The sequence below is a fragment of the Mesorhizobium sp. B2-3-13 genome (genome assembly GCF_006442195.1).
Taxonomy (GTDB): Bacteria; Pseudomonadota; Alphaproteobacteria; order Rhizobiales; family Rhizobiaceae; genus Mesorhizobium; species Mesorhizobium salmacidum.
The window spans coordinates 1-55,599 of sequence record NZ_VFVQ01000025.1 but is presented as its reverse complement, the minus strand read 5'-3'; the positions used below and the strand labels follow the sequence as shown (position 1 = coordinate 55,599).

The following is a 55,599-nucleotide window of genomic DNA, read 5'->3' as shown; positions in this document are numbered from 1 at the left end:
CCGTCTGAACAGTCCGCCTGGAGGGAATTGCGCGCGCAACTGCTGCGCTATGCAGGCGTCCTGAAACCCTTCCTGTCGCGCCGGCCGCCCGATCTCGGCGGCATGTCGCTGTTCGAAGGCGCGGCACTTGGCCAGACCGCGCTGGCGCTGAAGAAGCTCGGCAAGGAAGACATGCGCGACTTCCTGCGCGTGCTTTTGATGAACGTTGCCGACCTGCTTGACGAACAGCTCGCCGACGACCGGCTGAAGGGGCTGCTCGCCTTCGACGCCACGCTCGGCAGCCATCTCGGCCCGCGTTCGCCGACCTCGCTGCTCGGCCTCTATTATCGTCTGGCCGGAGAGATCGGCGGTGCGGCCGGAGCGCAGATACTGCCACAGGGCGGGATGGGCGCGGTGGTCGCCGCCCTCCGCGCCGCTGCCGAAAAGGCTGGCGTCACGATCCGCACGTCGGTGCCCGTCGCAAGGATCATTGTCGAGAAAGGCCACGCCGTCGGCGTCGTCCTCGACAATAACGAGGAGCTTCGCGCCAGGACGATCGTCTCCGCCACCAATCCGGCGACCACCTTCCTCGAGCTTGTCGGGCCGCGCGGGATCGACACCGGCTTCATGCGCAAGGTCAGAAATATCCGCATGAAGGGCAATGCCGCCAAGCTCCATTTGGCGCTCGACCGGCCGCCGCAATTTTCCGGGGTCGATGCTGCCGGCAGCAAGGGGCGGCTGGTCATTGCGCCCTCCCCAGACCATATCGAGCGTGCCTTCAATCCATCCAAATATGGCGAGTTCTCGCCCGAGCCGGTGATGGAAATCACCTTGCCCAGCCTTGCGGACCCATCGCTGGCGCCAGGCGGCGCCTGCGTGCTGTCGGCCGTGGTGCAATATGCGCCTTATGCACTGAAGGAAGGCTGGGATGCCGGCAAGCCGAAATTCCTCGAGGCTATCATGGCTCAGTTGGAGGCCTATGCGCCTGGCATAGGCAAGACGGTGGTTCAAGCCGAACTGCTCACCCCTGCCGACATCGAGAAGCGCTTCCGCATGCCAGGCGGCCACTGGCACCATGGTGAACTGCAGGCCGATCAAATGCTGATCTCGCGCCCCGTCTCCGGCCGGTCGGGCTACGACACGCCGCTCGACGGGCTGTTCCTGGCCGGTGCGGGTTCGCATCCCGGTGGTGGTGTTTCGGGTGCGCCCGGCTTGAACGCGGCACGGCACATCATCGCGATGAAAGGGTGACGGGATGTCTCAATTGGCCAACACCGGCTTCCACTGCGAAGGAACGCTGCCATGACCAGCCAGCTCGACAACGCGGCCCGCAGCCTAGCGCAATCCCACTTCCGCACGCTGCGCATTGGCACGCCGTTCCAGCCGCGTATCGACGCGCTAGCCAAGACCCAGGACTGGTACAATTGGGCCGGCTACCGCGCGCCGCATTCGCTTTGGGACGAGGAGCTCGAATATTTCGCCATCCGCAGCCAGGCAGCACTGTTCGACATTTCGCCGATGACCAAATACCGGATCGAGGGACCGGATGCCGAAGCCTTTCTCGACCGCGTCACCTTGCGCGATGTCACGAAGCTCAGGCCCGGCCGTGTTCACTACACCGCGTGGTGTGACGACGAAGGTTTCGTCCTGGACGATGGTACGCTTTTTCGCTTGTCGCCGACACGCTTCCGGCTGTGTTCGCAGGAGCGGCATCTGCCGTGGCTGCTGGACAGTGCCCTTGGCTTCGACGTCATTGTCGAGGAAGAAACCGAGGCTGTCGCAGGGCTCGCCTTGCAGGGCCCAACCGCCTTCGCCGTGCTGCGCGATGCCGGTTTCGCCGGTGTCGAGAAGCTGAAAATATTCGACCTTGCCGAGTTCCCGCATGACAACGGCACGGTCACCATCTCGCGCACCGGCTTTACCGGCGATCTCGGCTACCAGCTGTTCGTGCCGGTCGACAAGGCGCTCAGCCTGTGGGACCGGTTGATGGCCGCGGGCGAACTTCGCGGCATCCGCGCCATCGGCTACACCGCGCTTAATCGGGCTAGGCTCGAAGCCGGGCTGATCGTCGCCAATGCCGATTTCACCACCGCCGAACACGCCATTCGCGCCGACCGCCGGCGCATGCCCGACGAGCTCGGGCTCGGCTTCATGATCGATCTGGAAAAAGGCCATTTCAACGGCCGTCGTGCCATTCTCGAAGCGAGGGCGAAACGCAAGCTGCGCCATGTCCTGGTCGGGCTGGAGATCGAGGGCAACATCCCGGCCGAACACGCGATCGTCTACCACAAGAAGTCAAAGGACGTCGGCCTGGTCAGCGCCGCTATGTGGTCGCCGACGGCCAAGCGCAACATCGCCATCGCCTCGCTGGCGCGGCCGTATGGTGATACTGTCGTGGAGGACCTCTGGGTCGAGATCTACGCCATGCGCGAGCTGCAGTACCAGAAGCTGATGAAACGGGCCAAGGTCGTGGCGCGGCCTTTCATAAAGCTCGACCGCCGCACCGCCAACCCGCCATCGGATTTCTGACCATGACCGAGGAAGCGGGCAAGCACCAGGAAGAAGGCGAGGCCACCGAGCAGTGGGAGCTGGTCAACACGCCGCTCGGCGAGAAATGGTCCGGCCGCACGCGCTATGCCGCCGCCATGTTCTTCTACAAGCAGGGCGAGATGAGCGCCGAGACGCTCGAAGTCTACCGCATCTGCGCGCGGTTGGATGCGGAAAACCCCTTGCCGATCATTCGCGATCGTGGTGTCGGCAAGAACTGGCTGAAGCGCATGGGCTTCGAATAAACCACTCTAACCTATCGTTCTTTCCAGCATGCTCAGCCAGTTGCGGTAGGCGATCTTTTCGATCAGCGCGCGGCCGAAACCGCGTGCCGCCAGCGCATCGATGAGTTTCGGCAGGCCAGCGACGTCGCCGATGACGGCCGGGATCATGGCACCGTCGAAATCCGAGCCGAGGCCGACGCCGTCCTCGCCCAAAGCCTGCAGCAGGGAATCGATATGGCGCACCATGATGTCGAGGCTGGTGTCGGCATTCATGCGGCCGTCCTCGCGCAGGAAGCCGGTGGCGAAGTTGAGGCCGACCATGCCGCCGGACTCGCGGATCGCTCCAAGCTGCCAGTCCGTCAGATTGCGCGAATGGCCGCAGATCGCGTGCACGTTGGAGTGGGTGGCGACCAGCGGCGCATCGCTAAGTGCTGCAACATCGCGGAAGCCCTTCTCGTTGAGATGCGAGAGGTCGATCATGATCTTCAGTTCATTGCAGGCCTTGACCAGCGCCTTGCCGGCATCGGTCAGGCCAGGTCCGGTGTCGGGCGAGGACGGAAAGCGGAACGGCACGCCATTACCGAACGCGTTCGGCCGACTCCAGACGATGCCGAGCGAACGCAGGCCCGCGGCATGCAGAACGTCGAGCATGGTGAGTTCGGGATCGATCGCCTCGACGCCCTCGATGTGGAACACCGCGGCAATCGTGCCTTGTGCCATGGCGTTGCGCACGTCGCCGGCACTGCGGCAGATCGCCAATGCGCCGGCGCGCTCAAGCCGGAACAGGATGGACGCCATGGCGATCGTCGAGTTGAGCGCATCGGCGCGTGGAACCTCGGGCGGCAGCGGCTCGCTGTCGCTCGGCGCCGAAGGCACGGCGCTGCGCCGCGCTTTCTCGACCGGCGGCGGGAAGATGGCGAACATGCCGCCGGCGAATCCGCCGGCCCTCGCACGCGGCAGGTCGATATGGCCGCCCGATTTCCCGTCGATGAACAGCTTTTCGACGTCGCTGTCCTTGGACTGATAGAGCCTCAGCAGCGTGTCGTTATGGCCGTCGAAGACGGGGACGAGGTCGGAATCTGTCATAGGGGGTCATTCGGTTCGTTCATCGGCGCGGGAGCGATATATCATACCCACTTAGGCAAGATGTGCTACCCGCGCAAATGACAAAGCCTGTCCGACCTATTGCTTCAGCACGTCGGCCCATTCCGGATGGCGGCGGAACTGGGCGTTGGCGAACGGGCAGAGCGGGATGATCTTCTTGCCCGCTGCCCGCGCGTCCTCGACGGCGCGGGTGACGAGCCGAAGCCCGGCGCCCTGGCCGCGAAAGGCGTCCGGCACTTCGGTGTGGTCGATGATGAGCTGGTGCTCGCCGATCTTGGTGAAGGTCATCTCGGCCTCGGCGCCGCCGGGGCCGCGCAGGAAGTAGCGACCCTTGGATCCGCGATCTTCAAGTTCGATCTCTGGCAGTTGATCGGGCATCTCTACACTCCTTGGACGACACCGGCAAAAAGCCGCCGCGCCGCCTCGATTTCGTTTGGCCGCACCTCGTGCCCGCCTTCGTGCCACTCCACTGTGACATCGGCGCCATCGGCACGCAAATAGGCTTCCAGCCGCGCCGTCAGGTTCGGCGGGCAGATCGGATCGCGCCTGCCGGCGGTCACCAGGATTTGACGGCCGGCAAGGCTGCCTTTCACCTCCGGTTCGAACGGGATCAGCGGATGCATCAGCACCGAAGCGTCGAACAGGTCAGGGGCTTCGAACACCAGCGAGGCCAGGATGTTGGCGCCGTTGGAATAGCCGAGGCCCAGCACGGCCGACGGCGTCGCAGCCTCGACATGGGCCTTGACGAATTCAGCCATCTTGCCCGTCGCCCGCGCCAGGTCGTGCATGTCGTAGACGCCCTCGCCGGTGCGGCGGAAGAAACGCGCCGCGCCTTGTTCGGAAACATCGCCGCGCGGCGAGATGATGGTGGCCTGGGGCGCGAGATCACGCCCCAGCGAAACAAGCTGGCTCTCGTCGCCGCCCGTGCCATGCAAGACGAAGAGCAGCGAACCGCCCGGCGGACCGGGCAGCACCTTGTGGATGAAAGCGTCCTTGCTCATCGTCTCAGCCCTCCAGCTTCTGCAGATGCTGTTCGAGATAGGGCCGCAGGTGCTGATGCTGGGTGGGCAGCTTCAGTGCCTCGCCGAGATGGGCGGTGTCCTCATCACGGTCGAAGCCCGGCTCGTTCGTGGCGACTTCGAACAGCACGCCGCCAGGGGTGCGGAAATAGATCGCCCAGAAATAGTCGCGGTCGATCACCGGCGTCACGCCATAGCCCGTATCCATCAGCGCTTTGCGCACTTCGAGCTGCTTGGCGCGGTTCTCGACGGAGAAGGCGACATGATGGACGGAGCCCGCGCCGAGATCGGCGAAAGGAGCAGTCGGCAGCGATTCGATGTCGACGATATCGGCGCCGTTGCCGTTCCTGATGGCGAGCCGCCTGACATTGCCTGACTTGTCGACCTCCTCGTAGCCCATGAACTTCAATAGCTCCTCGGTGGCGCCTCCATCCTTCAGCCTGAGCGAAACCGAGTGAAAGCCGCGGATCGCCTCGTCCGCGGCAATGCCGCCTTTCACCCAGGGCGCTCTGCTGTCGGCCTTGTCCTCGACGAGGGCAAAGCCATCGCCGTCCGGGCCGGCAAATCCGAGCCGCTTCTCGCCAAAGCTGTCCTCGCGGGCGACATTGGTTACGCCTTCGTCGGTGAAGCGTTTTTCCCAATAGGCGAGCGTGCCTTCCGGCACGGAGTAGACCGTGGTGCCGACTTCGCCGACGCCATGGCGGCCTTTGCCAATATTGGGAAACGGGAAATAGGTCATCACCGAACCCGGCGTTCCGACCTCGTCGGCATAGTAGAGATGGTAGACGTCGGGCGCATCGAAATTGACCGTCTTCTTGACCCGGCGCAGGCCAAGCTTGTGGGTGAAGAAATCATTGTTCTGCCGTGCATCCCTGGCCATCGAGGTGACGTGATGCAGGCCCTTGATCTGGTCGAGCATGGTCTTTGCTCCTTCCCTTGGTGCTTGTGCGGCCTCGCCGCTGTCCACGCCAATATGAGGACGCGATCGATTGTGGCAAAGGCGGCAAACACAGAATGGACTGTGCTTCAAAAGTGAACAATGAGAAGGCGCTTGTTCACCATCCAGCCAACAGCCTTGGTCTTGCGCGGTTGATGGAAATCGGTTCCATGTGCGCATTCGAATATACCGGGAAGGGGTAGCGCAAGTGACTGGAAAAGGCAGCCGGCCGAATGTCCTCCTCATCACTTGCGACCAGTGGCGCGGTGATTGCCTGTCGGCTGCCGGCCATGCCCAGGTGAAGACACCGAATGCCGATGCGCTGGCCGCCGAAGGTGTGCTGTTCAAGCACCATTACGGCGGTGCGGCTCCGTGCTCGCCCGCGCGTGCCTGCCTCTACACGGGCCTCTACCAGATGAACAACCGTGTCTGTCGCAACGGCACACCGCTCGATGCCCGCCACGGCAATATTGCGCTTGCCGCGCGCAGCGTCGGTTACGATCCAACCTTGTTCGGCTATACCGATGTGTCGCTCGATCCGCGCCAGCTTGCACCGGCCGATCCGCGGTCGCACAGCTACGAAGGCGTGCTGCCCGGCTTCACTGTGCGCCAATTGCTGCCCGAACGTCAGAAGCAGTGGTTGTCCTGGCTGAAGCAGCAGGGTATCGATGCCAGCGCTGGAAGTCCTGATATCCATCGCCCCGTTGGCGAGGCGGACGGCGCGGTGACTGAGGCGCCACCCATCTACTCGAAGGATCAGACGCCAACGGCCTTCCTCGCCGGCGAATTCATCCGCTGGCTGAGCGAGCAAGAGGAAGCCACGCCATGGTTTGCGCATCTTTCCTTTATCAGCCCGCATCCGCCCTTCATCGTGCCGGAACCGTACAACATCCAATACGATCCGGCGGACGGCCCCGCTTTTCACCGCGCGGAAAGCTGGCGTGCCGAATCTCAGGGCCACCCCTACATCGCCTATGATCTTGGCCGGCAAGAACGCGCGAAGTTCCGCCCCGGCGCCACGGGCAAGGTACACGACTGGAGCGAGGACGATTTCCGCCGTATCCGGGCAATCTATTACGGCATGATCTCGGAGGTCGACGCACAGCTCGGCCGCCTATGGCAAGCGCTGAAGACCGAAGGCGCGTGGGACAACACCATCATCGTGCTCACCTCCGACCACGCCGAAATGATGGGCGACCATTTCATGCTGGGCAAGGGCGGCTATTTCGACGGCAGCTACCATATCCCGCTGATCATCCGCGATCCGCGCCACCGTAAGGCCGCCGCCAGCAAGATCGATCGTTTCACCGAAGCGGTGGACATTTTGCCTACGCTCATCGACCTGCTCGGCGTGGCTCCCGAGCCGCATCTTGACGGGTGCTCGCTGAAACCCTTCTTGAGCGGTGGAACTCCAGCCGTTTGGCGCGACGCCGCGCACTGGGAGTTCGACTTCCGCTCGGTCGCGGACGGTGAAGCCGAACAGCACTTCGGTATTACCTCGCGCCAGTGCAACCTCGCTGTCATCCGCACACAGAAATTCAAATACGTGCATTTTGGCGGCGGCTTGCCGCCCCTGCTTTTCGACATGGAGGCCGACCCTGGCGAACTGAAGAACCTCGCCAGCAGTCCGGCACACCGTTCCACCCGACTGGAATTCGCCGAAAGGCTGCTTGCCTGGCGGGCCGAACATCTCGACCAGTCGCTTGCACTCTGGGAACTGACGGAAAACGGGGTGACTGGATATGCTAGGTAGCAAGCAGGGCGGTAAGGGATTTCCCCTACCGCCCGCATCCTTGCCTACCGGACGACGAGGCGCTGCTCGTCGCGCTTCTGGGCGTAGGAGCCCTTGTCGTAGGCCGCTTGCTTCTCAAGCTGCTCCTTGGTGAAGGTCGTATAAAGGTACTTCTTGCCGTTCTTGTCGGTCATGAACTTCAAATTATCCATGCCGACCGCGACCTCCTTCGAGCCGATGCCGAGGAAGCCGCCGACATCGACGATCACGGCATCGGTTTTCTTGTCGGGCGTCAGCACGACATCGCCGATCTCACCGACCTTGGCGTCGTTGGCGCCATAGACCGTCGTACCCTTCAAATCGTCACCCCTGATCTCGCCAATCGGCATCTCCGTCAGCTTGGACTTGTCGATAGCCGCGGTCTTTGTCTGGTCGGGAGCCGTGGCGTCAGCCGGCGCAGCCGCCGTCTTGGCCGCCGGAGCGGCAGCGGGAGCTGTCGCGGCGGAAGGCGCCGTCGCGGGCGCAATTGCCGCCGGCGCGTTCGATGCCGTCGTGGCCGGCGCCGGATCATAGGCCTTGCGGTTAAAGTCCGGCTGCGCCTGCAGCTCTTCCTTGGTGGTCTGCGCCACCAGCCAGCGGTCGCCATTCTTCTGTGCCCACTGCGCCTTGGCGAAATCATAGGCGACGTTCTTTTCGCCCATGCCGAGGAAGCCGCCCACGCCAATAATCAGCGACTGCGCCTTGCCTTCCTTGGTCAGTACGATGTCGTTCACGTCACCGATCTTCTGGGCGTCATCGCCTGTGCCGTTGTAGACATTTTCGCCGATTATGTTTGTGGCCAAGTTGCCATCAGCCTGTTTCACCGGTTGCGCGTTCGCCTCTGCGGGCTTCTGTGCGGTGTCGGTCGACGTGGCCGGTGCCTGGGCAGTCGTCGGTGCGGCCGGGGCCGGCGCATAAGCTTTGCTGTCGAATTCCGGATGCGCCTTCAGCTCGTCCTTGGTTGTCTGGGCCACGAGCCAGCGGTCGCCGTTCTTCTCGGCCCATTGCAGCTTGTCATAGTCGAAGGCGACGTTCTTGGTTCCGACGCCAAGGAAGCCGCCCACGCCGATGACGACGGATTTCGCCATGCCGTCCTTGTCAAAGACGACGTCAGTGACCTTGCCGATATTCTCGGCATTGTCACCAGTGCCGTTATACACGGTTTCGCCGATGATATTGGTGACGATGCTGCCTTCCGCCCGGATCACTGGCGCTGCCGGCTCCTGGGCGGCCGGTGGATTCGCGGGGGCTGGGGTTGCGTTTTGCGCGAAGGCACCGGTTGCAACCATTGTTGCAAGGGCGGTGGTCGCTAAAAGGGTGCGGATCATGATAATCTCTCCTCGTGCCTGATTTCGTGCACGCCGCAGCCGGTTGAACCATCGCTGGAAAATCGGTCGCGGCATCTCTACAGGTTCACAACGTCGTGACCATGCTGTTGTTCCGACAAAAAACCGCGGCATCCGAGACCAAAACCACCGTGCGGATGGGTAACCGCCAGCCGACGCAACCCCTGGATTCCGACCTTGGATACCGGCCTGGATTTCAGCGCAACCGGAACCTTTCCTGGTCCGCTGCGTTTCGGCCTCCGGCTAGGTACCCTGGGCCAGTTTTGATTGAACAGCGGAGCCGGGCATGAAATTTGCAGCGGTGCTGAACCGGGACGGCGGCACCTTGCGCACCACCGACCTTATGGCCTTTTCCGACCGGATGCGTCAGACGCTGGAATCGGCGGGCCATTCTCTCAGCATCGACATCGTTGCCGGCCGGGATATCGCGGAAACCCTCGACAGCGCCGTCTCGCGCCACACCGTCGACGTCGTGCTCGCCGGCGGCGGCGACGGAACCATCTCAGCCGCGGCTGCCAGGCTGATGGGCAAGAAAAAAGCGCTCGCCATATTGCCGGCCGGCACGATGAACCTGTTCGCGCGCGGTCTCGGCATTCCGCAGTCGCTCGATGCCGCGCTGGAATCCTTCGCCGACGGCGAAATCATTTCGGTCGACATGGCCACGGCCAATGGCCAGCCATTCGTTCATCAGTTCTCGATCGGCATGCATGCCAAGATGGTGCAACTGCGCCAGAAGATGGAATTCGGGTCGCGCCTGGGTAAGATCGGTGCTTCAGCCAAGGCCGCCTGGGCGACGATCAAGAACCCCCCGGCAATGAACGTTACGCTCGGCATTGGCGACGCCGAGGTGACGGCGCGCATAACGGGCATCGGCGTCACCAACAATCTGTTCGGCGAAGGCCATTTGCCTTATGCCGACAACCCTGCGGGCGGCGTGCTTGGCATCTACGTCACGGTGGCGCAACAGCGCGCTGAACTGGTCAAGTTCTTCTTCAACATGGCGCGCGGCAAATGGCGCGACAACGAGCACGTCGAAATCCATCAGGCCGACCGTGCAGTGCTGAAAATCCACTCCGGCGGCAGGAAGTTTCGCGCCGTGATGGATGGCGAACTGGTCAGGCTCGATCGTGAGACGACGATCGAAATCAAACCCGGAGCGCTCAATGTGCTGGTGCCGGCCAGCGTGGCCCAGGCGAAGGCCGCCTGATGCGGTGTGACGCCACGGGAGCCGCGATTTTAGCCGGAAGGCGCCGGGCCGGAATCCGGCGGAGCGCGGACGGGTTGTTCGCCTGTGTTCGGTGCTTTGATCAACTCGCCGTAGATCTCGGCGACGCCCCAGGCGATGAGCGCCAAGAGCAGTCCGGCGATCAGGATTTGGAACCCATGCCAACCCCATCGCCCCTGACGCGCTTTGTTTTCGGGAATGTTCTTGGTCATGGCGGTTCCTCGTCCGGTTTCGCGTCGGCTGGCCCGATCGGCAAATCACGCTCGGGTAACGGTCCCTCGCAAGGATGGTTCCGGCTGCAAGGTTGTCTCGGGTCGGCGAGGACATCAAGGCAAGCCGTTGGAGACTTCGTTGGATCCCGGGTGGAAACGGTGTCCAGCGCGAGAGATATTGATGGCGCTGGAAGATCTGTCGAAGTGACACGAGGCGGGCCGGCCGGCGCTGCTATCCCTCGCCGGCACCCGGACGGTCGGCGTCGGACTTCACGTTCTCGCGGTAGATGGCATAGGCCGCGAGTGCCACGGCCGGACCAAGAATAATCCCGAGCCCACCTTTTCCCTTGAGCCCACCTTGTCCCTTGAGCAATGTCGGTAGCACCGCGAGCGCGGCCGTAATGCCGATCGCCTTCATGTCGGCCTTGCGCCGCCTTGCTTCGCGGCGGACCTGGGCGCCCGACACCAGCCGATGGATCAGAACAATAAGGCCCGCGATCACCAGGAAGCCGACACCGAAACCAACCGCGGCAGCCAGCGATCCATAGCGCGCCGATGTCCAGATGTAAGCCGCCCCGACCAGGAAGCCGAGGCCGCAGAATGCCGCCAGCGCTGCAAGCGCATAGGCGGTGGCCGCTGTGCGCGCACGGCGCATCACAGCCATGGTCTCACCCGAGGCGAAACCCGAGAGCAGGGAAGCCAGCAGTCCCATCTCGGCGAAACTAGCGACGCGCGAGCAGCGCGAACAGGAAGCCGATGCCAGCCGCGATTGCCAGCGACGTTACCGGCTTTTCGCGTACGCTTGCCACCATCTGCGCCTCGATATCCCTGGCGTTGCCGCGCAGGCTGTCGAAGGCGGCCTCCCCTTGGGCGCGCAACTGCTCGACGCCTTCGGCCGCCGCCCGGCGCGCTGTGCCGTAGCCGTGTTGACCGGTCTGGGCCAACTGTTTGGTGAGCTTGTCGATATCGGCCTTCAACTGCCTGATGTCGGCTTCAAGATCCGAATTCGTCCGGCCTTCGTTGGCGGTTTTCCCTGCGGCGGTTGCCATTGCTTAACTCCTTGTGATTGCTCGGTTTCAAACGCGCCGTGCGCTTCAAGGTTCCGATGCCGGGGCAAACTAGCCGAAAACCCGGTCATGCGCACCCGATCCCCCGCCTCTGGAAAGAAGCGCTGCGTCAGGTCAGCGGCCGGTAACGGCCATTGCTCGCAAGGATATTGCCGGTTTAAAAAACCGCACTCGGTCTTGCTGGGCATTTCGCCCGCTTGCAAATGCCTGCCGCAGCAGTCCGTTCTACGCGCTTGCCTGAGATTGGCCTTTCATCGGCGCCATGTTCTTTTTTAAATGACAACACACCGGATTGCGATCATGACTTCCGACGTTTCAAGGAGCAATTGCCTGTGCCTCAATTACTTGACGGATTGCGCATTCTTGTCCTGGAGGATGAATACCTCATAGCCATGGATGTCGAGCAACTCTGCCGCGACCACGGTGCAAGCGAGGTGGTGGTTGCCCGCGACCTGGCCGAGGTCGATGGCCGGAAGGTCGCGACGGATTTCGACGCGGCCATTGTCGATCTAGTGCTGGGAGGTGCCTCGACGCTTGAATTCGCCGCGGGTCTGCGTGAAACCGGCGTCCCGTTCGTTTTCGCGTCCGGCTATTCGGATGCGGACGAGATCAAGGCGTCATTCCCCGGGGTGAGGCTGGTCACCAAGCCCTATTCAGGCGAAGACCTCGTCGAAGCCGTGGCGCTGGCCTACGGTCGCGGCTCCCCTGACTGACGCGACACGTCCGCATCGCCGTTATTCGGCCCGCGTTCAATGCGCCGCCGTCCCCGTGACCTGAGCCGAGATCGCATCGGGGCCATACTCGTCCTCGCCGGAGATTTTCAGGATTTCCTGCAGGCGCGTGCGGGCCCTGCTGACGCGGCTCTTGATCGTTCCGACCGCGCAACCGCAGATTTCGGCGGCCTCCTCATAGGAGAAGCCCGAAGCGCCGATCAGGATGATGGCTTCGCGCTGGTCCTCCGGCAATTGCTCGAGAGCGCCGCGAAAATCCTTGAGGTCGAGTTGGCCGTGCTGGGCAGGATGCACTGCAAGCCGGGCCGTCATGATGCCGTCGCTGTCCTGCACCTCGCGGCCGCGCTTGCGCATTTGCGAATAGAATTCATTGCGCAGGATCGTGAAAAGCCACGCCTTGAGGTTGGTGCCGGGCTGAAAGCTCTCATGCTTGTCCCAGGCCTTGACCAGCGTTTCCTGAACGAGATCGTCGGCCTTGTCGGCATTCTGAGTCAGCGACACGGCAAAAGCCCGCAAGCTTGGGATTGCCCCAAGCAAATCGGTCTTGAAGCCTTGGGAGACCGCTGCCATGCCTCAGTCCTTCTTCTGTGCGGGTTCGGCCTGTTCCAGTTGGCTGAGCAACCGGGCGAAGCGATCCGGCACATTGTCGGAGACCAGCTCGTCATAATATTGTTTGAGTTTGCGCCCGATTTCGGAGTTCGGCCCAAGAGGGTCGCCGACGCCGTTCCGGCGCCTGCCCGCGGCGCCAGCCAGAATATCTTTCGTCATATCCTTCATTTCGCCCTTTTATTCCCAGAGCTCAAGCCGCTCATACATAACACGAGACAAGCGCTACCCTCGTCTGGTTTGCCCAACCCGACGTCCAAACGCCATTGCCACTGATTCGTTCCATATCGGCGGAACTTTTTCGGAAAAGCGGCGTTATTTCCACCGGGCTTGCAATCAGTGACCTGCAATGCATCCAACCGCGTCATCTGAGGGAGACGTCCATCATGAGCTTGTCCGCCACCATCGCTCCGCATCTGCCGTTCCTGCGGCGCTTCTCGCGTGCCGTCTCGGGATCGCAGGAGAGCGGCGACGCGCTGGTCGCCGCGATGCTTGAGGCCATCATTGCCGATATCGACATCTTCCCGGAGGCGTCGAGTGACCGGATCGCCTTGTACAAGGTTTTTGCCAAGCTCTTCACATCCGTTGCCATCCGCGTTCCGCAGGAGCAGTCACAATCGGCTTGGGAGCAGCGCGCGGCCGCCAATCTCAATGCGATCGCGCCGCTTCCCCGCCAGGCCTTCCTGCTGGTTGCCGTCGAAGGTTTCAGCGAGGACGAGGCGGCCGAAATCCTCGACGTCGGCGACCAGCAGTTCTCCGAGCTGCTCGCCCAGGCAAGCAACGAGATTTCCCGTCAGGTGGCGACCGACGTGCTGATCATCGAGGATGAGCCGCTGATCGCCATGGACATAGAGGAGATGGTCGAAAGCCTCGGTCATCGGGTCGTGGGAACGGCGCGCACCCATGCCGAAGCGGTGACGATGTTCGGCAAGACCCGGCCGAAGATGGTCCTGGCCGATATCCAGCTCGCCGACGGCAGTTCAGGCATCGAGGCGGTGAACGAAATGCTCTCTTCGACATCGGTGCCGGTGATCTTCATCACCGCCTTTCCCGAACGTCTCCTGACCGGAGAGCGCCCCGAACCCGCCTTCCTCGTGACCAAGCCGTTCAATCCCGACATGGTCAAGGCGCTGATCAGCCAGGCGTTGTTCTTCGACCGGCAGGCCAAGGCTGCCGCATAGATCGCTGCCTCGGACGCAGGACAGAGACATCAAGGCCGCTGGATGCGATTGTTTCCGGTGGCCTTTTTGACAAGCCGGATCGGCCACCGGCGAATTTCCGGCCCGCGCTGCCCGGAACGATTTGCAAGCACCGTCTTTTTCGGCGAATGGTGGAACAAACCGCATCCACCCACGTTTTTACCGCATCATTGGAAGGAGATGAGCCATGCTTTACTGGGCGCTCGTATTTCTCGTCGTGGCGATTATCGCCGGCGCGCTTGGTTTCGGCGGCATTGCCGGCACCTCCGCCGGTATCGCGCAGATATTGTTCTTCATCTTCCTGGCTTTCCTGATCATTTCGCTTCTGGCCGGCCTGTTCAGGCGGGCGTGAGCCTGGCGAGTTATCAGGCGAACACTGGAAGCCGCACCCCTCAAACGGTTTCCAGCCACCGCCGGGCGGCGTCCTTCAATGGATACCGTCCGGCGGACCGCTTTTAGCGGAACCCATTCGACAGTGAGCCGTTCAGCCTGAGTTGGGTGAACAGATTGACCTATGCGCTCCAGGACTTCAGATAAGACGGAAGGCGCACGGAGCGATGAAGTCATCGCCATGCACCCCGCTGAAAGCGGCATGCAGCTTGGCCGTGCCCTTCTTCACGCCCTGCACAATGCCGGCATTTCCGTTCTTTATCAGGATCGCGAGATGAAGACCGTATGGGCCCGCAATATGCGCGCGCCCTGGGTCTCCGATGAGGTCGAGGGGAATGGCACCCTGCCGATGGCGCAGGCCGACCGCATCGCCGCCGCCAAGCGCGAGGTGGTCGCGACCGGCGATGCTCAGCGCCTTGAAATCAGTGTCCCGGTCGAGAACGGCGTTCGCTGGTTTCATATCTGGGTCGATGCCGACCGAGGCGATGGTGGCGATGTACAAGGCGTCGTCACCACCATGGTTGAGACGACCGAGCAGAAGCGGCGCGAACAGACATTGACGACGTTGCTGCGTGAAGTCAGCCACCGCTCGAAGAACCTGCTGGCGATCATCCAGAGCATCGCGACCCAGACCGGTCGTTATTCCGACGGCGTCGGCGACTTCCTGACGCGCTTCCGCGGCCGGCTGCAGTCGCTGGCCTCCTCCCAGGACCTGGTGACATCCTCCAACTGGCGGGGGGCAGCCCTTCATGAACTGGTGGCGAGCCAGGTCGGCCGCTACGGAGCGAACCCATCGCACAGCCTTCGCTTCCGTGGCGCCAATCCCTACCTCAATCCCAACGCCGCGCTGCATATTGGCCTGGCGATGCATGAACTCGCCGTCAACTCCGTCAGCTACGGCGCCCTGTCCCGGCCGGACGGTTTCGTCGAGGTCACCGCCGACCTTAACGCCGCCGCCACGGGGGACGTGGCCTTGTCTTTGACATGGGCCGAAACGATAGGGACCGACGACGATGGGGGCGGTCAAAAGCGATTCGGCAGCGTCGCGTTGGAGCGTGTGGTGCCAGCGTCCCTGAACGGAACCGCGAACCTCGATATCGGCGACGGCCACCTCGAATACCGCCTGGTCGTTCCGCACAGCAATTTCGAGACGCAGTGAGCGCCCGGCAAGCAGCGATTCTTAACCGGCTGTTCACCATAAGAGCGAATACTGTTTTTCCCAGATATCGCCGGAACCCACCCCGTTTTCGGACATTGTTGGCAGGCTTGCAGCGCGGTACGGGAGGAACGTCTTGACGGTTGCCGACATGAACAGACTGGAACAAGCCGCCCGGATTTCGATGGGCGAATTTCAGGAATCCGAATCCTCCGCAAGAACACTCCCTGAAGCAGGCAAGGGTTTGATGAAGGGGCTCGTTCTTGCGCTGGCCGCGATAATGTCGCTGGCCGTTCTTTGGCAGTTGAGCTGACTTAGGTCCTGCTCACCTCACCATGCGCGCTGTTGAAATCGCCGATCGGTCAACGCGGGGGCACCTTCGACCGTGAGAGCCCCGTTGGAATGACAGGAACTTTTTGACGATGTCGGTCGTTATTGCGGCCAGAGGAACATCTGTCATGCAACACATAACCGCGTTGGCCGAATGCCGGGAATTGCAGGTCCCTGTCAGTGTTTTTGCGACTGCTGACGAATGCAACGCTGAGCGCCCCTTCGCGATGGGCGACGTACAGGGGCAGGCGCAGCATGTCGTCACCGATTGCCTCGCGGTCGATCCTGCGTCGGAGGACGAGTACGATCAAATTGTCTGCAAGATGCGGCCAGACGGTAGCCTTAACGCTTCATTGACCATTTCCGACCTCCGCCCAGGAAAAGACGACGTTAATCAACAATAAATTGCAGCAGCAAAGGCCGTCGTTTCGTGCTAAACGGCGGTTGGAGCTTACTAAAGTGTGGACACAAGTGAGGAGTGACTCTATGCGGAAAATACTTATTGCCATGGTTGCAGTGGTCGCCGTCAGCGGCTGCACCACGACCGAGCAGGACGTCGTCGGCGGCGGCTTGATCGGTGCGGGCGTAGGCGGGTTGGTCGGCGGCGGCAAGGGCGCGCTGATAGGCGCGGCCGTCGGTGCCGGGTCCGGCCTGCTGGTTCGCAACCTGCGCAACGGCTACTGCCAGTATCGAGATCATCGCGGCCGTATCTATACGGCCCGCTGCAACTAATTCAGCGATTAGAGCAATCAGGAGCGGCTCGGCGATTTCTATCAAACGCTGAACCGCTCTAATGGAATACAAAACCGGGGGCCATATCCGGCCTCCGGATTTTCTTGGCCGTTGCCGATCGGCAGGATTTCAGCCGACCAACGGAATTCTGATTTCCACCTTCAGGCCGTCAGCCTGGAAATCCCGCTTGATCGTGCCGCGCAATTCGCGGATGACGTTGAGGTCGATCAGTTTCGTACCGAATCCGGTCACGGCCGGTGCCTCGATCTTGTTTTTTCCAGCTTCCCGCCAGTTCAGCGCCAGGATCCGCTCGCGTCCACGCCCTTCCAGCGACCAGTCCACTTTCAGCGCCCAATCCCCCTTGGACGAATTCGCGGAATTGCCGGCTTCACCATATTTCAGCGCATTGGTGGCGAGTTCATGAAAGGTCAGGCCAAGCGCCTGCGTCGTGGTTTCATCGAGCAGCACTTCCGGGCCTGACAGGAGCCCCTCCGGCAACTCCTTGCCGAACACCTGGCCGAGCTCGATGCGCAGCAGGTCGGCAAGGTCGGCTTTCTGCCAGCGTGAGCGCGTCAACATGTCCTGCGAGGCGGCCATCGCCTGCAGCCTGGCCGAGAAGGAATTGGAGAACTCATTGACGTCGGTTGCCCGCGACGCCGTCTGCCGGGCGATCGCCAGCACCCTGGTGATCGAGTTCTTGATGCGATGCTTCATCTCCTGCAGCATCAGGTCCTTTTCGAGCAGGCTCTTTTCCGTTGTTTCATGCAAGGCCGACACCGCGTCGTAGGCTCGCTCCTGATAGCGCGCCACCAGCGCGATGGCGCCGGCCAGGAGCAGGCCGAACAGTCCCAGCATCACAGGGATGGCGCGCGACGAGGGTTGCGAGAAGGCACTGGTCGGCCTGAACAACACGGTCCACGGGCGCCCCGCCACGGTCATCTTGCGGGTGACCAGCAGCCGGTCTCCCAAGGATGAAGCCGGTGGCGTCTCCGAGCGGAACAACAGATTGTCGCTGTTTGCCGTTCCGTCATAGATCTCTGTGTTGACCGGCAGCAGCGGCGCGCGGCTCAGCGCGATCTGGAACAGATCCCGGGCGCGGAAGGCGGCATAGAGAAAGCCGGCGGTCGAGGAGCGCGATGCGTTGATGACCTCCGGCGCTGTTTCGACGTTGAGACGCACGAAGACCAGGAAGCCGGTGAAGGTCTGCGCGGCACCCGTGCCCTGGCCGAGCTGCACCAGCCCACTTGCATGCTGTTGGTCGTCGGCCATCGCCTTTTCGATCGCCGCGCGCCGCACCGGCTCGCTGAACATGTCGTAGCCGATGCTGGCCTGGTTGGACGGATCCAGCGGCTCGAAAAGCGCAATCGGCGTGCGCCAGGGCTGCGTCGTATCCGGATAGACCGGATGGCTGGCGCCGAAATCGTGGAGGATGTCGCGTTCGACCGTTTCCTCGTCGCCCGTCTTGACCAGCCGCAGGAAGCCGATGCCGCGCAGGCCGCCGAAATTGCTGTCGACATCCAGCGCCTTGAAGAAGGCCTTGAACTCGTTCTGGGAAATATCGCCGTTGCGCGCGTCGAACAGGGCCTTCGTCGAGCGCAGCAGCGACAGATGCAGGTCGATGCGGCTCTCGATCCGATTGAGGGCGTCATCGGCCGCCCCTTCGAACTTGATGCGGGCGGCTTCCTGCGTCGCGAAATAAGCGAATCCCGCCATGGTCATGCTGATCAATGCAACGGCAATGAACGCGACGATTGGAAAAAACTTCTTCAACGGATGATGCGGTCCACGATCAAACAGGACCTTTATGGGCAAGTCGCCGGGCCAACACAATGGTCAGGCCAAGCCATCGTGATCACTGGCATATCATGTGAACGGCAACGGCGCGTGCCCGAGCAGCCTGGCCGGCCTCAGGCGGCGATCTTCAGCGCACCCGGCCCCGGTATGGCACCTGGAGGACATTTACCCAGGATGATCATGCCCAGCACCTCGTCCTGGGTGACATCCGTGGTGCGTGCCGTGCCGACGACCTGACCGTTCTTCATCACGCAGACCCGGTCGGCAAGCTCGAACACGTCGTGGATGTCGTGGCTGATCAGGAAGATGCCGATGCCGTCGGACTTGAGCTGCCTGACCAGTTCGCCGACCTGTGCCGTTTCCTGGGGGCCGAGTGCCGCCGTCGGCTCGTCCATGATCAGGATGCGGGCGTTGAACAGGATGGCGCGTGCGATCGCCACTGACTGGCGCTGTCCGCCCGATAGTTTGATCACCGGTTCCTTGAAACGCTGGAAGCGAGGATTGAGCCGCCCCATCACCTTGCGCGCCTCGGCCTCCATGGCGACGTCGTCGAGCGTGCCCCAGGCGGTCATCAGCTCGCGGCCGAGGAACAGATTGGCGGCGGCATCGACATTGTCTGCCAACGCCAGCGTCTGGTAGATCGTCTCGATGCCGTATTTCTTAGCGTCGCGCGGGTTGGAGATCGCTGCCTCCTCGCCATTGACGAATATCTGGCCGGAGTCGCGCTTGTAGGCGCCGGACAGGATCTTGATCAGCGTCGACTTGCCGGCGCCGTTGTGGCCGAGCAGCGCCACGACCTCGCCGGGGAAAAGATCGATCGAGGCATCGTCGACGGCACGGATGCCGCCGAATGCGATCGAGATATTACGCATGTCGACCAGCGCGGTGGCTGCAGGAGCAGTCTTGTCAATCACGGTGATGCCTCCCTAAACGCGCTTGCGGTAAACGGTGTCGAGCCACACCGCGATGACCAGCACGGCGCCGACGACGATGCTCTGCAGAGGCGAATCGACGCCGAGCAGCACCATGCCCGACTGCAGCGACTGCATCAGCAACGCGCCGAGCATGGCGCCGATGATCGTTCCCGAGCCGCCGGCAAGCGACGTGCCGCCGATGACGGCCGCGGCAATGACGAGCAACTCATCCAATGTTCCAAGCACATTGGTGGCCGAGTTCTGCCGGGCCGACGAAATGGCGGCGGCGATCGTGGCCAGCACGCCCATGATCATGAACACCTTCATGGTGATCCAGCGCGTGTTGATGCCGGCGAGGTTGGCCGCTTCCGGATTGCCGCCGATGGCAAAGACATAACGGCCGAAACGGGTGCGTTTTGTGATGAAGGTCATGACCAGACCGACGGCGACGGCCATCAATACCGGTATGGCGATGCCGTGGGCGATGAATAGCCCGCCCTCCGGCACGGTGATGTTGTTGGCGGCCGCGTACCGGTTCACGATGCCGATCGGCCACGGATAGGAGTTGGCCAGCCACACCGCGCCCATGATGACGGCACAGGTGACGACGCCGAGCAGCGTCTCGGCCCAGATCGGCCGCAGCGGGAAGCGGAACCGCTTTCGTTGCACCCGCCCGTTGAACAGCGCAAACACGACGGCCAGGCAGGCGACGATGCCTACGACCCAGCTCCAGGTCGCACCGATCGATCCGGCCGGTCCGCCGCCCATCAGCTGGAAGGTGGCGTCGAGCGGTGCCACCGTCTGGCCGCTGGTGACCCACCAGGCGGCACCGCGCCAGACCAGCAGGCCGCCCAGCGTGACGATGAAGGCCGGCACTTCGAGATAAGCGATGACGAAGCCCTGGAAGGCGCCGATCAAAAGGCCGAGCGCCAGGCCGATGACCAGTGCCAGCACCCAGATCCATGGATTGCCGAGTTCAAGCCCCACGAACCGGACCAGGAAATGCACCTGGGCAAAGCCCATGACCATGCCGATCAGGCCCTCGGCGGAACCGACGGACAGGTCGATGTTGCGCATGACGATGACCAGCACCATGCCGCAGGCCATGATTGCGACCGCGGACGTCTGCACCGACAGATTCCACAGATTGCGCGGCGTTAGAAACGTGCGGCTGTCGAAATCGAACGGATTGACGCCAAGACGCAAGCTCGAAATCACATGCAGCGCGACCCAGATCAGCAGCAGGGCGCCGATCATGCCGAGCATACGGGTGTCGATCTCGGTCGCTTTCAGGAACCGGGCAACCGCGCCGAGTTCCGAGGCGCGCGCGGTATCGGCCTGCAGGTTGGACGTCGTGTCGGTCATGATTTCCTTCAACCGGCTGGCCGTCTGACACGGATGCCGAACCCAGCCTAGAAGCTATCCGCGTGATGCGGAAACACAAATCTTTTTGAGAAAACGCCGCGGCTTGGGGGCCGCGGCGCCTTCATTCTTCAAGCGGTCAAACTCAGTTGCAGGCCGCGACGCTGCCGGCGGCGACGCCCGCGCAGACTTCGTCCTTCTTGATCCAGCCGGCGTCGATGACGAGGTTGAGATTGTCCTTGGTGATGGCGACCGGGGTCAGGAACAGCGACTTGACGGTGTTGCCGCCAGGCGTCGTGAAGTCCTTCGCGCCGGCGATGTCGGTCATCTTCTTGCCGTCGGCGAGCTGCGAGGCGATCTCGGCGGCGTTCTTGCCGAGTTCACGCGCATCCTTCCACACCGACACGGTCTGGGTGCCGAGCGCGATGCGGTTGAGCGCGGCGTGGTCGCCGTCCTGGCCAGAGACCGGCACGGTGCCGGCGAGCCCCTGCGCCGTCAGCGCCGCGACGACGCCGCCGGCGGTGCCGTCATTGGCCGCGACCACGGCGTCGACCTTATTGTCGTTGGCGGTGAGGAACTGCTCCATGTTCTTCTGGGCGTTGGCGGGCAGCCAGCCGTCCGTATAGGCTTCGCCGACATTCTTGATCTTGCCGCTGTCGATGGCTTCCTTCAGCACTTCCATCGAGCCCGAGAACAGGAAGTCGGCATTCGGGTCGGCACCCGAGCCCTTGATGAAGACGTAATTGCCTTCAGGCTTCACCTTGAACACCTCGCGAGCCTGCATGCGGCCGACTTCCTTGTTGTCGAAGGTCAGGTAGAAGACGTCCTTGTTCTCGATCAGGCGGTCATAGCCGACGACCGGAATGCCCTCGTCGAGCGCCTTCTGCACCGCTGGGCCGATGGCCGAAGCATCCTGCGCCAGGATGATCAGCGAATTGGCGCCCTGGGAAATCAGGCTTTCGACATCGGTCAGCTGCTTGCCGGGATTGGACTGCGCATCGGCGGAAATGTACTTGTCGCCCGCGGCCTCGATCGCTTTCTTCATGGCGGCCTCGTCGGTCTTCCAGCGCTCTTCCTGGAAATTCGACCACGAAACGCCGATGACCTTGTCCTTCGCCTGCGCCACCGACGCCAGCGTCAGCGACATGGCGACACCCGCCAGGATGGCGACTGTGAATCTCTTCATGGTATATCCTCCCTGCGCCGCGTATGGCGCGACCAAACTGGCCCGAAGGCCGGCACAAAGGCCCTATTTTTTCGAGCCTCGAAAAAATACTGATCCATCGTCGGAACACTGTCAACATCGATTCTGATGGATTTTGAGGTGCCGGGAGCCTTTTTTCGAGTCCCGCAATAAATAAATGACAGCTCCTGCCGCATCTGCCAGTATTCGGCCCATTGCCGGAGAGGTTCGAGGGGGTGTCAAGAACCGCGGCGACGGGGAGGATGTGGGAAGCATGTCGGTCGGAATCCGCCACGACGATCTGCGCCGGCGCAACCGCGCCATGGTGATTGCAGCCGTGCGTCAGGGTGGTCAGCCCTCGCGCACCGAGATCGCCGCCACCACCGGCCTCAGCCACTCGACCATATCGGCGATATCAGCCGACCTGATCGACGAGGGTATCCTGACCGAAGGCAAGCCGAACGAAGCCGGTTCACTGAAACGCGGCCGGCCGCAGGTTGGCCTTGGCCTCAACCCCGAGGCCGCGGCTGTGATGACCGTGGTGCTGTCGCTGAATTTCCTGTCCGTCGCCGTCATCGATTATTCCGGCCAGGTGGTCGCCGAGGAACAGCGACGGCTGGACACGCTGACCATGTCGCGCGAGGCGCTGATCGGCGAATGCACGGCAATAGTGCGGCGGCGCCTCGAGGACCCCGATCTCGACGTCCGCAGTATTGCCCGCATCGCGCTGGCGATCCAGGGCATCACCGACAGCGAGGCGCGTGCGATGCTGTGGTCGCCGATCACGCCGCAGACGAACATTCCCTTCGCCGACATACTTGAAGCCGAGTTCGGCATCCCCGCCACCATGGAGAACGACTGCAACATGATGGCGGTGGCGCTGCGCTGGCGCGACCCCGAACGCTACCGCGACGACTTCATCGCCATCCTGCTCTCGCACGGCATCGGCATGGGCCTGGTGCTGAAGGGCGAGCTGTTCACCGGCACGCATTCATCGGGAGGCGAGTTCGGCCACATGATCCATCGCCCGGGAGGCGCGCTCTGCCGCTGCGGACGGCGCGGCTGCGTCGAGGCCTATGCCGGCAACTACGCCATCTGGCGCAACGCCAGGCAGCTTGGCGAGGACGCCGAACCGGTCGCAGATGTCAGCGATGCGCAGATGCGGACACTCGCCGCGACGGCAAGGGAGAAAGACGGACCGGAGCGCGAAGCCTATCGCAAGGCCGGCGAAGCGCTGGGCTATGGGCTGGGCAGCCTGTTCGCGCTGATCGATCCCGCACCCGTCGCCATGGTCGGCGTCAGCGCCGCCGCCTTCGACCTGATCGAGCCGGCCTTGCGCGAGGCCATCGGCCAGACCGCCGGCGGCCAGCATTCGGAATCGATTTCCTTCGACACCGAGCCGAACGAGCTGCCGCTCATCCGCGAAGGTTGCGCTATGCGCGCATTGACCTTCGTGGACCAGGAGATTTTCGCGCCGGGCGTGCTGGCGAGGCCCGGCGTTCCGGGCAAGAATGTAGCCTGATTTCAGTCTTCGCGGATCGCGTAGCCGGCGCCGCGAATGGTGCGGATCACGTCCGGCATACGGCCGTTGTTGACCGCCTTGCGCAGCCGGCCGACATGCACGTCCACGGTGCGTTCATCGATATAGATCGTCTCGCCCCAGACATTGTCGAGCAGCTGGCTGCGCGAGAACACGCGGCCGGGATGACGCATCATGAATTCGAGCAGGCGGAACTCGGTCGGTCCGAGCCGGATCTCGCTCTTCTTGCGATAGACCCGGTGCGATTCCCGGTCGAGCACGATGTCGCCGACCTTGAGCACGCTGGACAGCACTTCCGGCTTGGCGCGGCGCAGCAGCGCCTTGACCCGGGCCATGAATTCCGGTGTCGAGAACGGCTTGACCAGATAGTCGTCGGCACCGGTCGAGAGGCCGCGCACGCGGTCGCTCTCCTCGCCGCGCGCCGTCAACATGATGATCGGCAGCCTCTCGGTCTCGGACCGCATTCGCAGGCGCCGACAGAGTTCGATGCCGGAAACCGCCGGCACCATCCAGTCGAGCACCAGGAGGTCGGGCACGTTCTCCTGGAGGCGGATCTCGGCTTCGTCGCCGCGTGTCACCACCTCGACCTGGTAGCCTTCCGATTCCAGATTGTAGCGGAGAAGCACGCCGAGCGGCTCCTCGTCCTCCACCACCATGATGCGTGGCGCGATCATCGATTGATCATCCCTGCCGTCAAGCCGCCGGCACCGACATCGCCGTCTCGTCCTGCTTCGGACGGTTGGCGGGCAGTTGCGTGCCGGTCAGCACATAATACGCATTCTCGGCGATGTTGGTCACGTGGTCGCCGATGCGTTCGAGATTCTTGGCGCAGAACAAAAGATGCGTGCAAGCCGTGATGTTGCGGGGATCCTCCATCATGTAGGTCAGGAGTTCGCGGAACACCGAAGTGTATTTGATGTCGATGCGTTCGTCGTCATTCCTGAGCTTGGCGAGGGCGGCGGCATCGCCTGCCGCGTATTCCTCGACTACCCCCTGCACCTGGATCAGCACCAGCTGCGCCATGGAATCTATCGAGTGCGACAGATCGCGCGGGGTGGCGGTAAGGCCGACGGAGCCGACGCGCTTTGCAATGTTCTTGGCAAGGTCGCCGATGCGTTCGAGATCGCCCGCCATGCGGATGGAGCCGACGACATGACGCAGATCGTCGGCCATCGGCTGGCGCTTGGCGATCAGGGTGATGGCGCGATCGTCGAGTTCGCGCTGGCGCGCGTCCATGATGGCGTCGTCGGAGACGACGCGCTGTGCCAGCGCATTGTCGGAATTCAGCAGCGCCTTGGTGGCGCCGCCGACCATCGTGCCGGCAAGATCGCCCATGTCGCTGATCAGCTTGCTGATCTGTCCGAGATCCTCGTCGAAGGCTGCGACTGTGTGTTCGGCCATGATCCTGGTCCTCGTATGCGTGAGATCAGCCGAAGCGGCCGGTGATGTAGTCCTGCGTGCGCTTCTCGCGAGGCGACGTGAAGATCTTCTCGGTCTTGTCGAATTCGACCAGCTCGCCCAGATACATGAAAGCCGTCTGCTTCGAGACCCGCGCGGCCTGCTGCATGTTGTGGGTGACGATGACGATCGTGTAGTCGGCCTGCAACTCGTCGATCAATTCCTCGATCTTGGCGGTCGACAATGGGTCGAGCGCCGAGGCCGGCTCGTCGAGCAGGATGACCTCCGGCTTCACCGCCACGGTGCGGGCGATGCAAAGCCGCTGCTGCTGGCCGCCCGACAGGCTGAGTCCGCTGGCATTGAGCTTGTCCTTGACCTCGTTCCACAGCGCGGCGCGCTTCAGCGCCTGCTCGACACGGCCGTCCATCTCTGCCTTGCCGATCTTCTCATAGAGCCTGACGCCGAAGGCGATGTTCTCATAGATCGACATCGGGAACGGCGTCGGCTTCTGGAACACCATGCCGATCTTGGTGCGCAACAGGTTGAGATCCTGCGAGCGGTCGAGAACGTTCTGGCCGTCGAGCAGCACCTGACCCTCGGCGGTCTGCTTGGGGTAGAGTTCGTAGATGCGGTTGAAGACGCGCAGCAGCGTCGACTTTCCGCAACCCGACGGTCCAATGAAGGCCGTCACGCTGCGCTCGGGCAGCGACAGCGTGATGTCTTTCAGCGCCTTCGACTGGCCGTAGTAGAAATTGAGGTTCTTGACCTCGATCTTCGCCTTGGCGGCCGCCTCGGTGGCAATCGTCATGTCTGGAGACAACATCTGGCTCATTTGTCCTCTCTGCGTCCGGTCAGGCTGCGCGCGAAGATGCTGAGCGCGAGAACCGTCAATGTGATTATGAGTGCGCCGGTCCAGGCCAGTTGCTGCCATTCCTCGTAGGGGCTGAGAGCGAACTGGAAAATGGTGACCGGCAGGCTGGCCATCGGCGCGTTGAGGTTGCTCGACCAGAACTGGTTGTTCAGCGCCGTGAAAAGAAGCGGCGCCGTCTCGCCGGAAATGCGGGCGATGGCCAGCAATATGCCGGTGACGATGCCGGACATCGCCGCGCGGTAGGCCACCGAACGGATCACCACCCAGCGTGGCGCGCCAATCGCCGTGCCGGCCTCGCGCAAGGCGTTCGGCACAAGGTTGAGCATGTCCTCGGTGGTGCGCACCACGACGGGGATGACCAGGATGGCCAGCGCGACGGCGCCGGCGATGGCGGAGAAATGCCCCATCGGCCGCACCATCAATTCGTAGACGAACAGACCAATGATGATCGATGGCGCCGACAGCAGGATGTCGTTGATAAAGCGTACCACGGTGGTGAGTTTCGAAAAGCGGCCGTATTCGGCCATGTAGGTGCCGGCCAGCACGCCGATCGGCGTGCCGACGACGATGCCGATGATGGTCATCACGATGCTGCCGTAGATGGCGTTGAGCAGGCCACCGGCATCACCGGGCGGCGGGGTCATTTCCGTGAACACCGAGAGCGAAACGCCCGACAGACCCTTATAGAGCAGCGCGCCGAGGATCAGCGCCAGCCAGGCAAGGCCGATGCCGGCGGCGATGACGCAGAGCGTCATCATCACGCCGTTCTTGCGCTTGCGGCTCTGGTGAAGCGATGCGGCTGTCGACATCGGTCAGACTCCGGTACGGGCATCGATGCGCATCAGCATGTACCGGGCGATGGCAAGGATGAGGAAGGTGATGACGAACAGGATCAGGCCGAGCGCCACCAGCGAGGAGGTGTAGAGATCGCCGACGGCTTCGGTGAATTCGTTGGCGATGGTTGCCGAGATCGTCGTTGCCGGCGCGAACAGCGAGGCGCTGATCCGGTGGGCGTTGCCGATGACGAAGGTGACCGCCATGGTTTCACCGAGCGCACGGCCGAGAGCAAGCATGACGCCGCCCATGATGCCGATGCGGGTGTAGGGGACGACAACCCGGCGTGTTACCTCCCAGGTCGTGCAGCCAATGCCGTAGGCGGACTCCTTCAGCACCGGCGGCACCGTGTCGAACACATCCTTGGTGATCGAGGTGATGAAAGGCAGGATCATGATGGCCAGGATCATCGCCGAGGTCAGCAGGCCAATGCCATAAGGGGGCCCGGCGAACAGGCTGTTAAGGCCGGGAATGCCATGGAACACGCTGATGATGAAAGGTTGCACTGTCGTCTGCAGGAACGGCGCCAGCACGAACAGGCCCCAGATGCCGTAGATGATCGAAGGAATGCCGGCCAGCAGTTCCACCGCCATGCCGATCGGGCGCCGAAGCGGACGCGGGCAAAGCTCGGTGAGAAAAATGGCGATGCCGATGCCGAGCGGCACGGCGATCAGGATAGCGATGGCCGAAGTGATGATGGTGCCATAGATCGGCGCCAGGGCGCCGAATTTCTCGGTGACGGGATTCCAGCTCTCGGTGGTCAGAAAGGAGAAGCCGAAGGTCGACAGTGCCTGCCAGGAACCGGCGAGCAAGGAGATGGCAACACCGCCGAGCAGCACCAGCACGAGAATGGCTGCGGCGCGGGTCAGCCCATGGAAGATCGAATCGGTCAACGCGAACCGTCTGACGGTGGCGTCGCGTGAACCTCGAATGGCTGGCAAGGCTTCCTGGGCAGCGCTCATGTCAAGCTCGGCTCTTTGTGTTGATTGAAAAGGAGCGCCGCGGGGCGGCGCTCCTCCAGAAAGATATTACTCGCCGGCGTAGACGGGCTTGCCGTCGGCCTTGATGTCGGCCTTCCACGAAGCCTTGATCAGGTCGACGACGCTGTCGGGGATCGACACGTAGTCGAGCGCCTTGGCGGTTTCCTTGCCGTCCTTGTAGGCCCAGGCAAAGAACTTCAGCGCTTCGCCGGTGGCAGCGGCATCGTCCGGAGCCTTGTGGATCAGCACCCAGGTCGAGGCGGCGATCGGCCAGGTGGCGTCGCCGGGCTCGTTGGTGATGATGACGTTGAAGTTCTTCGCGCCCTTGAAGTCGGCATTCGAAGCGGCGGCGCCGAAGGATTCGAGCGACGGCTCGACGACCTTGCCGGCTGCATTCACCATCTTGGAGTAGGACAGCTTGTTCTGCTTGGCATAGGCATATTCGACGTAGCCGATGCCGCCGTCGGTCTGCTTGACGGTGTTGGCAACGCCTTCGCTGCCCTTGGCGCCGACGCCGGTTGGCCATTCGACGGCCGTGTCCGAACCAACCTTGTCCTTCCAGTCGGGCGACAGTTTCACCAGGTAGTCGGTGAAGTTGAAGGTCGTGCCCGAACCGTCCGAGCGATGCACGACCGCGATCGCGGTCGACGGCAGGGTGAGCGAGGGGTTCAGCGCCTTGATCGCGGCGTCGTCCCAGGTGGTGATGGCGCCGAGATAGATCTGGGCCAGCGTCTTGCCGTCGAGGACGAGTTCGCCCGGCTTGATGCCCGTGAGGTTGACGATCGGCACGATACCGCCCATCACCATCGGGAACTGCACGAGGCCGTTCTTTTCGAGGTCTGCGTCGGACATCGGCTTGTCGGTGGCGCCGAAGGTCACGGTCTTGGCGATGACCTGCTTGATGCCGCCGCCGGAGCCGATCGACTGGTAGTTGAGGCCGATGCCGGTGTCCTTCTTGTAGGTGTCGGCCCATTTGGCGAACACCGGATAGATGAAGGTCGAGCCGGCGCCGGAAAGATCAGCTGCCATTGCTGCGGAAAGGGTGAGGGTGGACGCCGCAGCCATTGCAATCGCAACGGCCGCCGAGCGGATGAAGTGTCTCATGTGGCCTGCTCCTGTTCGGAAGATGGTCTCTCGGCGCCACTTCTTTCCGGCGCCCGCTGAGGCCAATAGCCTTGGATTATAACAGTCGCATGACAGTTTCATGTCAGCCCGGTAACGCGTCGCCAGCACCGGGAAAAGCACCGGTGTCGGGCGCTTCGCGGCGCGATCCGAGTTTACCGCCGGAATCAGGGGCTTGAGCCGTTCGACGGCTGGAAGCACCCGGAATTCGACGGGGCTTTCCCAAGTGAAGAAAATCCGGACGGGAGCGCGTTGCTCGCAGCCAGAGCGTGTCATGGCTGGGCCATCGCCAAAAACAGGTCCGTTGGGGTGAGTGACACTGTTTCTTGCAGGCGGTCGCTGCTCCCGCCCGTAACTGAGAAGAGCGGAATTCGATTTTGCTATTGTTCCGGCTGGACACCGTCTTTGATATGGCGCGATCGCACCATAGTCACTGCACGCGGAAGTAGCGGCAAATCCCCAGCTGATTCCCTCGATTTGCCTCACCGGATCCAAAATCCAGCGACGCGGGCGCTATCCCGCGTTGCGATGGACCTGACGGCCGGCGCCGACCCAACGCTCGACCTTCTCGAGCAGGGCCTTGGGGCTGATCGGCTTGGGCAGATAGTCGTCCATGCCCGCCTCCAGGCAGCGTTCGCGGTCACCCTTGAGCGCATGCGCGGTGACCCCGACGATCGGCACATGCGTACCGGTTTCCTGCTCCATCAGGCGGATCGCGGCCGTCGCTTCGAGACCGCTCATCTCCGGCATCGAGACATCCATCAGGATCATGCACGGATTGAGCGTGCCGAAGGCGTCGAGTGCCTTGCGGCCATTGCCGACGATCTCGAAACCGTAGCCGGTCTCGCCGAGGATCTGGGTGAAGACCATCTGGTTCACCTCATTGTCCTCGGCCACGAGGATATCCAGCCTGTGCCCGCCCCCGGTGGCAGGCAGTCTGGGACGAACCGGCGGCGGCTGCAGCTGCGCGCGCTGCTCGGAAAGCGCCAGAGGCGACCGCGGGGTAATCTCGAGCGCCTCGCTCGCTGGCGGCTGAACGGCCTGATCGTTGGTGGCGTGGCGATGGCGCTGGATGGTCGCGACCAAGGTCTCCAGGAGTACCGAGGAGCGTGCCGGCTTTATCAACTGCGCATCGATGCCGAGATCGCGGTAGCTGGTGTTGGCAAGCGACTGGTCGACCGAGGTCAGCATGATGATCGGCGTGTCCGCGAGGCCCTCGGTGTTGCGCACGATGCGCGCCATTTCGGCGCCGCTCATCTCAGGCATCTGATAGTCGAGCACGACACAATCCACCGCCACGCCATAGGCTGCCGCGGCGATCAGCACCTTGAGACCTTCGGCGCCGCTTTCGGCCGCGCAGGAATCGAACCTCCACGAGGTCATCTGCTCGGTCAGGATGGCGCGGTTGACGGCATTGTCGTCGACGATCAGCACGCGTGCGCCCGTCACGTCCACCGGCGTGATGCGCTGCCCGTTCTGCTGCCCGGCTCCCGGCAGCGTCACCGTGAACCAGAAGGTCGACCCCTTGCCTTCGGCGCTCTCGACGCCGATGTCGCCACCCATCAGGTCGACCAGCCGCGAGGTGATGGCAAGGCCAAGCCCGGTGCCCTCGTGGCGCCTTGTCGACGACGTGTCGACCTGGCTGAATTTCTCGAACACCAGTTTCTGTTTTTCCTCGGGGATGCCGATGCCGGTGTCGGTGACCGAGATCGTCAGCCTGGTTCCCGTCGGAATTCGTTCGCCGCTCACATCGACCAGCACGTGGCCTTCTTCGGTGAACTTCACCGCATTGCCGACCAGGTTGGTGACGATTTGCCGGATGCGGCCGACATCGCCGATGAACAGGCTTTCGAGCCGCGGCTCGATGCGCACGATGAGTTCGAGGTCCTTTTCCTTGGCCCGCGTAGACACCAGCGTCGCCACGTCCTCGATCGCCTCGGCGAGATTGAAGGGCGCCGGGTCGAGCACCAGCTGGCCGGCATCGATCTTGGAGAAATCCAGGATGTCGTTGATGATGGTCAACAGCGCATTGCCCGATTTGACGATGATGTCGGTGAATGTCTTCTGCTTCGGGTCGAGATTGGATTTGGCCAGCAGTTCAGCCATGCCCAGCACGCCATTCATCGGCGTGCGGATCTCATGGCTCATATTGGCGAGGAATTCCGATTTGGCGCGGTCGGCGAGCACGGCGCGCTGACGCGCTTCGCTGAGCTCCGCCTCACGCTGCTTCAGTTCCGTGATGTCGGTCGTCGAACCGATCAAATAGAGCGAACCGTCGGAGGCGATCATTGCGCCCTTGCGGGCGAACTGATGTCTGACGCTGCCGTCGGGAAGGCGCACCGTCTCCTCAATCTCCTGGGTCTCGCCGGTACGCAGCACGGCGAGATCGCTGGCCACGAAGGCCTCGCCATCCGGCCCGAAGATCTCGACGTCGGTGTTGCCGATCGCCTCCTGCTTGCTGAAGCCGGTGAGGTCGCACCAGCCCTTGTTGACATAGAACTGCCTGAGATCGGAGCGCTTGGCGTAGATCGACACCGGTACATTGTCGATCAGGCTGCGGAACACCTCGTTCTCGCGCATGCTCTCTTCCAGAGCTTGCTCGCGTGCCTTGACCTCGGTGATGTCGGTGCTGGAGCCGACCAGATGCACCGATCCGTCCGTAGCCACCAGGCGGCTCTTGCGCGTCACCAACTGCCGCACCGTTCCGTCACGATGGGTGACGGGCTCCTCGACCTCACGCACATTGCCGTTCGTCACGACATCGGTGTCGTCCTGGCTGAAGCCCTCTGCTTCCTCGCCGCTGAACAGCTGGCGGTCGGTCCGGCCGATGACATCGTCCTTGGCGAGACCGGTCAGCGCGCACCAGGCCTTGTTGACGAATTCGATGCTCAGGTCCTGCGCCTTGATGAAGGCGGCTACCGGCAACTCGTCCATGACATGCCGGAAGAGATCGAGCTGGCGCATCGAGTGATGAAGCGCAGCCTCGCGGCTCTTCAGGTCGGTGATGTCGACGCGCACGCCGATGAAGGTGCCGTCTCCGGTGCGCATGTCGTAGACCTGGTACCAGCGTCCATCCCCATTGAGGCGCTCATAGGAGGAATTCGGCAGGCGGTAACGCGCCAGGATGCCATCAAGCCAGCGTTCGGAATCGACTTCGTGAAGGCTGTCGATTCCAGGATCGCCGCTCGACCGGAAATAGCCGACCGAATGGCCGAACTCCAGCGCTTCGCGGAAAGTGCGGCCGGGCTGCCAGAAGGGCTTCAGCGCCGGCAGCGAATCCTGCAGCCTGTGGTTGGCGAAGACGAACTTGTCGTCCCGGTCGTAGATGATAACGCCTGCCGGCAGCGATTCCAGCACGCTGGCGAGATGCTTGCGCGCATCTTCGGCTTCGGTCTCGCGCCGCTTCATGTCGGAAATATCGAAGAGAAAGCCGGCGACATAGTCGCGGCCGCTTGCCATGCGGACGCGGTTCTTCCTGACAATGCGCGAACGGCTGGCGCCGTCGGCCTCGAAGCTTTCTTCCACTTCATATTGCCGCCCGCCAGCCAGCACCTCACGTTCGCTGCTTTCGAACAGCGCGACGTCGGCCGGTCCGAGGAAATCGCCCCCCGGCCTGCCAAGCATGGCCTGCGGCGCCTGCTTGAACAGCGCCGCGAAGGCCTCGTTGACGAAGACGAATCGCAGATTGTCGTCCTTGACGAAGATCGGATCCTTGACGCCGTTGATCACGGCCTCCGCCAGCCGCGCCTTCTCCAGTGCTTCGGCAAGTTCAGCCTCTCGGTCCTTCATGTCGGTGATATCGACGTAGGAAATGAACCGCTTGCCGCCGGCCAGCGCCGCCATCGACGAGATCAGCGTCCGGCCGTCATTGCGCGGGAACTGCCGCGATCCGGCTGTGCCGGCTCTGATTTCAGCCTCGCGTTCGGCGACATGTCGCTGCCATGTCGCGTCGTCCGAACCATAGGGGTCTATGTCGCGGCTCGCGTCCATCAGATCGCGGAAGCTGCAGCCGATCTCGGCGCGCCGGGCGTCGATCTGCCAGAAATCGTAAAAGGCGCGGTTGATGACCTCGGCACGCATGTCGGCATCGAGGACGAGGACACCGATCGGCATCTGATCGACCATGGTGCGGAGATTGGCGAATGTCTCGGCGATCTTGGCGTTGGCATTCTCGATCTCCGCGTCACGACGCTTGACCTCGGTGACCTCATAGTAGGTCAGCAGCCGCTTGCCTCCCGACAGAGCCGTGACCGAGAACATCATGGTCCGCCCGTCGGTGTGGACAAACTCCCGAGGTGCGACGGTACCGCCCCTGATCTCCTCGATGCGAGTGGCGAGGTAGCGCTGCCATTGCTCTTCGTCGATGTCGCCATAGATGCCGTTGCGGCGGTTGAGTTCCATCAAAAGGCTGAACGGCGCTCCAACCGTCACGGCCCCATCCGGAATCCTGGAGAGATCGCGATAGGCCTTGTTGACGATCAGCGTGTCGAGCCCGGCATCCAGAAGCACCACGCCCATATGCATGGCGTCCATCGTCCGCTCGAGATCGGCAAGATGCTGGACGGGCTCGCCGCCAGCCGGCGGCTCGATGTCCTCGAAGGCGCTGGCCAGCGCGGTGACATTGCGGCCTATGCCGCGATAGCCGGCAAATTTTCCGTCACTGTCGAAACGCGGGAAACCTGACGTTAGCACCCAGCGGCAGTCGGGGCGGCCACCCTTCATTTCGTAGACGAAGTCGCGGAACGGCCGGTGCGCCTGCAAGTCCTCCAGATGGGCTGCCGCGCTGCGGTTGCCCTTCCGGATCTGATTGAGAAAATCGAACCGGAACCGGCCAAGCACATCAGCCGGATCGATGCCCGTCGCAGCCTGGTAGTCTTGAGAAAGCCAGGAAAAGCGAAGCTCCGCGTCGGTTTCCCAGGTCCAGTCCGAAGCCGCTTCGACGAGCTGGCGAAGCGCGCCGGCGCGATCCATGTCTACGCCGGACGGTCCATCGCCGCCATGCGCGGCTGTCTTGCCGGGCTCACGCTTGCCGCGCGCGCCGATTGCTTCGTTTGTTTCCGCCATGCTGTCCCCACCCCGAAAATCAAGGCCGAACCCTCCCTCCGCGGTTCATCGGCGGAATGTGCCGCAGAAGCATTAACGATCCGCTAACCTTAACGGCGCAACCGGCCTGTTCCTGCTGCGTTATTCCGTCCGGTTGTGGCGCGCGGCAAGGCCGCGCTATAAGCATGCGCAGGGGTGTTGCTAATGTATGGACGAATAGGGCCTTTCTTGCTGGGCGTGGCGCTGCTTTTCGGCGGCGGCTGCTCGCGCAGCTATGACGGCACGGTCATCATCCCGCGGCCGCTCGATGCCAGGCGGATCTGGGACCGGCCACCGCCCAATGTCGATTACCAGCCGCAGGTCGACAACGGCGCCTTTCCGGGGCCGCCACAACCCCCCGGACCGGTTTCCGAGCGCAAGGCCCTGAAACCTGCGCCGCACAGACGGCATCAGGCCAGGGCGTCACCACCGCCTTCCCCGTCATCGGACTCCGAAAGGCAATTGGCATGCAGGAACGTGAGCGCGCCCGGCCAAAGGGTTCGCATGGTCTGCGAATAGAGCGGTTCGGCGTTTGACAGTGTCGCCAGACCGCTCCCGCGAACAATGTCCTATAGCGACGCCGCGACCTTCCTCGGTTGCTTGGCTCCAGCCTGTCATTCAGCCGGGAAGAAGGCGGGACCGACCACACGCACGGTGCGCTTGCCGGGCTCGATCGACTGGAGTTGAGCGGCACCCGGAGCCTCGATGTCGGTTTCCGGAATTGCCGCGACGCTGCCGAGGTCCGGCTTTGCCTGAGGCAAAGGGATGATTGCATTGGTCATGTTCGTGGGCGTCACCGTCCTAGCCCTCAGTTCGGCAACCCGCTGATAATAACGCTTGACGTCGCAGGCCTTGAAATTGGCATCGTCGCGATACCGGAAAGCGGCCGGCAACTCGGTGTATGGTTTGCGCGTGTCGAGCGCCACCATGCTGTCGGTTTCCTGGCTGATATCGCTCAGCGTGTAGAGATCGACCGCCGGATCATCGCAGATGTAGCGGCATTGATCGGCCATTTCCTTGAGATCGCGGTTGCCGGCGAATTGCGACTTTGGCGCGGGGAAGAAATACCCATCGGAAAGGCGGACGCAAAACAGCATCGCATTGCCGCCGGTCGTGGCCCCGGCCGCTGCCGTCGCGGATTTCGCCTTCGGCGCCGGGCGCTCCTGCGTTACCCCCCGATGAACAGCCGAGCGCCGCGAACCGCGCCTGCAGGCCCGAATTGTCACGGCCGGAATTGGACGCAGCCGCGATCTGGCGCTGCACCTCCGTCCGGTTTCGAGCGAGGTCGGCACAAGCGTTGAAGAAGCCGCCCGCGGCACTTTGCGCGGTGCACTTGCGCTGCCTCTCCAGGCCCTGGATTGCCGCGAGCTGGCGACGAAGCTGAGCCAGTGCCGGGCTCACGCCTCCGCCGCGGCCAGCGGACAGCAATTGACTTTTGATCGCACCACAACTGTCCGCGTAGGAAGGTGTCGTGCCGGACGCAAACGCAGCGACCGTTGCCAGCGCCATCATCATGGAAAGACAGAAACGGGCCATCCGAACGCCATGATACTTGTTGCCGATAGTCCACAACTACGCGCTTTCGACTTGGGCAAACTTCAACTAAATGAGCTATACCTAATATTTTAACACTTCCAACCTGAACAGAACTTAATCTAGTGTAATATAGTCCTGCATGTAAATTCCATATTACATTTTTATTTCAAGATTGAGACGAACCGGGAAGCAACGGAGACAGATCCGCGTTCGTCGGCAGGCCGATGTGTCGAGCCATGCGATCAATCGGGCGTTACCGGTCTCTGGCCTTGAAACCTTTGCTCGTGCTGCTGCGTTGAGGGGCGAAGGAGAACGCGGATGTCGATCCACTTCACGGTGTCGGAACTGACAAGAAACCTTTTTCACTCTCTCGGGCGGGATCACGAGCGTGGTCCACGGCCGCTCAACCCCGAGCAAAACCTGTTGCTCGAGTGCTATCTGGCCGGGCAGATTCCTGAATCGGCATGGAGCGACTATGTCTTTGAGACACCGGATCTGGCACGGCATGCCGAAGTACGGCGCCTGAGCCGTTGATTTGTGCCAACCAGGGAAAGACGCCCGACGCAGCTTTCCGATTCAGACGAACCAGCCACCTTGATGCCCGTTCCATGGCAGACTTTTTTGGGCGTGCCGCTACTGCTTGGGCGAAACGAATTGCTGTGTGAACACGTTGCCGGCAATTCCTTGCGACAGCTCCGGCGATAAACTCAGCGGCGTACAATTCTTCACCGCCGCTATTGCCGCCTCGATGAACGACTGACGCGCCTTGTCGTCGCCGGCCACCTTGACGGCGGTTGGTCGCGGCGCGCCGATCAGAGTACCGTCGCGCTTGAAACTGAAACTCAGGGTTACAGTCGAATTCCCGGCGTCGGCCGGCGGCGTCCAGCACGACTGAATCGCGGCCCCGACAGCGTCCATGGTGTTGAGCGTTGCGGCAACCGATGTGCATACGACACCTGTCGACACCACACCCGCGATCACCAGCTTTGCAACGCCTTTCATCGCACGCCTCATCGTCACGACCAGCCGGCAATCCGCGCGCGGACTGCCGGAATCGATGGTAGGGCCGATACAGGCAATGGCAATATCCCTCGCCAAAAAGTTGTTCGGAGAGAGCCGACTGCGAAGCCGCCCGGGCGACGGACCGAAAACCGATGCGAGCCAATGCCGAAAAACAAAAAGGCCGGCACTGAGCCGACCTTTCCTTTCCGCCTCGACAGTTGCGCCAGTACATCCGTGGTCGCGGGCCGAAAGCGAATTGTCTCCAGTAGACAGGCTATTGGTAAACCAAACCTTAACGTGCCTGCCGTCCCACGCACCAAGTCAGGATTCGATATCCGTGAGACCATCATCTTGCGGTAGGATGGTCCAGGCGACCGCCCTGAACTCGGCTTCCGGCAGGTGGATTCGGGCATGGGAACTGCCGGTTTTTCACGGGGCATCGTGCACGCGTTCGAGGCATGCCGAGCCATGCAGGTATTGGTCCGAACTTGTTAGCTTGTCAGGAGGGCAACGACCGGGCCGTTGCTTGGTACGCCCAAGGGGAATCGAACCCCTGTTCCCGCCGTGAGAGGGCGGTGTCCTGACCGCTAGACGATGGGCGCGTTCAAGAAGGGGCGATATAGGCTGGCGGCTGGGAAAAAGCAACTGGGGTTTGGCGGCTTTGCAGCATCGAACGAAAAACAGCCGGCAAGCTAGCGTTTCAGCTCGATCAGGTCCCAGAGATTGCCGTGGAGATCGGCGAAAACGGCCACGGTGCCGTAGGGCTCGAAGCGCGGCGCCTCGCGGAATTCGACGCCCTTGTTCAGCATGGCGGCGTGATCGCGGGGAAAATCGTCGGTTTCGAGGAACAGGAAGACCCGGCCGCCGGTCTGGTTGCCGATGCTTTTCCTCTGCGCCTCGTCGGACGCCTCGGCAAGCAGCAGCCTGGCACCCTGTCCGTTGTCCGGCGCGACGGTCACCCAGCGCTTGCCGCCGCCGAGATCGACATCCTCGGTCAGGCTAAAACCCAGCCGCTCGACATACCAGGCGATCGCCTCGTCATAATCGGCGACGACCAGCGTCACGGTCGCGACACGGCGATGTTCGGCAAACCCGGTCATGTCCGGCGCAAACTTGTTTGCTGCATTGCCGCCTGCCTATTTGTTGCGGATTGCAAAACGGCCGATCAGGCGGCGCTCGGCGATATCATAGACGAAGATCGCACGGCTGCCGTCGGCAAGCTCGGCGTCGATAGAAAGGCGGCTGCCCGACAGTGACTGACCGACCACCCGGGAGCCTACCGGCAGCACGATGTCCCCGCTGAGCGGTTCGCCGGCGGGCACCTGGACGTCGCCGGCCAGCGGCGGGCTCACCGGCGTTGCCTTGCGTGATTTGTAGACAATCGCCGCGATCACCACCATAAGAGCCAGAAGGAGCAGGCCGAGATTGATGGCCATGAAGCGGATGAGCCTGCCGCGCAGCTTGTCGACCGCGGGGTCAAGCGGCTTTTCCTGCTCTTCATCGGCATCGGGCCGGGCCATGGCAAATATTCCGGAATGGTTTTTCGATGAGCGCTCATAGCGAAGAGGCCCCCGAATTGATAGAGGACCTGTTGATAGAGGCCGCGCCCACCTTGCTGGTCGCCGGCGCGGATGCGGCCGGCCAACGCCTCGACCAGTGGCTGGCGGCAGCGCTTGGCCCGGACATGTCACGCAGTCGCGTGCAGATGCTGATCAGGCAAGGCGGCGTCGTCATCGACGGCAAGCCGGTCAACGAAACCAAGCGCAAGATGAGCGCTGGCGAAAATGTGTCGGTCGCTATGCCGGAACCGGAACCGGCGCTGCCGCAGGGCGAGAACATCGCGCTCGACGTGCTCTACGAAGACAACGAGTTGATCGTCATCAACAAGCCGGCGGGGCTTGTCGTGCACCCCGGCGCCGGCAACTGGACCGGCACGCTGGTCAATGCGCTCATCCACCATTGCGGCGACAGCCTGTCGGGCATTGGCGGGGTGCGTCGCCCGGGCATCGTCCACCGCCTCGACAAGGAGACCAGCGGCGTCATGGTGGTCGCCAAGACCGACCGCGCCCATAAGTCGCTATCGGAAGCTTTCGCCGACCACGGCCTGACCGGCGACCTCGAACGCGCCTACCTGGCTTTGGTCTGGGGTACACCGCAAAGGCCGACCGGCACGATCGATGCGCCGCTTGGCCGCGCCGCCGACCGGGTGCGCCGCGCCGTCGTGCCGGAAGACCGCGACGACGCGCGCCACGCCGTCACCCGCTTTGCCGTGCAAGAGCGCTTCGGCGAGGGCCAGCGGGAATTCGCCACCGCGAGCCTCGTCGAATGCCGGCTGGAAACCGGCCGCACCCACCAGATCCGCGTCCACATGGCCCATATCGGCCATCCCGTTATCGGCGATCCCGATTACGGCTTGGCATTCCGCACCAAGGCCAATCGGCTGCCGGAGCCCCTGAAAACTCAGGTCAAGGCATTTTCCCGGCAAGCTTTGCATGCCTGGCTCCTTGTATTTCGGCACCCCACTACCCATGTAACGGTGAGGTTCGAGGCGTCGATACCGGAGGATATGGAGGAACTCGTCGACGGCTTCCGCAGACTCTGAACCAACCATCAAAAAACCTGACTGTCATTGTTCACTTCAGCGTGACACACTGTTTCGTGTTGAACAAATGCCTGTCTTTTCTGGTTTTGTTCCTGTATAAGATCTGATGTCGCGGGCGAGCCTTTTGGTGCTCGCGTCACATGCCCGCCGCGTTTCGGGGGCATTACTCCAATAGAGAGGGGGCGCTATCATGGCCCAGTCATTACCCAGTATCGTTTCCGGCGAAGGCGGCCTCAGCCGCTATCTGGAAGAAATCCGCCGCTTTCCCATGCTTCAGCCGCAGGAAGAATACATGCTCGCCAAGCGTTATGCCGAGCATGAAGACACCACGGCCGCGCATAAGCTCGTCACCAGCCATTTGAGGCTCGTCGCCAAGATCGCCATGGGCTATCGCGGCTACGGCTTGCCGATCGGCGAGGTGATCTCGGAAGGCAATGTCGGCCTGATGCAGGCCGTCAAGAAATTCGAACCCGAGCGCGGTTTCCGCCTCGCGACCTACGCCATGTGGTGGATCAAGGCCTCGATCCAGGAATACATCCTGCGCTCGTGGAGCCTGGTCAAGATGGGCACGACCGCCAACCAGAAGCGCCTGTTCTTCAATCTCCGCAAGGTGAAGGGCAAGATTCAAGCGCTGGACGACGGCGATCTCAAGCCCGACCAGATCGCCGAAATCGCCACGCGGCTGAACGTTTCCGAGGCCGAAGTGGTGTCGATGAACCGCCGCCTGTCCGGCGACGCGTCACTCAACGCGCCGATCCGGGCGACGGAAGGCGAGTCCGGCGAATGGCAGGACTGGCTGGTCGACGACCACGAAAGCCAGGAAGAGATGCTGATCGAGCAGGACGAACTGGAAAACCGGCGCGGCATGCTGTCGGGCGCTCTGGCCGTGCTCAACGATCGCGAGCGGCGCATCTTCGAGGCGCGTCGCCTCGCCGAGGAGCCGCTCACCCTGGAAGAGCTTTCGGCCGAGTTCGACATCAGCCGCGAGCGCGTGCGCCAGATCGAGGTGCGCGCTTTCGAGAAGGTGCAGGATGCCGTCAAGGCCGCCGCCAAGCGCCAGATGCAGGCGCTGCGCACCATCGAGGCGCAGCCGGCGGCTTAAAGCCGGGACCGATTACGAAATAGAGGGCGGCGTCAGGAAACTGGCGCCGCCCTCTTTGTATACAAGAAGCCGGAGCGTACCCTCAAAGCCCATCAAGCGGAAACTTGAGGTACCGCCGGCCATTGGCTTCCGGCTCCGGCAGCCGTCCGCCATTCATGTTGACCTGCAGCGCATGCAGGATCAGCCGCGGCATCGGCAATGTCCGGTCACGCGTCTCGCGCAGGGCGACGAACTCGGCCTCGCTGCGGGCAGCGACAAGATGGATGTTGGTCGCCTTTTGCGCTCCGACCGTGCTCTCCCACATCGGCTCGCGCCCGCCGGCCTGGTAATCATGGCCGACGAACAGCCGGGTTTCCTCCGGCAGGGCCAGGATGCCCCGGATCGAACGCCAGAGCCGCGCGGCGCTGCCGCCGGGAAAATCCGTCCTTGCCGTGCCGCTGTCGGGCATGAACAGCGAGTCATGCACGAAGGCGGCGTCACCGATCACATAGGTGATCGAGGCCAGCGTATGTCCGGGTGAGAACAGCACCTTGACTGGAAGGGTTCCGATCCGAAACGTCTCGCCTTCGGCAAACAGCCTGTCCCACTGCGAACCGTCGGCGGGAAAATCGGGCCAGTTGTAGATGACCTTCCATAGTGCCTGGACGTCGACGATCCTGTCGCCGATCGCCATCGGCGCTTCGGTCTTCTGTTTCAGATAGTGCGCCGCTGAGAAATGGTCGGCGTGGGGATGGGTGTCGAGAATCCACTCGAGCTCCAGCCCATTTTCTCCAATGAAAGCGAGCAGCGCATCCGCGCTCCTCGTACCCGTTGCGCCGGATTTCTCGTCGAAATCCAGGATCGGATCGATGATGGCGCAGCGCTTCGTCGTCGGGTCCGCGACGACATACTGGATGGCTCCGGTCGGCTTGTCATAGAAGCCGCTGACCAAAGGCCTGGCCAAAGCTACATCCATTCCCGGCTCCATCGCTCACAGCCGGCAGGAACGATTTTCTCCGCCGGAACCCGCCGCGAGCATGGTTGTCCGCCCCGTCGAGCCAGTCAAGCATGACTTGGCTCGCAGGAGCGGAAAACCAAAAACTGTTCCGACGAGTCGGCTTCAGGCGGAAGGTTGTTTGGTCTTCCTGAGGTAAGGCAGGATGGTCTCGTAAGCGCCGAAGCGCTTGATCGCATCCTCGTTGGAAACGGCGGCCGTGATGATGACGTCCTCGCCCTGCTTCCAGTTCGCCGGCGTCGCCACCTGGTGCTTGGCGGTGAGCTGCATGGAATCGACCGCGCGCAGGATCTCGTCGAAGTTGCGCCCCGTCGTCATCGGATAGGTCAGCACCAGCTTGATCTTCTTGTCCGGTCCGATGACGTAGACCGAGCGCACGGTGGCGTTGTCGGCGGGCGTGCGGCCTTCCGAGGTTTCGCCGGCGCCGCCTGGCAGCATGTCGTAGAGCTTGGCGACCTTGAGGTCCTTGTCGCCGATCAGCGGATAGTGCACCGAATGGCCCGTCGCCGTCTTGATGTCGTCCTGCCATTTGCCGTGGCTTTCGACCGGGTCGACCGAAATGCCGATGATCTTGACGTTGCGCTTCTTGAACTCGCCCTCGAGCCCCGCCATCGTGCCAAGCTCGGTCGTGCAGACCGGCGTGAAATTCTTCGGATGGCTGAACAGGATCGCCCAACCGTCGCCGATCCAGTCATGGAACTTGATGGTCCCTTGCGTGGTCTCGGCGGTGAAGTCCGGCGCGATGTCGTTGATACGAAGACTCATGACCTATCCCTACCCCTGGTGAAATTTAGCCTGCATTCTATCGCCGGCCGGCGCCGGCACCTATTCCTAGCACCGCTACGTGACTGATTAAACGGTGGAGATGACGGCTATTCACCCGACGGGCAAAAATTTTTCCGCGCCTTCGGATCGGGGCGAAAATAAAGCGTGACATTGGGCATGAGACAAACGCCAGGGATCGGCGAGGCCCGCCTCAGGCCTTGGTGATCGCCAGCGACGTCGCCAGGTCTTCCATGCGCTGCGCCAAGGCGCCGAGCGCGTTGGTCAGCACGCTGTCGCTCTTGTCGGCCTTGGTCAGTGCCTCGTCGCGCGTCTTGCGCAAGGTCAGCACTTCGCTCTCCATGCCCTTGACGCGCTTCTGCAGTTCGGAAAGCTCGTCCATCACCATGATGCCGGCCATGACGGTCAGCCGCTGGTCGCCAATCTCGCCAAAAGAATCCTTCAGATGCGAGACATAACGATCGAAGCGTTCGGCGAGATCGATCAGATGCTCTTCCTGGCCCTCGTCGCAGGCCATGCGGTACTGCTTGCCGTCGATTAAAACCGTGACCTGTGCCATCGGGCCAGCTCCTATCTGTCCAACACGGCGCGGATGGTTTCCATCGCGGTCACCAGCCGTCGCGAGACTTCCTTGTTGGCGTCTTCCAGCCGTTCGGCGCGCGCTTCGGAATTGTCGAGCTCCTGCGCCAGCCGCGAGCGATCGGCATTCATCCGCTGCACTTCTGCCTCGGCTTCCGAATAGTCGCGTTCGTGCTCGAGCTTGGCCGCGACCGCGTTTTCCAGCCCCTCGATGGCCTTGCTCAGCCTGGCGATTACTTCCTTGAGCGTGGTTTCCCCGGTCATGGCCTTCGTCCTGTGCCCTGCCCATCACCGAATCGTTCGCGTTCAGAACGCGTTATGTCAGAAACATTAGGCACCGGGTGAAGGCCACGTCAACAAAGCTCTCGCGACTGTCCCCCGCTAACGCTAAAGTAGTCCCGCCTGCGGCATCACAAGACCGGCAAATGTGCACCCGATTTGTTGACTAAAAGCCCGCGCCTGCTATGTGTCGCGCACCCTTTTCAAGGGCTCTCCCAAGCCCCCAAACCCCCACCCTGGAGGTACCATGACGTCGCGTGAACAACATGACCGGATGGCCAATGCGATCCGTTTTCTCTCCATGGACGCCGTCGAGAAGGCGAATTCCGGCCATCCTGGCCTGCCCATGGGCTGCGCCGACATCGCCACGGTGCTGTTCACCCGCTTCCTGAAATACGACCCCAAGGCCCCGCACTGGGCCGACCGCGACCGCTTCATCCTGTCGGCGGGCCATGGCTCGATGCTGCTCTACTCGTTGCTGCATCTGACCGGTTACGAAGACATGACCATCGACCAGATCAAGCACTTCCGCCAGCTGGGCTCGAAGACAGCGGGCCATCCCGAATACGGCCATGCCACCGGCATCGAGACCACGACCGGTCCGCTCGGCCAGGGCCTCGCCAATTCGGTCGGCTTCGCGCTTGGTGAGCGCATCATGAACGCCGCCTTCGGCAACGACCTCGTCAACCACTACACCTATGTGCTGGCCGGCGACGGCTGCCTGATGGAAGGTGTTTCCCAGGAAGCCATCGCGCTTGCTGGCCACCTCAAGCTCAACAAGCTGATCGTCTTCTGGGACAACAACAACATCTCGATCGACGGCCCGGTCTCGCTCGCCGACAACACCGACCAGGTTGCCCGCTTCCAGGCATCCGGCTGGAATGCGAGCCATATCGACGGCACCGATCCGGAAGCGATCGCCTACGCCATCGAGGCCGCACGCCACTCGGACAAGCCGACGATGATCGCCTGCAAGACGACGATCGGTTTCGGCGCCCCGACCAAGGCCGGCACGAACAAGGCGCATGGCTCGCCGCTGGGCGCCGACGAGATCGCCGGCGCGCGCAAGTTCTTCAGCTGGGACTCGCCGCCCTTCGAGATTCCAGCCGACATCCTCGACGCCTGGCGCACCGCCGGTAAGGCTGGCGTCAAGGCGCGCACCGACTGGGAAGGCCGCCTCGCCAAGGCCGATCCGAAGCTGAAGGCCGAGTTCGAGCGCCGCACCGCGGGCAAGCTGCCGGCGAATTTCGACGCCGTCATCGCCGACTACAAGAAGAAGCTTACGGCCGACAAGCCGAAGGTCGCCACCCGCAAATCGTCCGAGATGGCGCTGGAAGTCATCAACGGCGCGGTGCCCGAGACCATCGGCGGCTCGGCCGATCTGACTGGCTCCAACAACACCAAGACCAGCCAGACCAAGAACATCACGCCGGACGATTACGGCCAGCGCTACGTTCACTACGGCGTTCGCGAGCATGGCATGGCCGCGGCCATCAATGGGTTGACGCTGCATGGCGGCCTTATCGCCTATGGCGGCACCTTTCTGTGTTTCTCCGACTATGCCCGTCCGTCGATGCGGCTTGCCTCGCTGATGGGCATCCGCTCGATCTTCGTCATGACCCATGATTCCATTGGTCTGGGCGAAGACGGCCCGACCCACCAGCCGGTCGAGCACATGGCGGCCCTGCGCGCCATTCCCAATCACAATGTGTTCCGTCCGGCCGACGCCGTGGAGACCGCCGAATGCTGGCAGATCGCGCTCGAATCCGAAAAGACGCCGTCGACGCTGGCGCTGACCCGTCAGAACCTGCCGACCGTGCGCACCGAGTTCACCGAAAACAACCTGAGCAGCCTGGGCGCCTATGAACTCGCCGCCGCCAGCGGTGAAGCCGCGGTAACGATCTTCGCCACCGGTTCCGAGGTCGAGATCGCGCTCGGCGCCCGCGACCTTCTGGAAAGGCATGGCCACCCGACCCGTGTCGTCTCGGTGCCTTGCTTCGAACTATTCGATAAGCAGAGCGACGCCTACCGAAAGAAGACGATCGGCGACGCGCCGATCAAGATGGCGATCGAGGCCGGCATCCGCCAGGGCTGGGATCATCTTATCGGCTCCGATGGCATCTTCATCGGCATGACCGGCTTCGGCGCCTCGGGGACCATCGAGCAGCTCTATCCGCATTTCGGTATCACCGCCGAGGCGGCCGCCAAGGCAGCGGAAGCTCGCTTGCACGGTAAATGACTTTGGGGGTCCGGCGAGATCGCGTGAAAAGCGGTTTTGCCGAACTGGCCTAACCTAATCGATTTAAATCCGGCCCGCTGCGGCTGGATTCTTCGCCCGTCCGCCGCTATGAAGCTGCGGAACAATCGTCTGCCTTCCAGCTCCCAGGGAGAGAACAATGACCGTCAGAGTTGCCATCAACGGGTTTGGCCGCATCGGCCGCAACATCCTGCGCGCCATCCATGAGTCCGGCCGCAGGGACATCGATGTCGTCGCCGTCAACGATCTCGGCCCCGTCGAGACCAACGCCCACCTGCTGCGCTTTGACAGCGTGCACGGCCGTTTCCCGCATGAAGTGTCGGTCGACGGCGACCAGATCACCGTCGGCAAGGAGAAGTTCAAGGTCACGGCGATCAAGGACCCGACGCAATTGCCATGGAAGGAACTCGGCGTCGACATCGCGCTCGAATGCACCGGCATCTTCACCGCCCGCGACAAGGCCGCCGCGCACCTGACCGCCGGGGCCAAGCGCGTGCTGGTCTCGGCACCTGCCGACGGCGCTGACTTGACCGTCGTCTACGGCATCAACCACGACAAGCTGACCAAGGACCACATCGTCATCTCGAATGCGTCCTGCACCACCAACTGCCTGGCGCCGCTCGCGGCCGTCCTGCACGAGACGGTCGGCATCGAAAAGGGCATGATGACGACGATCCATTCCTACACTGGCGACCAGCCGACGCTGGACACCATGCACAAGGATCTCTACCGCGCCCGCGCCGCCGCCCTGTCGCAGATCCCGACCTCGACCGGCGCCGCCAAGGCCATCGGCCTCGTCCTGCCCGACCTCAAGGGCAAGCTCGACGGCATCTCGATCCGCGTGCCGACGCCGAATGTGTCGGTCGTCGACTTCAAGTTCATCGCCAAGCGGTCGACCACGGTGCAGGAAATCAACGAGGCGGTGATCGCCGCCTCCAACGGCAAGCTGAAGGGCATCCTCGGCGTCACCCATCACCCGAACGTGTCGATCGATTTCAACCACGATCCGCGCTCCTCGATCATGGCGCTCGACCAGACCAAGGTGATGGACGGCAACTTCGTTTCGGTGCTGTCGTGGTACGACAATGAATGGGGCTTTTCCAACCGCATGGGCGATACCGCCGTCGCTTTCGGCAAGACCATCGCCTGATCGAAGATCCGTCTTCTCGACACTCGAAACGCCCGGCTTCGTCCGGGCGTTTTCGTTTGCCGGAGCAGCAACGCGAAAATCAGCGGCGCGGGGCAAAAAACCACCCTCCCGCCTTGCACTGGTCACGCCTTCGCCCCACTCTGCCGTAAAGCCAGCAAGCAGAGGAATTCGAGGGGCAAATCACGGATGGAGCATGCGATCTATCTCGTCACGCTGGTCGGCACGGCGCTTGTTGTCGCCGCCGCGTTTTCGAGCCTGATCGCCTTCCGCTTCGGCGCCCCGCTCCTGCTCCTGTTTCTGTGCATCGGGCTCGCCACCGGAACCGACGGCCTCGGCATCCAGTTCGACAACGCCCGCGTCGCCTATTTTGCCGGCTCACTGGCGCTCGCCGTCATCCTGTTCGATTCCGGTTTCGGCACGCCGCTCAACGCTTTGCGGCAGGCGGCGGGACCAGCCCTGTCGCTGGCGACCTTCGGCGTGCTTCTCACCACCGGCCTGTTCGGCGCCGCCGCCTATTATCTGCTCGACCTCAGCTGGCTGGAATCCTTCCTGCTCGGCGCCGCCGTCGCCTCGACCGATGCGGCGGCGGTGTTTTTCCTGCTGCGCGCCGGCGAGATCAATCTGCGCGAGCGCGTGCGCTCCACGCTCGAGGTGGAATCCGGCACCAACGATCCGATCGCCATCTTCCTGACCATCACACTGGTCGAGATCATCGCCGCCCACGCCAATCCCGAAACCAATGCCCTGGTCACCAATCTGATCCTTGGTTTCCTCATCAACATGGGCCTCGGCGCCATCGTCGGCGTGCTTGGCGGCCTCGCCATCGTGCGCCTGGTCGACCGGCTCAACCTCGACCATGGCCTGTTGCCGATCTTCGTGCTGACCCTGTCGCTGATGGTCTTCGCAGCCGCCGGCGCGATCGGCGGATCGGGCTTCCTGGCGGTCTACATCGCCGGGCTCATCGCAGGCAATTCCGACATCCGCGCCGTCACCATCCTGAAGCGCTTCCAGGACGGCATGTCGTGGCTGGCGCAGATCATCATGTTCCTGATCCTCGGCTTGTTCGCGACGCCCTCGCAATTTCCGGCCATCATGGTGCCTGCGGTGCTGCTTGGCCTGTTCCTGATGTTCGTCGCCCGCCCTGTCGCGGTCTGGCTCTGCCTGATCCCGTTCCGCCTGCCGCGTCCCGAAGTCGCCTTCGTCTCCTGGGTCGGCCTGCGCGGCGCCGTATCCATCCTGCTCGCCATTACACCGCTGCTCGGCGGGCTGGAGAACGGCCGCACCATCTTCAACGCCGCCTTCATCATCGTTCTGGTGTCGCTGGTCATCCAGGGCTGGACCGTCGGCCCACTGGCGCGTCGCCTGGGCCTGATCGTGCCGGCGCGGCTCGGACCGCTGGACAAGGTCGAGCTGGAACTGCCCGGCTCCGCGCATCACGAGCTCCTTGCCTATCGTGTGGCGCCGGGCAGTCCGGTGGCGCGCGGCGAGCGCATCCCGCGCTGGGCGCGGCCCTCGCTGGTGCTGCGTGACGGTCGCTCGATGCGCTTCCAGGACATGGGCCGGCTCGCCGCCGGCGATCAGGTCTACATCTTCGTGCCCGACCGCTATCCGCGCCTGCTCGACAAGCTGTTCGCCAGCCGCGCCGTGGTCGATCCGGAGGATGCCGATTTCTTCGGTGCCTTCGCCGTCGATCCGGCACGTTCCGCCGCCGAACTGGAAGCCGCCTACGCGCCCGGTCTCACCGAGGCCGAGCAGAAGCAAACCGTCGGCGCACTGGTCACGGCGCGGCTCGGCGGCCATGCCGAATATGCCGACCGCGTGCTGCTCGGTCCGATCGAACTGATCGTGCGCGACGTCGACGACAAGGGCAAAATCACCGGGCTCGGCCTATCTTTCGAACCGACCGCGCCGGTGGCAAGGGTGCCGGTCTTCCTCAGTGCCGGCGAGATCGGCGACCGTCTCGTCGCCTTTATCCGCGACTGGCGTAAGCCGGCTGAGACGCAGGTGGCACCGCGGGCGGATGACACCCCGGAGCCGCCGGTCGAGAAGGCATCGGCCGAAAGCTGACACGGTCGGCCGTTGCACCGCCTCGACATGCGCCGGGCGGTCTTCACCGACTATGTCCCCGCCCGTCTCAAAATTTCGCATCCGGCCCCGGCCAAAGCCTTGCATCGCCGCCGATGCGGGGTATGGTCCCGGCGATTTTCAGACGAAAGGGACCGGCATGGCTGCCTTCAAGACACTGGACGATATCGGCAACATCAGCGGCAAGCGCGTGCTGGTGCGCGTCGACCTCAACGTTCCCGTCGCCGACGGCAAGGTCACCGACGCAACCCGCATCGAACGCATCGCGCCGACCATCGCCGAATTGTCCGGCAAGGGCGCCAAGGTCATCCTGCTCGCCCATTTCGGCCGGCCCAAGGATGGTCCTTCGCCGGAATTCTCACTGGAGCCGATCGCCAAGGCGACCGCTGGGGTGCTCGGCCGCCCCGTCGGCTTCGCCAGCGATTGCGTCGGCGACACGGCGGGAAGCGCTGTCGCCGCCATGGACAAGGGCGACGTCCTGCTGCTCGAAAACACCCGCTTCTACAAGGCCGAGGAGAAGAACGATCCCGCCTTTACCGAACGGCTCGCCGCCAATGGTGACATCTTCGTCAACGATGCCTTTTCCGCCGCCCACCGCGCTCATGCCTCGACTGAAGGGCTGGCACACCTGTTGCCCTCCTTCGCCGGCCGCACCATGCAGGCCGAGCTTGAGGCGCTGGAGAAAGGACTGGGCAACCCGGTGCGTCCGGTTGTCGCCATCGTCGGCGGCGCCAAGGTCTCGACCAAGATCGACCTGTTGATGAACCTGGTGAAGAAAGTCGACGCGCTGGTCATCGGCGGCGGCATGGCCAACACCTTTCTCGCCGCGCGCGGCACCGATGTCGGCAAGTCGCTGTGCGAGCATGACCTGGCCCCGACCGCCAAGCAGATCATGATCGAGGCCGCCGAAGCCGGCTGCGCCATCATCCTGCCGGTCGACGGCGTCGTCGCCAAGGAATTCAAGGCGGGTGCCGCCTGCGAAACCGTCGCCATCTCCGACGTACCAGCCGACGGCATGATTCTCGATGTCGGCGCCAAGACCGTGACGACGATCGGCGAATGGATCGACCGCGCGGCGACGCTGGTCTGGAACGGTCCGCTCGGCGCCTTCGAGATCGAGCCGTTCGATCACGCCACGGTGGCGGCGGCCAGGCATGCGGCCGCGCGTACAAAGGCCGGCAAGCTGGTTTCGGTCGCCGGCGGCGGCGATACGGTGGCGGCGCTCAACCATGCCGGTGTCGCCGACGATTTCACTTATGTCTCGACCGCCGGCGGCGCCTTCCTGGAGTGGATGGAAGGCAAGCCGTTGCCCGGCGTCGACGTGCTCAAGCGCTGAGGCGTTCGGCGGCTCGCCAACAATCCGATCAACTCTAGGGAGCCGGCGGCGGCGCCGGCGACTTTCAATCGATTCGAGCTTTCCGGCATCATTCCTTTGGCGGTAGTGTTCTGCTAGGCGCAGATAAACCGGTTCAGGAGAAGCATGATGAGCGAACGTCTCGAAGACATTGCCGCCGCGATCGTTGCCAACGGCAAGGGCCTGCTGGCCGCCGATGAAAGCTCCGGCACCATCAAGAAGCGCTTCGACGTCATCGGCGTCGAATCGACCGCCGACAGCCGTCGCGACTATCGCGAGATGATGTTCCGCGCCAAGGACGCGATGACCAGGTACATTTCCGGCGTCATCCTCTATGACGAGACCATCCGCCAGAAAGCCGCCGACGGGACGCCGCTGGTCGACATCATCAAGACATCAGGTGCCATTCCCGGCATCAAGGTCGATGCCGGCGCCAAGCCGCTGGCAGGCTTTCCCGGCGACACCATCACCGAGGGCCTCGACGGGTTGCGAGAGCGCCTTGCCGACTATTATAAGCTCGGCGCCCGCTTCGCCAAATGGCGCGCGGTGATCGACATCGACACGACCAGGGGCGTGCCCTCGGCCACCTCGATCGGCGCGAACACGCATGCGCTCGCCCGCTATGCGGCCCTTTGCCAGGAAGCCGGCATCGTGCCGATCGTCGAGCCTGAAGTGCTGATGGACGGCGCCCACGACATCGGCACCTGCTACGAGGTTTCCAAGGCCACGCTGACGAAGCTCTATGACGAGCTTTATGCCGCCCGTGTCGTGCTCGAAGGTACGATCCTGAAGCCCAACATGGTGCTCTCTGGCAAAAAGTCGGGCACGGTGGACAGCCCCGAGGAAGTCGCGGCAAAGACCATAAAACTGTTTCGCGAGACGGTGCCGGCGGCGGTGCCGGGCATCGCCTTCCTTTCCGGCGGCCAGGAGGACGAGGAGGCGACCGCCAACCTCAATGCCATCAACGCCATCGGCCCGCATCCGTGGAAGCTGACCTTCTCCTACGGCCGCGCGCTGCAGGCCGCCCCGCAGAAGGCCTGGAGCGGCAAGGCCTCGAACGTCGCCGCCGGCCAGGCCGCCTTCACCCACCGCGCCCACATGAACCACCTGGCGGCACTCGGTAAATGGAAGGCGAGCCTGGAACAGGCTGCCTGAAGACCCACTGCTGTCCCTTCCCTTCAAACCCGGGCCGATATGCCCGGGTTTTTCGTTTTGTCGCACCGGCCTTGGGGCAAGGCATTCGCATTCTTATTTTCTCTGGGCATTCCTGGCAGCGGCGATGTCGGCTTGCGCCCATCCCGTACGTCCTTGGGGTGCAAACAGGGAGAAGTTCATGCATCGCAACAAGGTCGTTTCGCGCGAAGAATGGTTCGAGGCTCATAAGGCACATCTGGCCCGCGAGAAGGAACTGACGCGGCTTCGCGAACGCATCGCGGCCGAGCGGCGCGAACTGCCCTGGCTGAAAATTCGCAAGGACTACGTCTTCGAGACCGAACGAGGGCCGAAGAAACTTGCCGATCTGTTTGGCGCCAACAGCCAGCTGATCGTCTACCATTTCATGTTCGGGCCGGGCTGCGTCAATCATTGCGAAGGCTGCTCCTTTCTTGCCGATCATATCGACGGTGCCAACCAGCACCTCATGCACCACGACGTATCGCTGGTCGTAATCTCGCGCGCGCCGCTGGACGAGCTTGTAGCCTACAAGCAGCGCATGGGCTGGAAGTTCGACTGGGTGTCGTCCTATGCGTCGGATTTCAACTTCGATATGCAGGTTTCCTTCACCGACAGGCAGATCGCGGCTGGCGACACCACCTACAATTTCGAGACCCGACCCCGGACATCGAAGGAGCTTCCGGGCGCCAGCGTTTTCTACAGGGACGAGAACGGCGACATTTTCCTGACCTTCGTTTCGCGTGCCCGTGGCGGCGAACAACTGATCGGCGCCTACCACTATCTGGACCTGACGCCGAAGGGCCGCGACGAGACCGGCCTCTACCGCAACCTGATGGATTGGGTGCGGCTGCACGACCAATATGCAGGCGAGCCGCAAGCGGAGCGCGGTTGCCACGATGGCTAACCAGCAGTGCGAAGCAGTCTTGCCTTCGGAATTGCGTAAGACAAAGGGTAGAGCGCTCGAGGCGATCGTTTTTTCACCGGAACTGCTCGTTCACCTGTCTCGCGACATGCGTTAAATGCTGGTCGAAAACCAGTTCAATGGACCAGCGATGCTACGCTTTCCGACCATCCTCACCTGGCTCGCCTTCCCCGCCTATGTCTGGCAGGGATTGGGCGTGCGCCGCCGCACCTCGCGCATGCTGCCGGCGCAAGGCCCGGTCATGCACGATCTCACCGGCGAGGCGCCAGCGATTTCGCTACTGGTGCTGGGCGATTCCTCCGCCGCGTCGGTCGGCATCGGCAATTCCGAAAACGGCCTTGCCGCGCAGCTTGCCGTCATGATTGCGCAGCGCACCGGCAGCGCTGTGCGCTGGCGTGCCGCCGGCTTCAATTCGGCGACGTCGGGCCAGATCCGCGACCACGTCCTGCCCAATCTGTCGGCCGATCCGTGGACGCATATCGTGCTTGCCATCGGCACCAACGACACCAAGAATTTTCATTCCGTACCGCGTTTCAAGAGAGAGTTCGGCGGCCTGCTCTATGCATTGCGCGCCAAATGGCCGGAGGCGCGCGTGGTATGGTCGCCAGTGCTGGAGTTCACGCGTGCGCCGGCCATGCCGTCGCTGCTCGGCAAGATCCTCGAGATCCGCGCCACCGCAATGAACCGGATGGGCGAACGGCTCTGCCTGGAACGCGGCGCGGTGCCGGCCCCGCGCCTGCCGATCACCAATCCCGAGGCCGGCTTTGCCTCCGACGGGTTTCATGCCTCGGAGGCCGGTTACCGGGCGTGGGCGGAACATCTCGTCGGCCCGGTGCTTGCGGACTGAAGCCGACGGCAGGTGTCGCGAGGGCCTATGTCAAATGCCCGAGCACGGCCGCCAGCGAGATTGCCGCCATGGCGAGCAATGCCAATTTCCAGAAATCGCCGCGACGCCTGAGCCCGGGCCAACCGAGCGGCTTGATGATCTGAATCACCATGAACCCGACAATGACAAGGGCGAGGAGTTTCGTCATGTAGCCTTTGACCAGCAACGCTGACACCTGTCAAAGCGGTTCGTTCTGTCTCCGGGAAAGAAAAGGCGCCGCGATCCCGAACCGGAACGCGGCGCCCGCCTTGATCGCGCAGCGATCATTTCAGCGGCTTGAGGCCGGCCTCGATCGAGGCGCGTTTTGCCTCGAGGAACGGCGGCAGGGCAAGGCTTTCGCCGAGCGTCTCCAGCGGCTCATCGGCGGTGAACCCCGGCCCGTCGGTGGCGATCTCGAACAGGATGCCGTTCGGCTCGCGGAAATAGAGCGAGCGGAAGTAGTAGCGCTCGACCTCGCCGCTCGACGGCAGCCGGAATTCGGCCAGACGCGCTGTCCATTGATGCAACGTCTCCTGGTCCGGCGCCCTGAAGGCGACGTGGTGAACCGCACCGGCGCCTTGGCTTGCGGGCGCCAGCCCAGGCTGCACGGCCACATGAAGCTCCGCCGCCGGCCCGCCCGCGCCCATCTCGAAGACGTGGACCTGGCCCTCGCCGTCCGGCGAGGCATAACCACGCGCCTTGCGCAAGTTCATCACCTCGGTCAGCACCGCCTCGGTGTTGGTGATGTCGGGGACACTGATCACGATCGGCCCGAGCCCACGGATCTGATGCTCGGCCGGCACCGGGCTTTGCACCCAGGGATGGCTGCCGCCCTCGCCGCCATCGCTGACGAGCCGCAGGCGCTGGCCTTCGGGGTCCTCGAAATCCAGGCTGGGGTAACCGCCGATATCGGCAATCTCTCCTGTCGCGATGCCTTCGCTGGCAAGGTTCTGCTTCCACCAGGCAAGGCTCTCCCGGCTGCCGACCCTGAGACTGGTCCGCGCGATGCTGTGCGTGCCACGCCGTTCGCGGCCGACCGGCCAGTCGAAGAAGGTGAGGTCGGTACCCGGCGTTGCCTCGCCGTCGGCATAAAAGAGATGGTAGGCCGAGGTATCATCCTGGTTCACCGTCTTCTTGACCAGCCGCAGCCCCAGCACCTTCGTGTAGAAATGAAGATTGCCGGGCGCATTGGCGGTGATGGCGGTCAGATGGTGAATTCCTGTCAGTTGCAAGCTCATGGTCGTCTCCCTGTTTTTGGGGGAAGAATTTTCTCTTTTGATATCAGAACTCCGGTCACCTCGTTGAAGGCCGCCTATCCCGACAGTTCGTCACCAGGCGATGAACAATACGCCCCGATTAGCCTGGTCCCGGTGAACGATCCGCAGCCGCATGACCTGTCACGGCAAAAACGGAACTGTCGTCGCACGACCTGCCATCCTCCTGACAGACTGCTGTCAGCAGAGGTGTGCGATACTGTCTCCAGTTAGAGAGAGGAGATTGGTCATGAACGGTTTTACCATTCTGCGCGGCATGCAGCATTATGTCGGCAAGATCCGCACGATGCGCAACGAGATCCGGACCCAGCGGTTCATGAATGCGCTGCCCGCCGACATTCGCAAGGATATCGGCTGGCCTGACATGTATGCCGAGCGTCGCCATCACGGCAATTGAGACGAAATTTTCAACGCAGCAGTTGGACGCTGACGCGTCAGCACCCAGATATTAGGTCCGGCGCGCGAGGGATGGAGCGAGCTTATGCCCGATCGGAAGACAATCGGCTTTCTGTTCATCGAGGGTTTTGCCGACTGGGAATATGGGCTGCTGGCGGCGTCGGCGGTCGAATGGTTCGGCGCTCGCGCCGTCTCGGTTACGCCCGAAGGCAAGCCGGTGACCGGAATCAGCGGTTTTCGGCTGACACCAGACCGGTCGGCCAGCGTCGATGAGAATACCGATCTCGATGCCGTGGCCGTAATCGGTTCCGACCAGTGGGCGGGCAAGGCGCCGCCGGATATATCCGAACTGCTGGCGGCCGTCGCCAGGCGCGGCGGTGTCGTTGGCGGGATTTGCGCCGGGACGCTTGCGCTGGCTCGAGCCGGCATGTTCGCGAACGCCAAGCATACCAGCAATGGCCGTGACTGGATCAACCACCACGAGGCCGGCTATGCCGGCGAGGGCAATTATCAGGACGTGCCTTACGCCGTGGCCGACGGCAGGATCGTGTCCGCGCCGGGTTCGGCGCCCGGCACTTTCGCCCTTGCCTTTCTGCAGACGCTCTACCCGGAAAAAGGCGGCGATCTCGCGCAGATGCGGACGCTGTTCGCCAAGGAGTATGCTGAAGCCTCCTGACAGTATGCTGTCAGGAGGCGCGTGCGATGGTGGGATGATGCACATGGCCGGCCGAGAGGACGATCGATGAAAAACTGGAACGACAGGCTGAACACGCCTGGTATCAACGGTGTGAAACCAACGCCGCGCACGGTGGGAGACGTCGTCGAGGGCCAGCCGATGCTGGTGCCGACCGCGCGCCAGATCGATGATTTCATCCGCTCTATCCCTGAAGGCGTCGAGATGGACGTTCGTGCGCTGCGCACGGCGCTTGCCATCGAGCACGGCGCCGAAGTGACATGCCCGGTCACCATGGGCTATCATCTGCGCACGGTCGCTGAAGCCGCCAAGGAGGATTTCGAGCGCGGCATGACGCTCCGCGACATCGCTCCCTTCTGGCGCGTGCTGGATGCGAAGACGCCGACAACGAGGAACCTGTCCTTCGGCGCGAAATTTGTTGCCACGCAGCGCAAGCGCGAAGGGCTGAAACCGTAATGCATGTCATGTGGAAGTGGATCCGGTCAGGGAGCCACGCCATGCATGGGAGAAATACTGGGGAAGCAAACGATGCGCCGCGCCGACAGGCTCTTTCAGATCGTGCAGCATCTGCGTGGTGGCCGTTTGGTTACCGCCCAGAAGCTCGGCACGTGGCTCGAGGTTTCCGAGCGAACCATCTATCGCGACATAGCCGACCTGCAGTCGACGGGCGTGCCGATCGACGGCGAGGCCGGCGTTGGCTACATGATGAGGGAGGGTTTCGACCTTCCGCCGTTGATGTTCACGCGTGACGAAATCGTGGCGCTGGTTGCCGGCGCCCGTATGGTTCGCGCCTTTGGCGGCGCTGCGATGGCGCGGGCCGCCGACGAAGCGCTGGTCAAGATCGGTGCCGTGCTGCCCGATGCCGAAAAGGACCGCATCGCCCGCACCGAGATCCAC

The 55,599-nt window shown here is 62.9% G+C and carries 58 protein-coding genes and 1 tRNA gene (1 of these 59 only partly in view); 27 read left to right on the top strand and 32 right to left on the bottom strand.

All coding sequences use genetic code 11. The features are described from left to right. The 3 genes in view from FJ941_RS24875 to FJ941_RS24865 are tightly spaced (at most 51 nt apart) and all read left to right on the top strand, a layout consistent with a single transcriptional unit that may run on beyond the window. Positions 1–1,230: the 3' portion of an NAD(P)/FAD-dependent oxidoreductase gene (locus FJ941_RS24875; RefSeq protein WP_140509774.1), read on the top strand. It extends 351 nt beyond the left edge of the window; only the last 1,230 of its 1,581 coding nucleotides appear in the window; the start codon falls outside the window, past its left edge; the stop codon is at positions 1,228–1,230. A gap of 51 nt (positions 1,231–1,281) precedes the next feature. Beyond that, positions 1,282–2,508, top strand: coding sequence for an aminomethyltransferase family protein (locus FJ941_RS24870; protein WP_140509772.1), 1,227 nt, complete (start codon positions 1,282–1,284; stop codon positions 2,506–2,508). Positions 2,509–2,510: 2 nt separating this feature from the next. Next, on the top strand, positions 2,511–2,771 hold the full coding sequence (locus FJ941_RS24865; RefSeq protein WP_140509771.1) for a hypothetical protein: 261 nt from the start codon (positions 2,511–2,513) through the stop codon (positions 2,769–2,771). Positions 2,772–2,777: 6 nt separating this feature from the next. Here FJ941_RS24865 and FJ941_RS24860 read toward each other — a convergent pair whose 3' ends face one another. The 4 genes from FJ941_RS24860 to FJ941_RS24845 form a co-directional block, all read right to left on the bottom strand. Then, complete coding sequence (locus tag FJ941_RS24860) at positions 2,778–3,836, bottom strand: dipeptidase (protein ID WP_140509769.1); 1,059 nt, start codon at positions 3,834–3,836, stop codon at positions 2,778–2,780. A 96-nt stretch (positions 3,837–3,932) separates the two neighbouring features. After that, on the bottom strand, positions 3,933–4,232 hold the full coding sequence (locus tag FJ941_RS24855) for a GNAT family N-acetyltransferase (RefSeq protein ID WP_006200562.1): 300 nt from the start codon (positions 4,230–4,232) through the stop codon (positions 3,933–3,935). A gap of 2 nt (positions 4,233–4,234) precedes the next feature. Beyond that, on the bottom strand, positions 4,235–4,855 hold the full coding sequence (locus FJ941_RS24850; protein ID WP_140509767.1) for an alpha/beta hydrolase: 621 nt from the start codon (positions 4,853–4,855) through the stop codon (positions 4,235–4,237). A 4-nt stretch (positions 4,856–4,859) separates the two neighbouring features. Continuing rightward, entirely contained in the window at positions 4,860–5,792 is a 933-nt protein-coding gene (locus FJ941_RS24845; protein ID WP_140509765.1) for a VOC family protein, read from the bottom strand. Positions 5,793–6,018: 226 nt separating this feature from the next. Between FJ941_RS24845 and FJ941_RS24840 the strand changes: the two genes are divergently transcribed. Further along, positions 6,019–7,563, top strand: coding sequence for an alkaline phosphatase family protein (locus FJ941_RS24840; RefSeq protein WP_140509763.1), 1,545 nt, complete (start codon positions 6,019–6,021; stop codon positions 7,561–7,563). A 44-nt stretch (positions 7,564–7,607) separates the two neighbouring features. Here FJ941_RS24840 and FJ941_RS24835 read toward each other — a convergent pair whose 3' ends face one another. Continuing rightward, positions 7,608–8,909 carry a PRC-barrel domain-containing protein gene (locus FJ941_RS24835; RefSeq protein ID WP_140509761.1) on the bottom strand — a complete coding sequence of 434 codons (1,302 nt, stop codon included), beginning with the start codon at positions 8,907–8,909 and terminating at the stop codon, positions 7,608–7,610. A gap of 304 nt (positions 8,910–9,213) precedes the next feature. Here FJ941_RS24835 and FJ941_RS24830 point away from each other — a divergent pair, with 304 nt between their 5' ends. Continuing rightward, positions 9,214–10,134 carry a diacylglycerol kinase family protein gene (locus tag FJ941_RS24830; protein WP_140509759.1) on the top strand — a complete coding sequence of 307 codons (921 nt, stop codon included), beginning with the start codon at positions 9,214–9,216 and terminating at the stop codon, positions 10,132–10,134. A 29-nt stretch (positions 10,135–10,163) separates the two neighbouring features. On the opposite strand, the gene FJ941_RS24825 is transcribed toward FJ941_RS24830, so the two are convergent. From FJ941_RS24825 to FJ941_RS24815, 3 genes are all read right to left on the bottom strand, one after another. Beyond that, positions 10,164–10,364 carry a hypothetical protein gene (locus tag FJ941_RS24825; RefSeq protein ID WP_140509757.1) on the bottom strand — a complete coding sequence of 67 codons (201 nt, stop codon included), beginning with the start codon at positions 10,362–10,364 and terminating at the stop codon, positions 10,164–10,166. A gap of 232 nt (positions 10,365–10,596) precedes the next feature. Next, complete coding sequence (locus FJ941_RS24820; RefSeq protein WP_140509755.1) at positions 10,597–11,076, bottom strand: hypothetical protein; 480 nt, start codon at positions 11,074–11,076, stop codon at positions 10,597–10,599. Between the two features lie 10 nt (positions 11,077–11,086). Beyond that, positions 11,087–11,413, bottom strand: a complete 327-nt coding sequence (locus FJ941_RS24815) for a DUF883 family protein (RefSeq protein ID WP_140509753.1) — start codon at positions 11,411–11,413, stop codon at positions 11,087–11,089. Between the two features lie 350 nt (positions 11,414–11,763). Here FJ941_RS24815 and FJ941_RS24810 point away from each other — a divergent pair, with 350 nt between their 5' ends. Further along, positions 11,764–12,144: a response regulator gene (locus FJ941_RS24810; protein ID WP_181169955.1), complete on the top strand. Its 381-nt coding sequence runs from the start codon at positions 11,764–11,766 to the stop codon at positions 12,142–12,144. Between the two features lie 36 nt (positions 12,145–12,180). Here FJ941_RS24810 and FJ941_RS24805 read toward each other — a convergent pair whose 3' ends face one another. Then, a complete protein-coding gene (locus FJ941_RS24805) occupies positions 12,181–12,732 on the bottom strand; it encodes an RNA polymerase sigma factor (RefSeq protein ID WP_010911883.1) in 552 nt (183 codons plus the stop codon). 3 nt (positions 12,733–12,735) lie between these two features. Beyond that, a complete protein-coding gene (locus FJ941_RS24800; protein ID WP_032934943.1) occupies positions 12,736–12,939 on the bottom strand; it encodes a NepR family anti-sigma factor in 204 nt (67 codons plus the stop codon). 215 nt (positions 12,940–13,154) lie between these two features. On the opposite strand from FJ941_RS24800, the gene FJ941_RS24795 reads away from it, so the two are divergent. The 6 genes from FJ941_RS24795 (at position 13,155) to FJ941_RS24775 (ending at position 16,575) form a co-directional block, all read left to right on the top strand. Further along, on the top strand, positions 13,155–13,949 hold the full coding sequence (locus FJ941_RS24795; RefSeq protein ID WP_140509751.1) for a response regulator: 795 nt from the start codon (positions 13,155–13,157) through the stop codon (positions 13,947–13,949). 205 nt (positions 13,950–14,154) lie between these two features. After that, positions 14,155–14,319 (top strand): DUF1328 domain-containing protein, encoded by a 165-nt coding sequence (locus FJ941_RS24790; RefSeq protein WP_006203859.1) that lies wholly within the window; start codon positions 14,155–14,157, stop codon positions 14,317–14,319. A 162-nt stretch (positions 14,320–14,481) separates the two neighbouring features. Then, complete coding sequence (locus FJ941_RS24785) at positions 14,482–15,516, top strand: sensor histidine kinase (RefSeq protein WP_140509749.1); 1,035 nt, start codon at positions 14,482–14,484, stop codon at positions 15,514–15,516. A gap of 133 nt (positions 15,517–15,649) precedes the next feature. Further along, positions 15,650–15,826: a hypothetical protein gene (locus FJ941_RS29080; RefSeq protein WP_181165928.1), complete on the top strand. Its 177-nt coding sequence runs from the start codon at positions 15,650–15,652 to the stop codon at positions 15,824–15,826. Between the two features lie 145 nt (positions 15,827–15,971). Continuing rightward, a complete protein-coding gene (locus FJ941_RS24780) occupies positions 15,972–16,247 on the top strand; it encodes a hypothetical protein (RefSeq protein ID WP_246673982.1) in 276 nt (91 codons plus the stop codon). Between the two features lie 82 nt (positions 16,248–16,329). Then, positions 16,330–16,575 (top strand): YMGG-like glycine zipper-containing protein, encoded by a 246-nt coding sequence (locus tag FJ941_RS24775; protein WP_027141909.1) that lies wholly within the window; start codon positions 16,330–16,332, stop codon positions 16,573–16,575. Positions 16,576–16,704: 129 nt separating this feature from the next. Here FJ941_RS24775 and FJ941_RS24770 read toward each other — a convergent pair whose 3' ends face one another. From FJ941_RS24770 to xylF, 4 genes are all read right to left on the bottom strand, one after another. Further along, positions 16,705–18,345, bottom strand: a complete 1,641-nt coding sequence (locus FJ941_RS24770; RefSeq protein WP_140509745.1) for a CHASE domain-containing protein — start codon at positions 18,343–18,345, stop codon at positions 16,705–16,707. 137 nt (positions 18,346–18,482) lie between these two features. After that, positions 18,483–19,241: an ATP-binding cassette domain-containing protein gene (locus FJ941_RS24765; protein ID WP_246672658.1), complete on the bottom strand. Its 759-nt coding sequence runs from the start codon at positions 19,239–19,241 to the stop codon at positions 18,483–18,485. 54 nt (positions 19,242–19,295) lie between these two features. Beyond that, positions 19,296–20,648 (bottom strand): sugar ABC transporter permease, encoded by a 1,353-nt coding sequence (locus FJ941_RS24760; RefSeq protein ID WP_140509741.1) that lies wholly within the window; start codon positions 20,646–20,648, stop codon positions 19,296–19,298. A gap of 142 nt (positions 20,649–20,790) precedes the next feature. Beyond that, positions 20,791–21,831 carry a D-xylose ABC transporter substrate-binding protein gene (gene xylF / locus FJ941_RS24755; protein ID WP_027141905.1) on the bottom strand — a complete coding sequence of 347 codons (1,041 nt, stop codon included), beginning with the start codon at positions 21,829–21,831 and terminating at the stop codon, positions 20,791–20,793. 271 nt (positions 21,832–22,102) lie between these two features. On the opposite strand from xylF, the gene FJ941_RS24750 reads away from it, so the two are divergent. Then, positions 22,103–23,350, top strand: coding sequence for an ROK family protein (locus tag FJ941_RS24750; RefSeq protein WP_140509739.1), 1,248 nt, complete (start codon positions 22,103–22,105; stop codon positions 23,348–23,350). Positions 23,351–23,352: 2 nt separating this feature from the next. Here FJ941_RS24750 and phoB read toward each other — a convergent pair whose 3' ends face one another. From phoB to FJ941_RS29535, 8 genes are all read right to left on the bottom strand, one after another. Then, on the bottom strand, positions 23,353–24,042 hold the full coding sequence (gene phoB / locus FJ941_RS24745; RefSeq protein ID WP_140509737.1) for a phosphate regulon transcriptional regulator PhoB: 690 nt from the start codon (positions 24,040–24,042) through the stop codon (positions 23,353–23,355). Positions 24,043–24,061: 19 nt separating this feature from the next. After that, positions 24,062–24,769 (bottom strand): phosphate signaling complex protein PhoU, encoded by a 708-nt coding sequence (phoU, locus tag FJ941_RS24740; RefSeq protein WP_140509735.1) that lies wholly within the window; start codon positions 24,767–24,769, stop codon positions 24,062–24,064. A gap of 25 nt (positions 24,770–24,794) precedes the next feature. Then, on the bottom strand, positions 24,795–25,598 hold the full coding sequence (gene pstB, locus FJ941_RS24735) for a phosphate ABC transporter ATP-binding protein PstB (RefSeq protein WP_140509733.1): 804 nt from the start codon (positions 25,596–25,598) through the stop codon (positions 24,795–24,797). After that, positions 25,595–26,446 carry a phosphate ABC transporter permease PstA gene (gene pstA / locus FJ941_RS24730; RefSeq protein WP_015315385.1) on the bottom strand — a complete coding sequence of 284 codons (852 nt, stop codon included), beginning with the start codon at positions 26,444–26,446 and terminating at the stop codon, positions 25,595–25,597. Before pstA ends, pstB begins: the two co-directional genes overlap by 4 nt. A 3-nt stretch (positions 26,447–26,449) precedes the next feature. Then, a complete protein-coding gene (gene pstC / locus FJ941_RS24725; protein ID WP_140509730.1) occupies positions 26,450–27,433 on the bottom strand; it encodes a phosphate ABC transporter permease subunit PstC in 984 nt (327 codons plus the stop codon). A gap of 66 nt (positions 27,434–27,499) precedes the next feature. After that, positions 27,500–28,555 (bottom strand): phosphate ABC transporter substrate-binding protein PstS, encoded by a 1,056-nt coding sequence (pstS, locus tag FJ941_RS24720; RefSeq protein ID WP_140509728.1) that lies wholly within the window; start codon positions 28,553–28,555, stop codon positions 27,500–27,502. A 531-nt stretch (positions 28,556–29,086) separates the two neighbouring features. Then, positions 29,087–33,637, bottom strand: coding sequence for a PAS domain-containing protein (locus FJ941_RS24715; protein ID WP_181169953.1), 4,551 nt, complete (start codon positions 33,635–33,637; stop codon positions 29,087–29,089). A gap of 632 nt (positions 33,638–34,269) precedes the next feature. Further along, on the bottom strand, positions 34,270–34,752 hold the full coding sequence (locus tag FJ941_RS29535) for a DUF2865 domain-containing protein (RefSeq protein WP_246673980.1): 483 nt from the start codon (positions 34,750–34,752) through the stop codon (positions 34,270–34,272). 757 nt (positions 34,753–35,509) lie between these two features. Here FJ941_RS29535 and FJ941_RS24700 point away from each other — a divergent pair. Beyond that, a complete protein-coding gene (locus FJ941_RS24700) occupies positions 35,510–35,725 on the top strand; it encodes a hypothetical protein (protein WP_084636366.1) in 216 nt (71 codons plus the stop codon). Between the two features lie 99 nt (positions 35,726–35,824). Here FJ941_RS24700 and FJ941_RS24695 read toward each other — a convergent pair whose 3' ends face one another. The 4 genes from FJ941_RS24695 to FJ941_RS24680 all read right to left on the bottom strand — a co-directional run bounded on the left by FJ941_RS24695 (position 35,825) and on the right by FJ941_RS24680 (position 37,713). Further along, a complete protein-coding gene (locus tag FJ941_RS24695; protein ID WP_140509724.1) occupies positions 35,825–36,193 on the bottom strand; it encodes a cell envelope integrity protein TolA in 369 nt (122 codons plus the stop codon). A 527-nt stretch (positions 36,194–36,720) separates the two neighbouring features. After that, positions 36,721–36,795, bottom strand: a tRNA-Glu gene (locus tag FJ941_RS24690). 90 nt (positions 36,796–36,885) lie between these two features. Further along, complete coding sequence (locus tag FJ941_RS24685) at positions 36,886–37,293, bottom strand: VOC family protein (RefSeq protein ID WP_140509722.1); 408 nt, start codon at positions 37,291–37,293, stop codon at positions 36,886–36,888. Between the two features lie 36 nt (positions 37,294–37,329). Beyond that, the gene (locus FJ941_RS24680; RefSeq protein ID WP_140509720.1) at positions 37,330–37,713 is read right to left on the bottom strand and encodes a fimbrial protein; all 384 of its coding nucleotides are present in this window, start codon (positions 37,711–37,713) and stop codon (positions 37,330–37,332) included. Positions 37,714–37,739: 26 nt separating this feature from the next. Here FJ941_RS24680 and FJ941_RS24675 point away from each other — a divergent pair, with 26 nt between their 5' ends. Further along, positions 37,740–38,795 (top strand): RluA family pseudouridine synthase, encoded by a 1,056-nt coding sequence (locus FJ941_RS24675; RefSeq protein ID WP_140509718.1) that lies wholly within the window; start codon positions 37,740–37,742, stop codon positions 38,793–38,795. A gap of 190 nt (positions 38,796–38,985) precedes the next feature. Beyond that, entirely contained in the window at positions 38,986–39,897 is a 912-nt protein-coding gene (gene rpoH, locus FJ941_RS24670; protein WP_015315375.1) for an RNA polymerase sigma factor RpoH, read from the top strand. A gap of 82 nt (positions 39,898–39,979) precedes the next feature. On the opposite strand, the gene FJ941_RS24665 is transcribed toward rpoH, so the two are convergent. The 4 genes from FJ941_RS24665 to FJ941_RS24650 form a co-directional block, all read right to left on the bottom strand. Next, positions 39,980–40,852, bottom strand: coding sequence for an MBL fold metallo-hydrolase (locus FJ941_RS24665; protein ID WP_140509716.1), 873 nt, complete (start codon positions 40,850–40,852; stop codon positions 39,980–39,982). A 144-nt stretch (positions 40,853–40,996) separates the two neighbouring features. Next, positions 40,997–41,656, bottom strand: coding sequence for a peroxiredoxin (locus FJ941_RS24660; RefSeq protein ID WP_140509714.1), 660 nt, complete (start codon positions 41,654–41,656; stop codon positions 40,997–40,999). A 211-nt stretch (positions 41,657–41,867) separates the two neighbouring features. Beyond that, positions 41,868–42,233 (bottom strand): cell division protein ZapA, encoded by a 366-nt coding sequence (locus FJ941_RS24655; RefSeq protein ID WP_140509712.1) that lies wholly within the window; start codon positions 42,231–42,233, stop codon positions 41,868–41,870. A gap of 11 nt (positions 42,234–42,244) precedes the next feature. Then, entirely contained in the window at positions 42,245–42,517 is a 273-nt protein-coding gene (locus tag FJ941_RS24650; RefSeq protein ID WP_015315371.1) for a DUF4164 domain-containing protein, read from the bottom strand. 262 nt (positions 42,518–42,779) lie between these two features. Here FJ941_RS24650 and tkt point away from each other — a divergent pair, with 262 nt between their 5' ends. The 7 genes from tkt to FJ941_RS24615 all read left to right on the top strand — a co-directional run bounded on the left by tkt (position 42,780) and on the right by FJ941_RS24615 (position 52,320). Beyond that, positions 42,780–44,771, top strand: a complete 1,992-nt coding sequence (tkt, locus tag FJ941_RS24645; RefSeq protein ID WP_140509710.1) for a transketolase — start codon at positions 42,780–42,782, stop codon at positions 44,769–44,771. Between the two features lie 157 nt (positions 44,772–44,928). Beyond that, entirely contained in the window at positions 44,929–45,939 is a 1,011-nt protein-coding gene (gene gap / locus FJ941_RS24640) for a type I glyceraldehyde-3-phosphate dehydrogenase (RefSeq protein WP_027141887.1), read from the top strand. Positions 45,940–46,125: 186 nt separating this feature from the next. Further along, entirely contained in the window at positions 46,126–48,006 is a 1,881-nt protein-coding gene (locus FJ941_RS24635; protein ID WP_140509708.1) for a potassium/proton antiporter, read from the top strand. 157 nt (positions 48,007–48,163) lie between these two features. Further along, positions 48,164–49,360, top strand: a complete 1,197-nt coding sequence (locus tag FJ941_RS24630; protein WP_140509706.1) for a phosphoglycerate kinase — start codon at positions 48,164–48,166, stop codon at positions 49,358–49,360. A gap of 147 nt (positions 49,361–49,507) precedes the next feature. After that, on the top strand, positions 49,508–50,533 hold the full coding sequence (locus tag FJ941_RS24625) for a class I fructose-bisphosphate aldolase (protein ID WP_140509704.1): 1,026 nt from the start codon (positions 49,508–49,510) through the stop codon (positions 50,531–50,533). 178 nt (positions 50,534–50,711) lie between these two features. Next, positions 50,712–51,455 (top strand): thioredoxin family protein, encoded by a 744-nt coding sequence (locus FJ941_RS24620; protein WP_140509702.1) that lies wholly within the window; start codon positions 50,712–50,714, stop codon positions 51,453–51,455. Positions 51,456–51,603: 148 nt separating this feature from the next. Continuing rightward, the gene (locus tag FJ941_RS24615) at positions 51,604–52,320 is read left to right on the top strand and encodes an SGNH/GDSL hydrolase family protein (protein ID WP_140509810.1); all 717 of its coding nucleotides are present in this window, start codon (positions 51,604–51,606) and stop codon (positions 52,318–52,320) included. A gap of 25 nt (positions 52,321–52,345) precedes the next feature. Here the strand turns inward: FJ941_RS24615 and FJ941_RS24610 are convergent, their stop codons facing one another. Together FJ941_RS24610 and FJ941_RS24605 are read right to left on the bottom strand one after the other, a co-directional pair. Continuing rightward, a complete protein-coding gene (locus tag FJ941_RS24610) occupies positions 52,346–52,525 on the bottom strand; it encodes a hypothetical protein (protein ID WP_210242231.1) in 180 nt (59 codons plus the stop codon). Positions 52,526–52,622: 97 nt separating this feature from the next. Beyond that, positions 52,623–53,576, bottom strand: coding sequence for a ring-cleaving dioxygenase (locus FJ941_RS24605; RefSeq protein ID WP_140509699.1), 954 nt, complete (start codon positions 53,574–53,576; stop codon positions 52,623–52,625). A 265-nt stretch (positions 53,577–53,841) separates the two neighbouring features. Between FJ941_RS24605 and FJ941_RS24600 the strand changes: the two genes are divergently transcribed. From FJ941_RS24600 to FJ941_RS24585, 4 genes are all read left to right on the top strand, one after another. Next, positions 53,842–54,009 carry a hypothetical protein gene (locus FJ941_RS24600; protein WP_015315361.1) on the top strand — a complete coding sequence of 56 codons (168 nt, stop codon included), beginning with the start codon at positions 53,842–53,844 and terminating at the stop codon, positions 54,007–54,009. A gap of 84 nt (positions 54,010–54,093) precedes the next feature. Continuing rightward, positions 54,094–54,684, top strand: a complete 591-nt coding sequence (locus tag FJ941_RS24595; RefSeq protein ID WP_140509697.1) for a DJ-1/PfpI family protein — start codon at positions 54,094–54,096, stop codon at positions 54,682–54,684. 66 nt (positions 54,685–54,750) lie between these two features. Then, positions 54,751–55,158 carry a hypothetical protein gene (locus tag FJ941_RS24590; RefSeq protein ID WP_140509695.1) on the top strand — a complete coding sequence of 136 codons (408 nt, stop codon included), beginning with the start codon at positions 54,751–54,753 and terminating at the stop codon, positions 55,156–55,158. 72 nt (positions 55,159–55,230) lie between these two features. Then, the coding region (locus tag FJ941_RS24585; protein ID WP_140509693.1) for an HTH domain-containing protein at positions 55,231–55,599 on the top strand (369 nt) is incomplete at its 3' end.

Bases quoted from the DNA above. Each gene is read 5' to 3' on its own strand.
- pstC (WP_140509730.1), bottom strand. From the start codon at position 27,433: ATGAGCGCTGCCCAGGAAGCCTTGCCAGCCATTCGAGGTTCACGCGAC.
- FJ941_RS24805 (WP_010911883.1), bottom strand. From the start codon at position 12,732: ATGGCAGCGGTCTCCCAAGGCTTCAAGACCGATTTGCTTGGGGCAATC.
- FJ941_RS24700 (WP_084636366.1), top strand. From the start codon at position 35,510: ATGTCGATCCACTTCACGGTGTCGGAACTGACAAGAAACCTTTTTCAC.
- FJ941_RS24630 (WP_140509706.1), top strand. From the start codon at position 48,164: ATGGCTGCCTTCAAGACACTGGACGATATCGGCAACATCAGCGGCAAG.
- FJ941_RS24800 (WP_032934943.1), bottom strand. From the start codon at position 12,939: ATGAAGGATATGACGAAAGATATTCTGGCTGGCGCCGCGGGCAGGCGC.
- rpoH (WP_015315375.1), top strand. From the start codon at position 38,986: ATGGCCCAGTCATTACCCAGTATCGTTTCCGGCGAAGGCGGCCTCAGC.
- FJ941_RS24665 (WP_140509716.1), bottom strand. From the start codon at position 40,852: ATGGATGTAGCTTTGGCCAGGCCTTTGGTCAGCGGCTTCTATGACAAG.
- FJ941_RS24680 (WP_140509720.1), bottom strand. From the start codon at position 37,713: ATGGCCCGGCCCGATGCCGATGAAGAGCAGGAAAAGCCGCTTGACCCC.
- FJ941_RS24835 (WP_140509761.1), bottom strand. From the start codon at position 8,909: ATGATCCGCACCCTTTTAGCGACCACCGCCCTTGCAACAATGGTTGCA.
- FJ941_RS24825 (WP_140509757.1), bottom strand. From the start codon at position 10,364: ATGACCAAGAACATTCCCGAAAACAAAGCGCGTCAGGGGCGATGGGGT.
- pstB (WP_140509733.1), bottom strand. From the start codon at position 25,598: ATGAGCCAGATGTTGTCTCCAGACATGACGATTGCCACCGAGGCGGCC.
- FJ941_RS24695 (WP_140509724.1), bottom strand. From the start codon at position 36,193: ATGAAAGGCGTTGCAAAGCTGGTGATCGCGGGTGTGGTGTCGACAGGT.
- FJ941_RS24850 (WP_140509767.1), bottom strand. From the start codon at position 4,855: ATGAGCAAGGACGCTTTCATCCACAAGGTGCTGCCCGGTCCGCCGGGC.
- FJ941_RS24865 (WP_140509771.1), top strand. From the start codon at position 2,511: ATGACCGAGGAAGCGGGCAAGCACCAGGAAGAAGGCGAGGCCACCGAG.
- FJ941_RS24655 (WP_140509712.1), bottom strand. From the start codon at position 42,233: ATGGCACAGGTCACGGTTTTAATCGACGGCAAGCAGTACCGCATGGCC.
- FJ941_RS24625 (WP_140509704.1), top strand. From the start codon at position 49,508: ATGAGCGAACGTCTCGAAGACATTGCCGCCGCGATCGTTGCCAACGGC.
- FJ941_RS24860 (WP_140509769.1), bottom strand. From the start codon at position 3,836: ATGACAGATTCCGACCTCGTCCCCGTCTTCGACGGCCATAACGACACG.
- FJ941_RS24685 (WP_140509722.1), bottom strand. From the start codon at position 37,293: ATGACCGGGTTTGCCGAACATCGCCGTGTCGCGACCGTGACGCTGGTC.
- FJ941_RS24675 (WP_140509718.1), top strand. From the start codon at position 37,740: ATGAGCGCTCATAGCGAAGAGGCCCCCGAATTGATAGAGGACCTGTTG.
- FJ941_RS24820 (WP_140509755.1), bottom strand. From the start codon at position 11,076: ATGGGACTGCTGGCTTCCCTGCTCTCGGGTTTCGCCTCGGGTGAGACC.
- FJ941_RS24760 (WP_140509741.1), bottom strand. From the start codon at position 20,648: ATGACCGACACGACGTCCAACCTGCAGGCCGATACCGCGCGCGCCTCG.
- FJ941_RS24845 (WP_140509765.1), bottom strand. From the start codon at position 5,792: ATGCTCGACCAGATCAAGGGCCTGCATCACGTCACCTCGATGGCCAGG.
- FJ941_RS24750 (WP_140509739.1), top strand. From the start codon at position 22,103: ATGTCGGTCGGAATCCGCCACGACGATCTGCGCCGGCGCAACCGCGCC.
- FJ941_RS24815 (WP_140509753.1), bottom strand. From the start codon at position 11,413: ATGGCAACCGCCGCAGGGAAAACCGCCAACGAAGGCCGGACGAATTCG.
- FJ941_RS24785 (WP_140509749.1), top strand. From the start codon at position 14,482: ATGCGCTCCAGGACTTCAGATAAGACGGAAGGCGCACGGAGCGATGAA.
- FJ941_RS24765 (WP_246672658.1), bottom strand. From the start codon at position 19,241: ATGCGTAATATCTCGATCGCATTCGGCGGCATCCGTGCCGTCGACGAT.
- FJ941_RS24650 (WP_015315371.1), bottom strand. From the start codon at position 42,517: ATGACCGGGGAAACCACGCTCAAGGAAGTAATCGCCAGGCTGAGCAAG.
- FJ941_RS24660 (WP_140509714.1), bottom strand. From the start codon at position 41,656: ATGAGTCTTCGTATCAACGACATCGCGCCGGACTTCACCGCCGAGACC.
- FJ941_RS24780 (WP_246673982.1), top strand. From the start codon at position 15,972: ATGCAACACATAACCGCGTTGGCCGAATGCCGGGAATTGCAGGTCCCT.
- tkt (WP_140509710.1), top strand. From the start codon at position 42,780: ATGACGTCGCGTGAACAACATGACCGGATGGCCAATGCGATCCGTTTT.
- phoB (WP_140509737.1), bottom strand. From the start codon at position 24,042: ATGATCGCGCCACGCATCATGGTGGTGGAGGACGAGGAGCCGCTCGGC.
- xylF (WP_027141905.1), bottom strand. From the start codon at position 21,831: ATGAAGAGATTCACAGTCGCCATCCTGGCGGGTGTCGCCATGTCGCTG.
- FJ941_RS24635 (WP_140509708.1), top strand. From the start codon at position 46,126: ATGGAGCATGCGATCTATCTCGTCACGCTGGTCGGCACGGCGCTTGTT.
- FJ941_RS24590 (WP_140509695.1), top strand. From the start codon at position 54,751: ATGAAAAACTGGAACGACAGGCTGAACACGCCTGGTATCAACGGTGTG.
- FJ941_RS29535 (WP_246673980.1), bottom strand. From the start codon at position 34,752: ATGCTGTTTTGCGTCCGCCTTTCCGATGGGTATTTCTTCCCCGCGCCA.
- pstA (WP_015315385.1), bottom strand. From the start codon at position 26,446: ATGTCGACAGCCGCATCGCTTCACCAGAGCCGCAAGCGCAAGAACGGC.
- FJ941_RS24795 (WP_140509751.1), top strand. From the start codon at position 13,155: ATGAGCTTGTCCGCCACCATCGCTCCGCATCTGCCGTTCCTGCGGCGC.
- FJ941_RS24605 (WP_140509699.1), bottom strand. From the start codon at position 53,576: ATGAGCTTGCAACTGACAGGAATTCACCATCTGACCGCCATCACCGCC.
- FJ941_RS24595 (WP_140509697.1), top strand. From the start codon at position 54,094: ATGCCCGATCGGAAGACAATCGGCTTTCTGTTCATCGAGGGTTTTGCC.
- FJ941_RS24615 (WP_140509810.1), top strand. From the start codon at position 51,604: ATGCTACGCTTTCCGACCATCCTCACCTGGCTCGCCTTCCCCGCCTAT.
- pstS (WP_140509728.1), bottom strand. From the start codon at position 28,555: ATGAGACACTTCATCCGCTCGGCGGCCGTTGCGATTGCAATGGCTGCG.
- FJ941_RS24775 (WP_027141909.1), top strand. From the start codon at position 16,330: ATGCGGAAAATACTTATTGCCATGGTTGCAGTGGTCGCCGTCAGCGGC.
- FJ941_RS24855 (WP_006200562.1), bottom strand. From the start codon at position 4,232: ATGCCCGATCAACTGCCAGAGATCGAACTTGAAGATCGCGGATCCAAG.
- phoU (WP_140509735.1), bottom strand. From the start codon at position 24,769: ATGGCCGAACACACAGTCGCAGCCTTCGACGAGGATCTCGGACAGATC.
- FJ941_RS24830 (WP_140509759.1), top strand. From the start codon at position 9,214: ATGAAATTTGCAGCGGTGCTGAACCGGGACGGCGGCACCTTGCGCACC.
- gap (WP_027141887.1), top strand. From the start codon at position 44,929: ATGACCGTCAGAGTTGCCATCAACGGGTTTGGCCGCATCGGCCGCAAC.
- FJ941_RS24790 (WP_006203859.1), top strand. From the start codon at position 14,155: ATGCTTTACTGGGCGCTCGTATTTCTCGTCGTGGCGATTATCGCCGGC.
- FJ941_RS24620 (WP_140509702.1), top strand. From the start codon at position 50,712: ATGCATCGCAACAAGGTCGTTTCGCGCGAAGAATGGTTCGAGGCTCAT.
- FJ941_RS24600 (WP_015315361.1), top strand. From the start codon at position 53,842: ATGAACGGTTTTACCATTCTGCGCGGCATGCAGCATTATGTCGGCAAG.
- FJ941_RS24715 (WP_181169953.1), bottom strand. From the start codon at position 33,637: ATGGCGGAAACAAACGAAGCAATCGGCGCGCGCGGCAAGCGTGAGCCC.
- FJ941_RS24870 (WP_140509772.1), top strand. From the start codon at position 1,282: ATGACCAGCCAGCTCGACAACGCGGCCCGCAGCCTAGCGCAATCCCAC.